Here is a 57,671-nt window from a genome sequence, read left to right as displayed (position 1 = left end):
AAAAGAAAAGTATAAATAAGATGAAAATAGTGAGAACAACATATCTTTCCTTAGGGTCAAACAAAGGAAATAAACAAGAAAATTTACAACAAGCAATTTATTTAATTTCTCAAAAAATTGGGACAATCGCTGCTATTTCATCTATTTACCAAACAGCTTCATGGGGTTTTGACAGTGAAGATTTCTATAATATCTGTATAAAAGTAAACACAACTTTAAATCCAGAAGAATTATTAGAAAAAACACAAATGGTTGAAAAATACCTAGGAAGAGTACATCAAATTTCGGATACTTATGAAGATCGTACAATTGATATTGATGTATTATTTTTTGATGATGAAGTAATTTTTTCTAAAGATTTAATTGTTCCACATCCAAAAATGTTAGATCGAAAATTCGTTTTGATTCCTTTGGCGGAAATTGTTCCAAATTTTGTTCATCCAATCAAAAAACAAAAAATTAATGAATGTGTATTAGCTTGTACGGATAATTCAGAGATTAAAAAATTAGAAGATATTACATTAGAAAAACCTGTTTCTCTTTCTGATAAATACAATTACATTGCTATTGAGGGTAATATTGGGGCTGGAAAAACAACACTTTCCAAAATGATTTCGGAGGATTTTAATGCTAAAATTGTTTTAGAACGATTTGCTGACAATCCTTTTTTACCAAAGTTTTATGAAGACAAAGACAGATATGCTTTTCAAACAGAGATGACTTTCTTAACGGATAGATACCAACAGTTATCTGATGATTTGGCACAATTTGACATGTTTAAAAACTTCATAGTATCAGACTATTATATATTTAAATCACTTATTTTCTCACAGATTACACTACAAAGAGAAGAATATCGTTTATATAGAAAAGTTTTTGATATTATGTATAAAGAAATCACGAAACCCGACCTATACGTATATTTATATCAAAACACAGAACGTTTATTGGCAAATATTAAGAAACGTGGAAGAGACTATGAGCAAAATATCGCTTCAGGCTACTTAGAAAAAATTCATAAAGGCTATGCAAATTTCATTCACACAGAAAATGATTTGAATACAATTATCATTGATGTTTCTGAATTAGATTTTGTATCAAACCCCGATGATTACAGCTTGATTATAAAAAAATTAACCTCATTGTAGATTCCAAAATAAGATTATATTTGTGTAATTCAAATCAAACAAAAACTTTATGAATAAATTATTACTCTCTTTATTTTTATCTACATTGTTTACCATCTCTTCTTACTCTCAAAAAAATGATTATAACTCTTGGTCTGTTGGTTTTGGAGGAAGTGGAACCGCAATTTTTGGTGATATACAAGCTCTAAATACAGAAGGGCTTTCTGATTTTGGATATGGAGGTTATCTATATGTTGACAAAATGTTTTCTCCTACTTTTGGAATTGAATTAAAAGGAAATTATTTGACTTTCCGAGGTGAATCTCACTCATTTAATGGAATTCATGATGTAAAATACACAGAAAACGAAGCGCAAGGACTTCGTTTTAAAACAACATCAATGGGTGGAGAATTTAATGTAATTCTTAATTTAAGTAATATTTCCCCAAGATTTTCAAAAAAACCTAGACGCTGGAATGCTGCATTATATTTCGGTTTAGGTTTTCATAAATATGAAACAGATGTATACAACTCTTTAACAGGTGAATTAGAATATTCTTTCGGAAAAACTGAAGAAGAAGATGTGGAAGCTAAGAATGTAACTTCTGCATATGTAACTTCTGGTTTAAGTTTAAAATACCGTTTAAACAAAAGCCTAGATATCGAATTACGCCCTACAGTTAATGTACATTTAAATGATAATTTAGATGGTGTCGTTAGTACAAAACAGGCTTTAGAAACATTTATGGTTGCAAACTTAGGTTTGGTATATAAATTTGGAAAAAAACAAAGAAGCGCTGTTTGGTATGATGCAAAATCTGCGGGATATGGAGGAAATTCATCAAAAGGAAAGAATAAGAAAAATAAAATTACCGTAGATGCTTATAAAGATTCTGACGGTGATGGTGTAATGGATCGTTTTGATAAAGAACCTGGAACACCTCCTGGTGTACGCGTTTATGGTTCGGGAGTTGCTATTGATACAGATAACGATGGTGTTCCTGATTATCAAGATGCTTGTCCGTTTAAACAAGGATTAGAAGAAAATGGTGGTTGTCCTGAATTCAAAGATTCAGATAATGATGGAATTTTTGATGAAGATGATGCTTGTCCTCATGAAAAAGGTTTAGAGAAAAATGAAGGTTGTCCAGAAGAAGGAATTAGTCAAAATGCTTTAGACTTAATTGAGAATTATTCTGGTGCTATTTCTTTTAAATCAAACAGCCATGAATTAACACAAGAATCTTATGATGTTTTAAATAAAATTGCAGATATGATGAAAGAATATCCTGCAACGACATTTAAAATTGAAGGTCATACAGATAATCAGGGAGCTGAAAATTACAACTTGTTCTTATCAAAAAGAAGAGCAAAAGCTGTAAGAAAATATTTAGTTTCACAAGGTGTTGCTTCAGAAAGACTTTTTGCTGAAGGATATGGAGAATCAAGACCTAAATTCCCAAATGATACAGCTGAAAATAGAAAGAAAAACAGAAGAGTTGAAATCAATAAAATCAATGAAAACTTGAACTTTAACTCAGAAGGAAATGATGCTGTTGCTACTGATTCTAATGAAACTTATGAAGAATCAAATGATAATTATGCAAGCGGAGATATCCCAGATTATCATACAGTAATTAATGGAGATACCTTATTCTCTCTTGCCAAAAAATATGGTACTTCAGTTGAAAGACTAAAAGAACTTAATGATTTACCGGATACAAAAATTGTTATCGGTTCTAAATTAAGATTAAAATAATTTACTTCAATATAATATCATACTTTGAAAAACTGCCCCAATCAAAGTATGATATTATATTTTTCTTGACACTATAAAATAAGAACTTACATCCCCTCTATCTTATTTAATAACTTATTCTGCCATAACAGAATTTTGCAATTTCAATCTATTATTAATTCTAAACAATCAATGTTATGATGAAAAAAAGTAAATCTATTTTTTACTTCATAATTTTTTTAGCACTCGGCATTTCTACTAATGCGCAAGAAAAAGATTTTAATACCTGGTCAGTTGGAGCAGGTGCAAGTAATTTTATTATGTATGGTGATTTGAATTCTTTTGGAGGCGGCCAATCTTCATTTGATTACGGTTTCTATGCTTATGTTGACAAAATGATAAATCCTGCTTTTGGATTTGAATTAAAAGCTCATTATTTAAATATGTCTGGAGCCGTAGGAAGCTTCTCTCCTTTTTATCTTTTATACGCTGAAGATCATACAGGAGGAGCAACCTTTGAAGGGAAAGCTTTGGGTGGTGAATTTAATCTTATTTTAAATTTAAATACTTTAAATCCAAGCGCAAGTAAAAACAGAAAATGGAACGCAGCTATTTATGCTGGTTTAGGTTTTCAAACATACGATTCTAAACTCTATGATCAATCAACTGGCGATTTATTAATTGACTACAATAACATTAAAAATAAATCTACAAAAGAAAATTCTTTTTATTACACTGCTGGTTTAGGAATTAAATACAGATTAAGTAGAAGAGTTGATTTAGAATTTAGACCAACAATCAATTTAAACAATGAAGATCAATTGGATGCTGCTTACAGTAACAGAAAAAATTTAGAAATATTCTTAGTAACACATCTTGGTGTGAATATCAAATTAGGAAAAAAGAAAAAATATGCTATTTGGTATGATCAACTTCCAGGTAAATCAGAAGAGGAACAAGAAAAAGATAAAAAGAAAAACAAAGACGAAATCGAACAAGACATCGAAGAAGCTTTAAAAGATACCGATGGAGATGGAATTATCGATCGTTTTGATAAAGATAATAATACTCCAAAAGGTGTTAAAGTATACAGTAATGGGTTGCCAATTGATAGTGATAATGATGGTGTTCCTGACTATTTAGACGAATGTCCTTTAAAAGTTGGTAAAAAAGATGATAATGGTTGTCCTGATATCGCAGATGATGATGGAGATGGAATCAGCAATGAAAAAGATATCTGTCCAGATGTAGCTGGATTACCAGAAAATGGTGGTTGTCCTCAAAAAGAATACACAGAAAGTGTTTCTCAGATTTTATATGCACTTTCAAAAGATATTTTCTTTGAACCAAATGGACATACAATTAAAGGAACTTCTTTTAATGTTTTAGATAAAATTGCAGATGTAATGATGCAATTCCCTGCAACGAAATTTAATATTGATGGACATACAGACAATAAACTTTCTGCCAAGTACAATTTATTCTTATCAATTCGTAGAGCAAAATCTGTAAAAAAATATCTTGTGAAAAAAGGTGTTGATGAAAATCGCTTAATTACACATGGATATGGAGAAACTCGACCAAGATATTCTAATGAAACAGAAGGTGGAAGACAATTAAATCGACGTGTAGAAATTACAAAAGTAGAATCAGATGTTGTTACAAATAACTTAAATGATGTAATTGAAGACGAAACCATTAATGAAAATGGAGAAGTAAAAACGACACCTATTCCAAGTGACGGTGAAATAGTTGTACAAGACGGAGATACTTTATATTCTCTAGCTAAAAAATATGGCACAACTGTTGAGAAGCTGAAGGAAATGAACAACTTGAACGATAATACAATTATCGAAGGAACCATCCTTAGAGTTGAAGAATAATTTTCTATATATTTTGAATCGAAATCTAAAATCTGAAGTCTTTCATTAGGCTTCAGATTTTTTATGCTTTAGAATTCCTTTTTATTTATCCGTATTTCTTATTTTTGATAACTACTAATTTTTCAATCTTTATGCGATATTTCTTAGTATTTATTTTTGTTTTCATCTTTCAAGTTAGTTCTGCACAAAGTGTACAACTTGCAAATAGATATTATGTAACTGGTTCTTATGAAAAAGCTGCACAACTTTTTTCTGAACTACACACTCAAAAACCTTATAGCAGTTTCTATTTTAAGAGATTGGTAAGCTGTTATCAACAAATGGGAGATTTTGACAAAGCAGAAAATACTATATTAAATTACTTAAAAAAATATCCAAATAAAGCAGATGTTTATGTCGATCTTGGATATAATTTTCAATTGCAATACAATCAAAAAGAAGCAGATAAATATTATAAAAAAGCTTTAAAAGCTGTTGAGAAAAATCCGAAATTAGGAAATAGTGTCGGTCGCTCTTTTAAAGAAAATTTCTTGCTGGATTATGCTTTACAAGTTTTTGAAAAAATGGATGATAAAACTTCTGGAAATATTGGAACTAAAACTACGATTGCTAGCATTTACGGGGAATTAGGAAAAATGGATGAAATGTTCACCACCTATTTAGATATGATTGATATTCGTGAAAACTACATTGAAATCGTTTTACGATATATCGGAAATTATGTTACTGAAGATCCAGAAAATGAAAATAATAAAATCTTAAAAAACTTAGTTTTCCAACGTTTACAAGAAGGCCCAAAAGATGCGTGGAATCAAATTTTGAGTTGGCTTTTTATTCAGCAAAAAGAATATAATAAAGCATTAATTCAAGAAAAAGCATTATATCGAAGAAATCAAGAATCGTTTCAGCGAATTTTAGATTTAGGTGAAAATGCTTTTTTAAATAAAGATTATAATAGCGCAATTAAAGCATATTCTTATGTGATGGAAAATTCTACAATTGGAGAAGAAATTTTAGAATCTAAATACTATATTTTAGAAAGTCAATTGAATAACGGAACTCCAAATGATGAAATTGAGCAAAATTTTGAAGCTGTTTTTACAGAATTTGGTAAAAATATTTACACGCTTTATTTCCAAATTTTACATGCGGATTTTATCGCTTTTAGAAATAATAATCCTTCACAAGCAATTTCCGATTTAAAAGAGCTTTTAAAATTAAACTTAAATAAATTTGAAAAAGCAGAAATTAAATTAAAATTAGCGGATATTTTAGTTTTTACAAATAAATTTAATCAAGGATTAATTTATTACTCACAAGTGCAAACCGATTTAAAAAATCATCGTTTAGCACAAATGGCGAAATATAAAGTTGCAAAAACATCTTATTTTAAAGGAGATTTTGATTGGGCAAAAACACAATTAGATGTTTTAAAGAAATCTACCTCACAATTGATTGCAAACGATGCTTTGGAACTTCATTTATTAATCTCAGATAATTCAGTGGATGAAGAAGAGAAAAAAGGTTTAGAATTATATGCAAAAGCAGATTTTTTAAGTTTTCAAAATAAAAATCAAGCAGCAATTGATACTTTAAATGTTGTATTAGAAAAATTTAAAGGAAGAGCGATTGAAGATGAAGCTTTGATAAAACAAGCAAAACTTTATGAAGAAACAAATCAATTAGAAAAAGCTGCTGAAAATTACTTGAAAATCACAGAAATTAAAGAAAATGATATTTTAATTGATGATGCTTATTTTGCTTTAGGAAAACTTTATGAAGAAAAAATAAAAAATCCTGAAAAAGCTTCAGAATATTATCAAAAGATTATTTTTGACTTCCCTTCTAGCATTTATTTGGTAGAAGCGAGAAAACGATATCGAAATTTACGAGGAGACGCAATTAACTAAAATAATTTAGAAATGTATATTTACAATGTAACTATAAACATCAACGAAAGTTGTCATGACGAATGGTTAAAATGGATGAAGGAAAAACACATTCCTGATATGTTGGGAACTGGAAAATTCTCAAAAGCTAAAATGTGTCAGGTTTTAGTTGAAGAAGAAATGGGTGGAATTACATATTCTGTTCAATACACAACGGATAGTAAAGAAACATTAGAAAAATATTATCAAGAAGATGCTGAAAAGCTTCGAGAAGAAGGAATGAAACTATTTGCAGGAAAGTTTGTTGCTTTTCGAACGGAATTAAAAGTAGTTTCTGAACATTAAAAACTAAAAATCTTCTCAAATTGAGAAGATTTTTTCTTTATAAACAATTCTTTTTTAAATATCTATCCTTTTCAAAATTGCTAAATTTGTTAAAATAAAAGAAATCCTCAGAATCCTTCCCAAAAATTAATAACTTCTCAATAAAGAAATCTAAATTTGCAGCTGGCAAAAATTAACTGCTTTTTTTAATTAAAAACAATTATCATGAGTGTAAAAGCAAAAAAACATTTAGGACAACACTTTTTAAAAGATGAAACTATTGCAAGAGATATTGCAAATTCACTTACGGAAGAAGGTTATGAAGATGTATTAGAAATTGGTCCTGGAATGGGAGTTTTGACAAAATATCTTTTAGATAAAAAATATACAACTCATGTAATTGAAATTGACACAGAATCTGTGGAATATCTGAAAGTTCATTATATGAATTTGGCAAGTAGAATTTATGAAAAAGATTTCTTAAGAGTTGATGTAAAATCACTTTTTGGTGAAAAACCTTTTGCAGTGATTGGAAACTTTCCATATAATATTTCTACACAAATTGTTTTTAAAGTGTTAGAAAATAGAGATCAAATTCCTGAATTTAGTGGAATGTTTCAAAAAGAAGTTGCAGAACGAATTGCTGAAAAAGAAGGAAGCAAAAAATATGGAATTTTATCTGTTTTAGCACAAGCATTTTATGATGCAAAATATCTTTTTACTGTAGATGAAAATGTATTTAATCCTCCACCAAAAGTAAAATCTGGAGTAATTCATCTAAAAAGAAAAGAAAATTATACACTTCCTGTGGATGAAAAATTATTTTTTAGAGTTGTAAAAGCTGGATTTAACCAAAGAAGAAAGACGTTAAGAAATAGTTTAAAAAGCTTTAATTTAAGTGATAGTTTAAGAGAAGATTCTATATTTGCAAAGCGTCCAGAACAAGTTTCAGTTCAAGATTTTATTGAATTAACAAGAAAAATTGAAGAAGATCTTTCAAAATAATTTTTCCAAATAGCTTATTTATTAACAATTTTAAAATTTCGTCGATAGAAAAAAAAGAATATCATGCAGTTTGAATTAACGAAAGAAATAATCAGAGAAATCAAAGAAAATATTGCAAATCAACAACAAAAAGTAATATTAGATTCTCTCAAGGATATTCACCCTGCGGATATTGCGGACATCATGGACGAATTAAATTTTGAAGAAGCTATTTTTATCTTCAAAATTCTTGATAAAGAAAAAAAAGCAGATGTTCTTACGGAATTAGATGATGATTCTAGAGAAAAAGTTTTAAATGCTCTTTCTTCAAAGGAAATTGCAGAAGAAATTGACGATTTAGAAACAGATGATGCTGCGGATATTATTGCGGAACTTACAGATCAAAAAAAAGAAGAAGTAATTTCGCAAATTGAAGACACAGAACACGCCAAAGATATTGTTGACCTTTTACGTTATCCAGAAGACACAGCTGGAGGTTTGATGGGAAAAGAGCTTGTAAAAGTGAATGAAGATTGGTCAATGCTTCGTTGTGTAAAAGAAATGCGTGAACAAGCGCAAGAAATCGATGTTGTACATACTGTTTATGTTGTAGATAAAGACAATGTTTTAAAAGGAATTTTATCTTTAAAAAGTATGTTAACTACTTCTACAAAAACACCTGTAAAAGAAATTTATCGAAGTAATATCATTTCTGTAAAAACAAATGAAAAAGACGAAGAAGTTGCGAAAATTATGCAGAAATACGACTTAATTGTTGTTCCTGTTGTGGATGAACTTGGTCATTTAGTTGGAAAAATTACCATTGATGATATTGTGGATGTAATTAAAGAAGAAGCAGACCGTGATTATCAAATGGCAGCCGGAATTTCTGAAGATGTGGAAGCAGATGATACTATTTTTAAACTTACAAAAGCACGTCTTCCTTGGCTTTTGATTGGAATGCTTGGTGGATTAGGAGCAGCAACAATTATCACACATTTTCAAGATGGATTACAGCAATATTTAGCTTTGGTAACTTTTATTCCATTAATTCAAGCAACTGCTGGAAATGTCGGTGTACAATCGGCTGCGATTATGGTACAAGGAATTGCAAATAATAGTTTAAATAATGAAATTGTAAAACGACTTTTAAAGGAACTTACTTTAGGTTTAGTAAATGGTGTTGCGCTTGCAACTATCTTTTTAATTATTGGTCTTTTACTTTTTCAAATTGATTTAACCATAGCTTTGACAATTGGTTTTGCTCTATCAACAGTGATTATTTTAGCTGCAATTATCGGAACTTTTATTCCTTTGTTTTTACATAAAAGAGGAATTGATCCTGCTGTAGCAACAGGTCCGTTTATCACGACAAGTAACGATGTTTTTGGAATTTTAATCTACTTTGTTATTGCAAAATTGATTCTTGGATTTTAAACTCAAAATCATTTACTTATTTTTCTTTTTTAAAATTTGATTACATTCGTATTCGAAAAATTCAAATTGCTAAAAATATTGCTATCCTTTTCTTTACAATTTTATTTCAGTTTGAATTGAAAAAATCAACAAAGAAAAATTTATTTAAATGAAAATCAAAAAGACAAAAATTGCATTATTTATTTCTGCCACATTAGCTCTGACAATTATTTCTTGTAATAACGGAAAAAAAGAAGAAAGAAGAGTATATAAAAAACAGGAAACTAAATATCGAAAAACTTCTAAAAGAAATAATTATTCAACCACTTCTTATTCCGAAGAAAAATATGAGATTGAAAAAAAATCTATAGAAAAACAAACGCCGATTGTTCCTGTAAAAAAGCCAAAACAAAAAATTAATGGAACAAAAATTTCTAAGAAAAAAGTAACGAAATCAACTACAATTCCATCAAAGAAAATTAAGCAACCAAAAATTACATCAAAAAGTACTGCTTCAAAAAATGTTGTAACAAAAACATCTTCTAATACATCAACAAAACCAAAAACAAGTTCTAATTCAAATTATTCAAGTAGTAGTTTTAAAAGTAGTTCTTCATCTTCTAGTTCTAGTTCAAGTTTCTCAAGTAGTAGTTTTAAAAGCAGTTCTTCATCTTCAAGATCAAGAAGTTATAGTAGTAGAAGAAAATAAATTAAGAAATAAGTTGTTTGGAAATTCTGCTACTTGCAATAAGTGAAGCAATATAGCCTAAAGCTAGAATCGTTATAAAAACGACAGCAATATTTGTAAAAGTAAGTGCAACAGGATAAGCAAGGTTTTGCGTAATCATGATAAATTCAAATTTCTGTTGTAGAATTACAAAAAGAATTCCTAAAAACAAACCAAAAACCAATCCTAAAACAGATAACAGGAAACCTTGTAAAATAAATATTTTTTTGATGTCTTTTAGTGAAGCTCCAATATTATACAGGGTTTTTTGATTATCTTTTTTATCAATAATCATCATAATAATTACTCCAACAACATTGAAAAGAGCGATGATTAGAATTAAACAGAAAATTAAATATGTTATAAATCTTTCAGAATTAATCAATCGATAATAATCCGCATTTAATTCATCTCTCGTTCTAATTTCAAACTTCTCTCCTATTTGATTTTCTAGATTTTCTGCTACAGAACTAATTAAATTAGGATTTTTCACCAATAATTCAATTGCCGAAATTTGATTTGTTTTATATCCCAATAATTTTTGACCTGAATGTAATGGAATAAAAACATAATTAAAATCTAATTCTTCATTATTAACAGCAAAAACTCCAGTAACTTTTGCAGTAATTTCACTGATTGCTTGTTGATAACTAGACACAGAACCTTTTCCAGCTTTTGGAACAAAAATTTGCATTACTTTTCCATATTCAAAAGCAGAAATGGAAAGCTCACTTGAAATTCCAATTCCTATTACAGCGCTATTTTCATAACGTTTATCAAACCAAGTTCCTGAAAATATATTTTTTCGAATAGAAGTTAATTCCGAAAAATTTGTGTCAACAGCTTTAAAGTTAGCTAAGACTTCTTTATCATTATTTTTTAAAAAAGCTTTTTCTTCAATGATTTTTGAATAAGTAATAATATTAGAATCTGTGTCTAAAATTGATTTTATAGAATCATTAAAGAAAAACGATTTTCCTTTTTTTGGAGAAATTTCAATGGAAGGAGTTGTAGAATTCAAACTTTCTTCTCCCATATTTTTTAATCCAGAAAAAACGGAAAGCACAACAAAAAGTGCCAAAGTTCCAACCATAACCGCAAAAACAGCAATAAATGTGATGATATTAATCGCATTATTGCTGTTTTTAGAGAATAAATATCTTTTGGCTATGTATAAAGAAAAATTCAATCTATCTTTTTTGTCTTCTTGGTAAAATATCAGGATTTTTTATAGGATTTTCCTTTTTTCCTTTTAATGCATCGTCGATATCTTCAATATAATCTAAAGAATCGTCACCGATAAATTCTAAATGAGGCATTCTTCTTAATTGATTTTTCGTACGCAAAGCTAATTCATGACGAATTATATGCGTATTTGTTTTAATTCCCTCAATCAACTCATCTCTATTTTCCGATGGGAAAACACTCAAATATACTTTTGCTTGTGATAAATCTGTTGTTACCTTTACTCTTGTAACAGAAATAATCACACCTTTCATTCCTTCCTTTGCAGCTGATTGTAAAATATCTACTAAATCTTTTTGAAGAACTCCTGCAATTTTCTTCTGTCTCATTGTTTCCATTTTGCAAAAATACGTTTTATTTGATATTTTTGAAACTTTAAGACTAACTATTAAGTATTATTACAAAATATTTTACATCAGAAAGTCGTTTTGTTAAAGATTTTCTAAAAGATTCGATATTGTAAATTCATATTTTGATTCTAACGTTTATCTTGCAAACTTTGTAATAATAGCAACCAAATTAAAACATCATCAATGAAAAAAATTGAACACATTGGTATTGCAGTAAAAGATTTAGAAAAATCAAACCAAGTGTATGCAGCGCTTTTTGGAAAAGAAGCTTATAAAATCGAAGAAGTAGAAAGTGAAGGCGTACGAACTTCTTTCTTTGAAAATGGCCCAAATAAAATTGAACTTTTAGAAGCAACAAAAGAAGATAGTCCAATTGCAAAATTTATAGCAAAACGTGGAGAAGGAATTCACCATATTGCTTTTGCTGTGGATAATATTTATTCTGAAATGGAGCGTTTAAAAGAAGAAGGTTTTAAAGTTTTAAATGAAAAACCAAAAAAAGGTGCAGATAACAAATTAGTTGTATTTTTGCATCCGAAAGACACTAATGGTGTACTTGTGGAATTGTGCCAAGAAATCGAAGAATAATAATCCTAAAAAACTTATAATAAATGTCTAGACAACACGATAGATACCAAAAAAGACGCTTGCGTTCTTCTTATTTTTCAGTAATAGTAAGTATTGGCTTGGTATTATTTCTTGTTGGACTTTTAGGAATTGTTGTTTTTAAAACAAAAGATGTCACAGATCATGTTAAGGAAAATGTTGCTTTAACTATTTTCTTAAAAGATAATGCTACAAAAACACAAACTGAGCAATTTAAATCTACGCTAGAAAATGCGGAATATGCTAAAAAAGTTGTTTTTATAGATAAAAAAACTGCTGCTGAAACTTTTCAAAAAGATATCGGAGAGGATTTTGTAAACTTTATTGGAGAAAATCCACTTAAAAATGCTTTTGATGTTTATTTAAATGCAAACTTTGTTACGCCTCATCAAATCGAGGAAATAGAAAAAGATATTAAACGTCAAAAATTTGTTTATGAAGTTTCTTATGACAAACCTTTAATTACGATTTTAACTAAAAACATTAATCGTTTAAGTATTTGGATTCTAGGTTTCAGTATCTTTTTTACCTTTGTGGCAATCATTTTAATAAACAGTTCGATTCGTCTTTCTGTTTATTCAAAAAGATTTACAATTAAAACAATGCAAATGGTTGGAGCGACAAAAAGCTTTATTAGAAAACCATTTATTTTTACAAGTATAAAACTTGGTGTTGTTGGAGCTTTAATTGCAATTACTGGTTTAGGTGGAATTATTTATTATGGTGATATTCACTTTCCACAGTTTAGTTTACTAAACAATTTAGAATTTCTAATAATTCTTTTCTCTGGAATTTTATTGCTTGGAATAATCATCACATGGATTAGTACATTTTTTGCAACACAACGCTTCTTAAACCTTAGAATTAACGAACTTTATTATTAAAATATGAACGAAAAACCGAACAAACAATTTTTATTCGACTCACATAATTATAAAATTATGTTGGTAGGTCTTGTCGTTATTATAATCGGATTTATTCTGATGTCTGGTGGTTCTTCAGATGATCCGAATGTTTTTAGTCCAGATATTTATGATTTTAGAAGAATTCGATTGGCTCCAACAGTTGTTCTGCTTGGGTTTGCTATTCAAGTTTATGCAATTGTAGCGAAAAAGAAAGAAAAGAAATCAGAAGAATAAAAAGTAGCTTTTATAGCGATGAAAATATCAAATTCCCTTCAAAATTTGTTGGGAGTTTTTTGTTTTATAACACAAGATTAAAATAAAATATTGTTTTAGCAATTGCTAAACCTCAAAGAATAAAATGGATTTTTTAGAAGCAATTATCTTAGGAATTGTACAGGGTTTGACCGAATTTTTACCTGTTTCGTCAAGCGGTCATTTAGAATTAACTAAAGCACTTTTCGGAAACGATGCTTTACCAAAAGAAAGTTTAACCTTTACAGTTGTATTACACTTCGCAACAGCTTTAAGTACCATCGTTATTTTTCGAAAAGAAATAATGGAAATTATCAAAGGCTTATTACAATTTAAATGGAATGAAGAATCACAGTTTTCTGTAAAAATTATCATTTCAATGCTTCCAGCAGTTGTTGTTGGTTTACTTTTCGAAGAACATTTAGAAGCTTTTTTCAGTGGGAAAATAATTTTAGTTGGAGCAATGTTAATTGTAACAGCTATTTTATTATTATTAGCAGATAAAGCAAAAAATACCACTAAAAATGTAAGTTTTGGAAATGCATTTATCGTAGGAGTTTCTCAAGCAATCGCAATGTTACCTGGAATTTCTCGTTCTGGTTCCACAATTGCAACTTCTGTAATTCTTGGAATTGATAGAACTAAAGCTGCAAAATTTTCTTTCTTAATGGTTGTTCCATTAATTTTTGGAAAAGTAGCAAAAGATATTTTAGGTGGTGGAATTTCTATTGAAAGTGATCAGATTGGTGTGATTAGTGCTGGATTTATCGCTGCATTCGTTTCAGGACTTTTAGCTTGTCAATGGATGATTGCTTTGGTTAAGAAAAGTAAACTTAGTTATTTTGCAATCTATTGCGCTATTGTTGGTGTGATTGCAATTATTTATTCAATTATATAAAAGGATAGAATGAGCTTAGAATTGGAAGACTTTAAAAATGGTCAAGTCTTATTAATTGATAAACCTTTAGAATGGACATCTTTTCAAGTTGTAAATAAATTAAGATGGCATATTCGTAAGAAATTCGATATTAAAAAAATTAAAGTTGGACACGCTGGAACTTTAGATCCTTTGGCAACTGGACTTTTGGTAATTTGCACTGGTAAATTCACAAAAAAAATTGAAACTTATCAAGGACAAATTAAAGAATATACAGGAACAATTCGTTTAGGAGCAACAACTCCAAGTTACGATTTAGAAACTGAAATAAATGAAACGTTTCCTATAGATCATATTACAGAAGAATTAATCCATGAAACAACAAAACAATTTCTTGGAGAAATAGATCAGATTCCTCCTATTTTTTCTGCTTTACGTAAAGATGGAAAACGTTTGTATGAAATTGCTAGAGCTGGAGAAACTGTAGAAGTGAAATCTAGAAAAATTTCTATTCCTGAATTCGAAATTACGAAAATCAACTTTCCTGATGTAGAATTTAGAGTTATATGTTCAAAAGGAACTTATATTCGTTCTCTTGCATACGATTTTGGAAAAGCATTAAACTCAGGAGGGCATTTAACAGTGCTTAGAAGAACTAAAATTGGTGATTTCTCAGTAGACAATGCACAAACAATAGAAGGATTTATAGATAGTCTATAAATTGTACAACATTATATAAATTATGAGCAGCTTTTTGAGCTGCTTTTTTTATGCTAATTGCTAATAAATATTTTTAAAAATTGCTATTTTTTTTAGCTACCATAACCAAATACGACGTTTCAAGGCTTTTTTTGTTACATTTCATCTTTTAAAATCTAATTTTTTTAGCCAAAATTAATGCTATTTTTTATAGTTAATTTAATTTGATGCTAATTTAAATAGCTTTAAAATACCATTAATGAAATTTTTATTAGCTGTTTTTTGGATTTTCATAATAATAATAGAACCTCTTGAAAATTCTATTTTTTTAACATATTTTTATCAAAAACATTAAAACAGTAGTTAATAATTAAAATAAATTACTTTTTAATCAATTTTTTATAATCTATAAATCGTAAACGTAAACTTAAATTAATCACAAAATGTTAGAGTTATTAAAAATAGCAATTACAGGAGCAAACATCATCCCGACAGCTTTGCTAATATTTTTAATCATTTATGGTTTAATCGCCATAATTGGATTGGTAGAATTCGATTCTATTGATTTTGATATAGATACAGATGTTGATATGGATGTAGATTTAGATGCTGACATAGATGCTGATGCTGATATTTCTACTGGAGGTGGAATTTCAGGGTTCCTTAGTTTTTTTAATATTGGAAAACTTCCAATCATGATCTACCTATTTTTTGTTGCTATTCCAATGTGGGGGCTTTCAATTTATATCAATCATATCATTGGAAATAACTCTTTCTTAATAGGATTTCTACTTTTAATTCCTATAACATTTGTATCCTTGCTTTTTGCAAAATATGCATGTATTCCTTTCGTAAAAGTTTGGGATGGATTAGACGGAACAATCGATACTAATTTTGTTGGCAAAATGTGTACAGTTCTTTACGACACAGAAAATGAAAAATTAAGTCAAGCTGATTTAGAATTTGGTGGAGATAAAGTTCGTCTAAATATCAAATCTATTGAAGGAAGAAAAATTTACAGAGGAGACGAAGTTGTAATTGTAGAACATTACGAAGAAGAAGATTACTACTTAGTTGCAAAAATCTAAAAACAACACTTTATACATATTTGAATTAACCAGTTTTTCCCTTCTGAAAATGGAGGGAAACAACAAACTGGAAAGGAAAATTTTATTCAAATTTTAATCAAGAAAACAAACAAATAGTAAATATAAATTAATCTAAAAACAAAAATTAAATTATGGAAGAAACAGTACAAGAATTAGGAACAGGAGCTTATGCAGGGTATTTTACTCTTGGGCTTATAGCCTTTGCAATCATTGTATTTTTAGTCATTATTATTAAAATGTACAACAAAGCTGCTCAGGGAGAAGTTTTAGTTAGAACTGGAGGTTTTGGTGGTGTAGATAAAAAACCAAAAGTATCTTCATCTGGTTTAATATCAATTCCGGTATTACATAGACTTGAAAAAATGGATATTCGTGTAAAAACGATTACAATTTCAAGAACTGGTTCTGAAGGTCTGATTTGTAAAGACAATATGAGAGCAGATATTAAAGTAACATTTTTCGTTCGTGTGAATGTTGATAAAGTTGCAGAAGTTGCTAAATCTATTGGTTGTGATAGAGCATCAGATCCAGAAACGTTAAGAGGATTATACGAACCAAAATTTGCAGAAGCATTAAAAACAGTTGGTAAGCAATTTGAATTTGTAGAATTATATACTTCACGTAGAGAATTTAACCAAGCAATTGTAAATATTATTGGTACAGATTTAAATGGATACAAATTAGAAGATTGTGCGATTGACTTTTTAGAACAAACTCCAATTAATGAATTAGATGAAAGTAACATTTTAGATGCAGAAGGTATCAAGAAAATTATTGAATTAACTGCGGAACAAAAAGTACAATCTAATTTAGTTGAAAGAGATAAAGAAAAAACAATCAAACAACAAGATGTTGAAGCGCAAGAGACAATCTTAAACTTAGAAAAACAAAAAGTTGAAGCAGAAGAGCGTCAAAAACGTGAAATCGAAAATATTAAAGCTAGAGAGCAATCTGAAGTTGATAGAATTAATGAAGAAGAGCGCTTAAAAGCTGAAAAAGCAAGAATTGCTACAGAAGAGCAAATTCAAATTGCAGAAGAAAATAGAATGCGTGAAGTAATTGTTGCAGAGAAAAATAAAGAAAAAATCGAAGCAATTGAAGCGGAACGTGTAGAGCAAGCAAGACTTTTAGAAGAAACTGAAAAAACAAGAATTGTTGAGTTAGCTCAAATTGAAAAACAAAGAGCAATCGAAATCGAACAGAAAAATATTCAAGATGTAATTCGTGAAAGAGTTTCTGTAGAAAAAGCGGTTGTAGAAGAACAAGAAAAAATTAAAGATACACAAGCACTAGCAAAAGCGGAAAGAGATAAAGTAGTTGCACTGAAAAACGCAGAACAAGAAGCAGAATCAGCATTAGTGAAGAAAATCAAAGAAGCAGATGCTGCAAAAGAAGCTTCGAAATTACATGCTGAGAAAATGTTAATTGATGCGAAGAGTAAAGAAACTGCTGCAATTCATGATGCAGAAGCTACTAAAATATTAGCGGAAGCTGCTGCTGCCGAAGCTGCTGCAATCGGAATGTCGGAAGCACAAGTTATGGAAGCAAAAGCGGAAGCTCGCGAAAAAGAGGCTGCTGCAGAAGCTGCTGCTGTTGAAGCTACAGCACATGCAGAAGCAAAAGGAATTGAAGTTAAAGGTATTGCTCAAGCGGAAGCGGACAAAAAGATTGGGGAAGTTGCTGCACAAATAGAAAGAGAAAAAGGATTAGCTCAAGCTGAAGTTATTCAAGTTCAAGCGGAAGCTAATGAAAAACAAGGATTGGTTGATGTTCGCATCTTAAACGAGAAACTGGAAGTGGAAGCGGAAGGAATTCGTAAGAAAGCAGATGCAATGAAGATATTAGATCCTACAAGCGTTGCTCATGAAGAGTTCCGTTTACGCTTAGAGCAAGCTAAAGAAATTGAATTGGCTAGAATTGATGCAAACAAAGATATTGCTGCTTCACAAGCTGGTGTATTAGCAGAGGCGCTACAATCGTCTAATATTGACATTATCGGTGGAGAATCTATGTTCTTTGATAAATTGACTAGTGCAATAACAACTGGAAAAGCAATTGACAAAGCTGTTGGAAATAGTGAAGTATTACAAGAAGTAAAAGGAACTTTCTTCAATGGTGAAAATGGAAATGGTTTTAAAGAAAATTTTAAAATGTTTATCGATCAGTTTGGAGTAAACTCTGAAGATTTGAAAAACTTAACAATTTCTGCATTACTTTACAAATTAATGCAACAAACACAAGATGAAGATTCTCTTTCTGTGTTAAACCAATTACAATCGGTTTCTAAAATGTTAGGTGTTTCAGATAAAACTCCAGCAAGCATCGGATTGAACTAAAATATTTGTTTGGGTTTTAAAAACAATATCAGGAACATTTCACCATGAAATGTTCTTGATTAAAAGAAAATAGAATAGTTAAAAGGGTAAAAATTCTATTAGAAAAAGGAAAGTCTAGGGTGTGTATATTTTCAAATCAATGTCCATATTTCATTAATTATTCCATTTTAAAAAATAAGATTAATTGATTTTAAAGAAAATAATCACACCCTTTTTTTATCTCTTTAAAAAGAGAAACGTAAACTTAAACCAAAAAAAATGAACGATCAAAAAGAAAATATAGAAAATACAGAAATGCAATTAGACGGAGGAACGTATGAGATTCTGAAGCAAAGATTGCGTAAAGACAATGTAGATTTAAGAGAAAGATTAAATCAATTAAATGTTGCTAGAAAAGATGTTTTTGGAGCGATTGATTTTCAACTTCAAGCCACAGAAAGAGTAACGACAAATTATAATTGTGTGCCTTGGGATATGTTTTCTTTGGGAAATCATTTTCTTTTTGGTTACAATATTCACATGGGCTTGAAAACGGAAATAAAACTAGAAGATGTTTTTAGTTTTTATTGTTTCCGAGATCATGAATTTCATCAAGCTACTCTAGAAATTTTAGACGACGAAAATTTCCATAGAGATTTTCAGAATTTATATAAATATTACAGAGATACACAGTTTGTAAAGTTTGCAAAAATTGGTCAGTATCTTCATATGGTTTTCCGTTTTGGAACTCGTGAGGAAGATATCAAAACGTTTAAATGGCTGATAAAAGAAGAAACATTACAATATGTAGATAATCGAAGTGAACATGAATTTCGTTTTCCACATCAACATGAATTTCGTTGGAAACAAACGACTCGTGAGAACTTTTGCGAGGGAGAACATCCACATATTTCGATAGAAGATATTGTTTTTGTAGAAACAGTTGGTGGGGATTTAACCATCAAAGTAGAAGACAATACAAAGGATGGAAAAGGAATTTACAATGAACCTGTAAAACATCAGGAACAACGATTGGATGATGCAGAAGTAGAATATGCAATCATTGATCATTTAGTGATTTTTAGAATTAAACCTTACCAAGAAGCGTTTCGTTATTTTGTTTATAACAGCAAATTACAAGAAGTAAAACGTGTAGATTCGATGGAAGAAGCTTGTATTTTACTTCCAGAAAGTCAAGGTTTACTTTTCTCGGATGGTTATTATTTACAATCTGGAGAATACAAACGTTTTGAGCAAGATTTGGAACACATGCTTTTTGAAAGATGTATTACTTCGCCAAATGGAGAGGATTTCTTGTATGTGTTTTACAATCAAAGCAAAGGAGTTTATTTACTTTTGCCTTATAATTTGATTGAGCAAAGAGTAGAAAATCCGATTGTTTGTCATGGTTTTTCTTTATTTGATAATGGAGAAATGTGTTTGTTTAAAGCAGAAGAAGAAGCGAAAAAACACCATGCAATTCAGATTTGGCAAACACCTTTTATTGGAGCAGATTTTCAAATTGATGGAAATAAAGATTCGTTTTTATACAAAATCGGAAATAAAGATATCGTTCGTGCGATGGCGGAATGTCATTCGCTGATGACTTTGACAGATAAAGAAGAAGTTTACAACGATTTATATTTAGACATTATAAAATATAGTACAGATGTTTTAGATACGTATCATTGGTTAAACAAAAAAGAAACTTTTGAACTTACAGTTCCGCTTCATGCTATAAAAGAAACGGCTTCAGCAGCTGTGGAAGAATATGAAAAAGTTCGTCAGATTCAGCAAAATACTAAAAATGAATATGAAAAAGTTACAGCAGAAGCAGATGAGTTAATTCGTGTAATCAAAAGAGAAATTCCACATCATATTAATGATTTTGTACAGTCATTGACAAATCTTCGAAAAGTTCGTGGAGAAGTGATTTCTTTGAAAGAATTGCGTTATGTAGATATTGAAGCTGTTGAAAACTATGATGAAATTTTAGGGCAATTCACGGAAGAAACTTCTAAATCTTGTGTGCAATTCTTATTGAAAAAAGAAGCTTTAGCTCCATATCAGCAAAAAGTTTCGGAATTAACAGCAGAAATTGAGCAAATCAAGAAAGTTGTTGAAGCAAATGCTTTAGAAGAAAAAATCACAGAAAATGCTGCGGAATTAGAAATGTTAATCGAAATTGTTTCTAATCTGCAAATTGAAGATGCGACAGAAACAACGAGAATTATTGATAATATTTCGGAGATTTATGCTTCTTTCAACCAAATAAAAGCGAGTTTAAAAAGAAAACGTAAAAGTTTATTAGGAGAAGAAGGAAAAGCAGAATTTAATGCGCAAATCAAATTAGTTGATCAAGGAGTTGTAAACTACATCGATTTATGTGATACACCAGAAAAATGTGAGGAATATCTTACAAAATTGATGGTACAACTAGAAGAATTGGAAGGGAAATTTTCTGAATTTGATTCTTTTGTTGAAAAAATATCTTTAAAAAGAGAAGAATTATACAACGCTTTTGAATCGAAAAAAGTTGCTTTAGTAGAAGCTAGAAATAAAAGAGCAACGACTTTACAACAAACTGCAGAAAGAATTTTAAAATCTGTAAAAAGTAGATTATCTCGATTTAAAGAAGTTTCGGAAATCAACGGATATATTGCTTCCGATTTGATGGTGGAGAAAATCCGAAAAACGATTGAAGAACTTGAAAATATTGGAGATTCTGTAAAAGCTGATGATATTCAAAGTAAGCTGAAATCTTTAAAAGAAGAAGCAATTCGTCAGCTAAAAGATAAGTCAGAACTTTTTGTTGATGGGAAAAACATTATTCAGTTTGGAAATTATAAATTCTCTGTAAACACACAGAATTTAGATTTAACTATGGTGTTCAAAAATGATAAAATGTATTATCATTTGACAGGAACTGATTATTTTGAAGAAGTTGTAGATAAAACTTTTAATGAATATCGGCCAGTTTGGAATCAGATTTTACCTTCAGAAAATAGAAATGTATATCGTTCGGAATATTTGGCTTATCAGATTTTAGAAGCTGTAAAGAGAAAAGAATTAATTGATAATACTACAAAAGCAATTATCACTTGGGATGATATTTCAACTTTAGATTCGAAAGATTTATTGAAAGTTATCCAAAAATTCAGTGCTTCCAAATATTCTGAAGGTTATGTGAAAGGAGTTCATGATCAAGATACTTTGTTGATTTTACACAATTTAATTCAAATGTATTCACATGTTGGAATGCTAAAACATGATGCAACAACTCGTGCTTTTGCTAGATTTTATTGGGAAATTTGGGAAAAGGAAGAAGCAAAGAAAATTTTAGAACAACAACTAAAAGCAGCAGGAATTTTATTAAAAGTTTTTCCAAATACAAAAGAATTTGAAGCAATAAAAAACCAAATGCAAAATCGTTTAGAAATTTGCTTTGAATCTGAAAACATCACTTGGAATACTTCTGTAGAACAAGCTTGTGATTATCTTTTTGATGAATTAGCATTTAATGAAAACTTTGTGATTGATGCAAACGCTGCGGATTTAGTACATTCTTTTGATATTGAATTACGAGGAAAAAAGATGAAAAATGCTTTTGAAAAATCGATGGAAGAAATCGAAGATATGAGCATTCGTTTTCAGACAATTCAGACTTGGTTAAAAGCGTTTATGCAAAATTCGAAAAGTTCATATATCAAAAATGTAGAAGAAGCAGCTTTATTAATCATTTTACAATCGGATGTGAAGAAAAATGTGCATAAAGTAATTACAGAAGAAACTTTAGAAAATTTGACTGGAACACATGAAATTATTGAAGATGGAAAATACCAATTAAACATTCATGATTTCCAGAATAAATTGGAAAAATATAGTGAAACTGTAGTTCCAACGTATGAGAAATTTACTTCTTTAAAACACGAATTATTAGAAGAAACTTCAGAAACGATGCGACTTGGAGAGTTTAAGCCGAGAGTTCTTTCTTCTTTTGTGAGAAATCAATTGATTGATAAAGTTTATCTGCAAATTATTGGAGCGAACTTAGCGAAACAAATCGGAACTGCTGGAGAAAATAAAAGAACCGATTTGATGGGACTTTTATTATTAATTTCTCCTCCAGGATATGGAAAAACAACGTTGATGGAATATGTTGCAAACAGACTTGGTTTGATTTTTATGAAAATAAACGGGCCTGCTTTAGGACATGATATTACTTCTGTAGATCCGTCTGAAGCAACAAATGCTGGAGCAAAACAAGAATTAGAAAAGTTGAATTTGGCTTTTGAAATGGGGGACAATGTAATGATTTATTTAGACGACATTCAGCATTGTAATCCAGAGTTTTTACAAAAGTTTATTTCGCTTTGTGATGGACAGCGTAAAATTGAAGGAGTTTATAAAGGAAAACCTAAAACCTATGATTTCCGAGGAAAGAAAGTTTGTGTGATAATGGCAGGAAATCCATATACAGAAAGTGGAGAGAAATTCCAGATTCCAGACATGCTTGCAAACCGTGCAGATATTTATAATCTTGGAGATATTCTTGGAGATTCGGCTTATGAATTTGAATTGTCTTATATAGAAAATAGTATTACTTCGAATCCAACGCTTTCAAAATTGGCGAATAAAAGTCAAAAAGATATTCTGACCATTTTAAAAATTGCAGAAACAAATCAGAGAGAAAATGTAGAGTTTGAAGCAAATCATTCGGCAATAGAAATCAAAGAATATATTTCTGTATTCAAAAAGTTAATTGAAGTTCGAGATGTGGTTTTAAAAGTAAATCAAGCTTATATTCAATCAGCAGGAATTTCGGAAGAATATAGAACAGAGCCAATGTTTAAATTGCAAGGTTCGTATCGTGATATGAATAAAATGGCAGAGAAAATTGTTCCTGTAATGAACGATAAAGAACTTAAAACATTAATTATTTCGCATTATGAGAGAGAATCTCAGACTTTAACTTCAGGAGCAGAAGCGAACATTTTGAAATTTAGAGAAATGATTGGACTTTTATCTGAAGAAGAAAAAGATAGATGGAATTCCATCAAAGAAACTTTCTTGAAAAAACAAAAATTAAACTTAGTTGGAGGAAATCAAATGGGACAAATTTTAGAACAAATGGAAGCAATTTCAGAAAGTTTACAGAAAATGGCTCAAGTGGATAGAATTTCTTTGAATTAAAAATAAAAAAGTCCTTTAAGTTTTACTTAAAGGACTTTTCATTTATAAATTAATTTATTCTTATTTATGTTTTGGAAATACTTTTTTACTAAAAACAATTAAAATTCCAACACCAATACTAATTGCAGTATCAGCGACATTAAAAATTGCATTAAAAAAAGTAAATGGCTTACCTCCTACACCTGGAATCCAACTTGGCAAATCTCCTTTCCAGATTGGAAAATAAAGCATATCTACAACTTTTCCATGAAATATAGTACCATAAGGTTTTTCAGAAAATAATGTTGCTACATGACCGTAACTATCATCGAAAATAATTCCATAAAAAACAGAATCAATAATATTACCTAAAGCTCCAGCAAAAATTAGAGAAACAGCAACAATTAATAACGGGGTTGCTTTTGTTTTGATAGAATTATAAAGCCAATATCCGATTCCTGTTATTGCAACTAATCGAAACAATGTCAAGAATAATTTTCCACCTTTTCCACCAAATTCAGTTCCCCAAGCCATTCCATTATTTTCTACAAAATGAATTCGGAACCAATCAAACACTTTAATTTCTTGCCCTAACACAAAATGTGTCTTTATCCAAATTTTACTAATCTGATCAATTAATAAAACTAGAATAATTATAAATACTGCTTTTTTCAATTGTCTCAATTTAAGTTTTTACAAAAATAGGATTTTATCTTATTTATCCTATTTTCAAATATTTTTTAAGTTGTATTCACAAAGATAATGATATGAATACACATAAAAAAAGAGCTTTCTGTATGAAGAAAGCTCTTTCTTTATATTTTAAAAAAATTAATATTGCATTTTTTTAGCTTCGATACTTAAAGTAGCGTGTGGAACTAATTTTAATCTTTCTTTATTGATTAATTTTCCTGTCACTCTACAAATTCCGTATGTTTTATTTTCAATACGGATTAAAGCATTTTTTAAGTCTCTGATGAACTTCTGCTGACGAATTGCTAATTGCACATTCGCTTCTTTAGACATTGTTTCAGATCCTTCTTCGAAAGCTTTAAACTGAGGAGAAGTATCATCCGTTTTATTACTTGTACCATTTTTAAAAACAGACTCTAACAGACGTAAATCCTCTTCAGCATTTTTAATCTTCTCTAGGATTATTTCTTTAAATTCTTCTAGTGATTCATCAGAATATCTTTCTGTTGTTCCATCGTTTATCATAACCTTAAATTTTTTGAATAGCGATTTCTGTCTGAATTTCATCAAATTCAACAGCAATACCATTTCCAACTCCACCACTATAGTTTATTGAAACTGTTTGCGTTTCTGTTTTGATATATTCTTCGTTTTCAGAAATTGCTGGTGTTAACATTTCGTTTTCCTTAATCGTTAATGCCACTTTATCAGTTACTTCTAAACCTGAATCCTTACGTAAATTCTGAATTCTATTTACTAACTCTCTTGCGATTCCTTCATTTTTCAGAGTCTCTGTAATCGTAATATCTAAAGCAACAGTAATATTATTATGACTTGCAACTAGCCAACCTTCAATATCTTGAGAGCTAATTTCAACATCATCCTTACTTAAAGATACTAATTCTTCGTTAATACTGATAGAAATACTTCCTTTTTTCTCGATTTCAGCGATATCCTCTTGTGAAAGCTTATTAATTTCAGCAGAAATTAACTTCATATTTTTCCCAAATTTAGGTCCTAATACTTTAAAATTTGGTTTAATATTTTTCACTAAGATTCCTGATGCATCTTCTAAAAGTTCAATTTCTTTCACATTAACTTCGGAAAGAACTAAATCTTGAATTGCCAAAATATCTTCTTTATCATTTGCTTCCAAAATTGGAATCATAATCTTTTGAAGTGGCTGACGTACTTTTAAGTTTTCTTTTTTACGTAACGACAATACCATAGAAGATATTTTCTGAGCTTTCTGCATTTTTCTTTCTAAAGCTTTATCCACCATAGATGCATCAAACTCTGGGAACTTAGCCAAATGTACAGATTCAACGTTATCTTTTCCTGTTACACTTGTTAAGTCTTTGTAAAGTCTATCTGTAAAAAATGGAGAAACTGGGGAAGCTAATTTAGCAACAGTTACCATACATTTATATAATGTTTGGTATGCTGAAATTTTATCTGTTCCATATTCACCTTTCCAGAATCTTCTTCTACTTAAACGTACAAACCAGTTACTTAAGTTTTCTGTTACGAAATCTTGAATTGCTCTTGTTGCTTTTGTCGGCTCATATTCTTTGTAGAACTTATCCACGTCTTGAATTAATGTATGCAACTCAGAAAGAATCCAACGATCAATTTCTGGTCTTTCTGCTGTTGGCACATCATCCTCAGCATAAGTAAATCCATCTAAATTTGCGTATAAACTAAAGAATGAATACGTGTTGTATAAAGTTCCAAAGAACTTACGACGAACCTCATCAATTCCATCTACATCAAATTTTAAGTTATCCCATGGATTTGCATTTGAAATCATATACCATCTTGTAGCATCTGGTCCATATTTATCTAAAGTTTCAAAAGCATCTACAGCATTTCCTTTACTCTTAGACATCTTTTGACCACTTTTATCTAAAACTAAACCATTAGAGACTACATTTTTATAAGCTACAGAATCAAAAACCATTGTTCCGATTGCATGTAACGTATAAAACCAACCTCTTGTTTGATCCACTCCTTCTGCGATAAAATCAGCAGGGAAAGATTCTCTATTATCAATTAATTCTTTGTTTTCAAAAGGATAATGCCATTGTGCATAAGGCATAGATCCAGAATCAAACCAAACGTCAATTAAGTCTGCTTCTCTCTTCATTGGTTTTCCTGAAGAAGAAACTAAAATAATTTCGTCTACGATATTTTTATGTAAATCAACATTTGCATAGTTTTCGTCACTCATGTTTCCGATTTCAAAATCTGCGAAAACATTTGTATCCATAAAACCAGCTGCAACTGATTTTTCGATTTCTACTTTTAATTCTGCAACAGATTCAATAATTATTGCTTCTGCTCCATCTTCTGTTCTCCAAATTGGAAGAGGAATTCCCCAATAACGAGAACGTGATAAATTCCAGTCGTTTGCATTCTTTAACCAGTTTCCAAAACGTCCTTCTCCTGTTGATTTTGGTTTCCAGTTAATTGTTTCATTTAAATCAAACATACGATCTTTCGTTTCTGTTACTTTAATGAACCAAGAATCTAATGGATAATATAAAACTGGTTTATCAGTTCTCCAACAATGTGGGTAACTGTGTTTATATTTCTCAACATGAAATGCTTTATTTTCTTCTTTTAATTGAATAGCAATTTCAACATCTACAGATTTTTCAGGAACTTCATTTGTGTTATAATACTCATTCTTTACATACTTCCCAGCGTAAGGTCCCATGTGCTCTGTAAATCTTCCTTGTAAATCTACTAATGGAACTGGATTTTCATGTGCATCTAAAACTAATAATGCAGGAACTCCAGCATCTTTCGCTACTTGTGCATCATCTTGTCCAAAAGTTGGAGCTGTATGTACAATTCCTGTTCCATCTTCCGTTGTTACGAAATCTCCAGGAATTACAACAAATGCTTTGTCTGCATTTTCGTAAGGTTGTGCATAAGGTAATAATTGCTCATATTTCACACCTAAAACATCTGCTCCTTTGAATTCTTTTGCAATGAAATAAGGAATTTTATTATCTCCTTTATTAAAATTAGCTAATTCAGCAACATCTTCCACTACGAAGAATTTCTTACCAAATTGCTTTCCAACTAAGTTTTTAGCTAAAATTACATTGATTTCTTTCCCTGTATATTGGTTAAATGATTTTACTAAAACATAATCAATTTTCTTCCCAACTGTTAAAGCAGTATTTGAAGGAAGTGTCCAAGGAGTTGTCGTCCAAGCTAAGAAATGTACATCACCATCAATATCTGCAAAGATTTCAGGTAATGTTTCTTTTACAGCTTTAAACTGAGCTACGATTGTAGTATCTGTTACATCTTTATAACATCCTGGTTGGTTTAATTCATGAGAACTTAAACCTGTTCCAGCTTTTGGAGAATATGGTTGAATTGTATAACCTTTATAGATTAAATCTTTTTTATACAATTGTGCTAAAAGCCACCAAACTGTCTCCATATATTTTGGTTTGTAAGTAACATATGGATCTTCCATATCTACCCAATAACCAATTCTTTCCGTAAGATTATTCCATACATCTGTATAACGCATTACTGCTTTTCTACAAGCATCGTTATATTCTTCTACAGAAATCTTCGTTCCGATATCTTCTTTTGTAATCTGTAATTCTTTCTCTACACCAAGTTCAACTGGAAGACCATGTGTATCCCAACCTGCTTTACGCTTTACTTGATATCCTTTCAATGTTTTATAGCGGCAAAATATATCCTTAATCGTACGTGCCATTACGTGGTGAATTCCAGGCAAACCGTTTGCTGAAGGTGGTCCTTCAAAAAACACAAATGGTTCGTTATCTTCACGAGACGTAATACTTTTTTCGAAAATATTATTAGTTTTCCAAAAATCTGCTACTTCCTCAGCAGCTTGTACTAGGTTTAGTCCTTTATATTCTTTATACTTTGCACTCATTTTTATGCTACTATTCAATTGATTTGCGAAATTACGGATTTTTTTTTATTAAATTTTTTTTCTGCTTAAAAACAAATGACTGTTAGCAATTTTTTAAAATTTGATTGTATTTCGATGTTTTTTTAAAACGTTTTTTATTTTTAAACAATTCAATTCTAAAAATATTGTTTATTAAATAAAATTATCTTCTTTCAAAAAAAGTAAAACCTTAATTTTTAAACATTTAAAAACAAAAAAGCTACATAAAAAATGCAGCTTTCGGAATTTATCTTGTCAACTTTGTTATAATTTGATTCAATTTTGGATATTCTGAAATTAATTTTTCACGCTCTGCTAATTGGAAATCATCAAAATCAAAACCTGGAGCAACAGTACAACCAACAAATGAAAAATCTTCTTTATTTTTCACTGTAGCTGCAAACCAAACGCCAGCAGGAACAACATATTGTGGAATTCCATCACCTTCTAATCCTACTTCTTGTTGCGAATAATTTCCTTCTTTATCAATTGTATGAACAATCACAGGTGAACCAGCATAATAATGCCAAGTTTCATCTTGATTTATTTTATGAAAAGCAGAAAAATTTTCAGATTTAAGCAAATAGTAGATTCCTGTTGCATAATTTCTATCTCCACTAAATTCTTCTCCTAGAACTTCTTTTGGAATTGTTCCTTCACTTCTATAAACTTCTTTATAAAAACCACCTTCTGGATGTGGAAGCATCTCAAATTTATCTATAAAATATTGTGCAGTCATTTTCTTTAATTTAATATCAACTTACGAAGTTAGGGAAAATGCTTTTAGGTTTTTGATTAAAAAAAGAGTTAAATTGAAATCAAGATTATTTTTAAAAAGTATAACTCAAACCTATTATAAAACGTCTTGGTAGCAAATCTAATTCATAGGAAGACTTTGAATAATCGTTTACAGTAATTTGTCTAAACTTATCTTCATTTAAAATATTTTTCAAATAAACACCTAATTCTAGCTTGCTTTTTTTAGGTCTATAGTTCAAATTAAAATCAGAGAATATATAATCATGTGATGTATCATTTAAATTTGGCAACAAATATGTTGTAATAAAATTAGATGAAATTGTTTCTGATATTTTAATTTTTAAATTGGTACTATTTTCAAATCTTTCATTAATAATCCTATCGCCATTTTCTGTTTTAGTTTTTGAATAATTATGTGAAAATTCAGTTTCAAAATTAATAGGAAAATCATAAGCTGAACTTATTTTTACAGTATTTTGAAATGTATCAGAAATATTTAATCTCAAATCAGAATTATTTACAATATTCTTATAATTAGATTTGGTATAATTGGAATTCAGACTAATAACTAAACTAATATCATAAAATAATTTTTCACCAAAAAGATTTATTCCAAATTCTTCTGTATTTTCACCTAAAAAGAAATTTTGAATCCAAGTCTCTGTTGGTGTAATTTCATATCTAGAAAAGAAATTTCCTTTAGATTCTCTATAGGATAATCTTGAATTAAATTTAATATTTTTTAAAAGATTATAATACATATATCCTAAACTTGCACTTCTATTTCTTTGCAATTTTAAACTTGGAGTATTACGAATTTCGTTTCGATTATTAGTTATTACAGAATTTCTATAAATATAATCTTCTGAAATAGGTCTTTTATTTTCATTTATATTCCCAATTAATTTTGAATTTTTTGTAAAATGATATTGAATAGTTAAACTTGGATTTAAAATCCAATTATTTTCTACAGAATCATTTAGTTTTTGTTGTAAAATATTCAATTTATACGAAGGAATAAAAGACCATGATTTATAGCTATATTTTATAAACCCATTTTGATAAATGATTTTCTGAAAATATAAATCATTATTATAATCAAATTCGTTATTAGAAGAAATAAAAGGTAATTCTAGGTTTTTATAACCCACATTTAAAGAATATTTTGTTTTATTTATTTTTCCAAATAATTTCATATCAATAGAAACTACTTCTTTTTCGAAATTACTTTTTTGATTAAGATAAGATTCAAATAAATTAATCTCTTCTAACTTCATTTCTTGTGGAGCATTGTCTTTACTATAATTTGCTATAAATTGTAAAACAGAACTATTTGATAATTTTTGAGTATAAATTAAATTTTGCTTAAAAAAGATTTCTTCTGTATTAATATTACTATGATAATTTGTACTAGAATTAGTAACAATAGTACGTAAAGCATCTCTATTTTTCTGAAATATTTTACCTTTATATTCTAACAATGAAGAACTAGATGTATGATATTTCATTTCTAAATCACTTCGATATAAAGTTGGTTTGTTAATCTCAGAAACAGCATCTGAAGTAACAAAATAAGTTTCTTCAATTTGATTTTCCATTTTAGAGAAACTATTTGCTCTAATTTTATCTTTTATGTAATAAAGATTTAATTTTATATTCCATTTAGAATTCAATTTCCACAAGCTACTTATATTTCCAAAATACATATCATTATTATTGGAACGATCATCAACCAAAATTCTATCTGAAAGTAATTTTGGTGCATATAATTCATTTTCTTTGCTAGCTTCTATATTAAAGTTAGAACTAGAAAAATCAAATGGAGAATGATTAATTCCCATATTATTATATGATAAAACTCCAAAAGATTTATGTTTTTTAGCAATTCCTAATACCGTCGCATAAACATTTTTTAAAATTTTACCATCAGCATCAATACCTCCACCAAAATCTGCACTTCCTGACAAATCTATTTTTCCTTCTTTCAATTTTAAATTGATAGCTACTTTTTCACTATGTTCTATTCCTTTTAAAAGATGGTTTTCAGAATAATTTTCAATTGCTTCTATTTTTTCAACTATTCCTATATTTATATTTTTAGAACCTAACGTATAATTACTTCCGAAAAGGTCATCTCCATCTAGCATAATCGTTTCAATAGATTTTCCTTTATATTTGATACGTCCAGTTTTTTCATTAACATCAATTCCAGGAATATTTTTCAGTAAATCCTGTACCTTCTTATCACCTTCTTTTACATATTTGCTAGCATCAAAAACAGCTGTATCTCCCTTTTCTTCAAAAAAACGTTTGTTTGCTTTTATAGTTATTTCCTCTAATTCATTAACTTCTTCTTTTTGTAGGTAAAAATCAAAAGAATAAGTTTTATCTTTTTCTAAATTATCAAGTATTTCATAAGCCAAAATATATTTATTTGCTTTTACTTCTATAATAATTTTAGAATATTCTTTTTTTAATTGAAACGAAAACTTTCCTTTTCTTGCAAAAACATATTCGGAAATTTTTTTTGTATCTAAATCTGTTTTAATCGATACAGTAGCAAACGGAATATCAATTCCTTCTGTATCTTTTACAATTCCCTCTATTTTTTGCCCTAACATAGAAGAAGAATAAAAACACAGAAAGAGAATTGCAATTTTTTTAAGCATTCTAAAAACTCATTGTTTTAATTCCTAAATCTTCTAACTGATCTTTTAATTGTATTTTTCCAGTCTCTCCTGGTGCAGAAAGAGATTTTAATTTTTTAAACATTTTCTTCAAATATTCTTCTTTCATACTTACAAATTCTTCCCAAGAAATAGTTTCTATATTTTCCATATTTCGACTATCTATTTTAAAATCTACTCTATTCTTTTTTATTTCTTTTGCTTGTAATACAAAATAATCATCTACACTTTTCACTGCTAAAATAACACCAGGTAATCCATCAAATTTCCATGGACCTCCATAATTTCCAAGTTCACTTGTAAAATAAGCTTCATATTTTCTTCCTCTAAATTCTGCTGTTGCTTTCTGACAAGTAAAACCCATAATTTCTTTTGTTTCTTTTGAATCAATATTCCAATTGAACAGAGAAGTTAAATTCTCTTTTATTATCAAAAACCTACCTCTTTCTTGTTTTCTGAAAACTATAACATCCTCTATAAAACTCTTATAAAAGAAATCTTTTTTAATTGGTTTATAATGATTATCTGATAGTTTAGCTCTTTCATAATCTCCATAAGGTTTAATTTCGTCAACAAAATCAGAATATTTAAACTGAGTATGAGTTGTATCTAAATTATAGAATACCGATTTCTCTGCTGTCATTTTTAATACATAATCCATTTTTGTAGACATAATCCCTTCATCACAATTTTCTTCTACTGAATAAGTTATTTCAATATTTTGTGCATTCATAAATACTCCTAAAAAAAGGAATAAGAAGGTTAGTTTTTTCATAACATGTAATTTATTTTTAATTATTTTTTTCAGAATACAATAAAAAACTGTATTGAAAATCAATACAGTTTTATTTATCTTATGTTATACAGAAATAGGTGCAGATGTCAATCTTTCTAATTTTTCATAACATCTTTGTTTAGCTTTTTCACAAGACATAAACCAATTTCCTGCAGATGTTTCTATACGAATATCACCATCCCATGTAGAACAAGTTTCAACACATTCAGGCTCGGTCTCAATATTAGATTCTGAACTATTTTTTAAATTAATCTCTGTTGCAAATAATGCAGTAGTTATAGTTGCAATAGCAACTAAACTCAAAAGATTTTTTTTATTTTTTCATCAATTTAATATACTTTTATTAAAACATCAAAGTATAAAACGTTCTCTCTTTTTCTTTAAAGTGGATTTTGAGTTTTTCAACTTTGAAATAATAATTACAGCTGTTTTTAAAAAACAATTAATTTAAGCTAGCTTTTAAATAAATTGTTAATTTTTTATCTCTTTCATACATTAAGGTCTGTAAATATAAATAAGATATTTTATAAAATTAAAAATTCTGCAAAAATATCTTATTTATCTTTTTATTATAAACTCTTTTAAACTTTCACATACAAAAATTAAATCGAAAGTTTAAAAAAAATAAATTTTGTAATCTTTTAAATTATTTAAACTTCTTTTTCATATTTCGATCATACATCACAATACTTCCAGCGACAGCAACATTTAGACTTAAACGTGTATCGAATTTAATCAAATGATGCGATTTTTCAATTGCTTTTCTTGATAATCCATGATCTTCAGCTCCTAAAAGATAGACACAACGACGTGGATGTTCAAAAGTTTCTAAAGGAACTGCTTTTTCATCTAATTCTACTCCAACCAACATTGCACTTTTTGGAAGATGTGCATAAAAATCGTCAAAATCTTTATAATGAAAATAAGGCATTGCTCCTACAGCTTTATGTGTATCACAAGCTTGTTTTGCATATCTATTTCCGATTGTAAAAATAAAACTTGCACCCATATTTTGAGCAGAACGCCAAAGAACACCTAAGTTTTCAGGAGTTTTTCCATTATAAATTCCAATACCAAAATATCCTTGCTCTAAATTATCTACCATTTTTTTATTTTTGAGAGGACAAAATTAAGGATTAAATTACATCCATAAAAAAAGAGGTTTTAAAAACCTCTTTTCTAATTATATTTTTAATTCTGGTTGCATTAACCATTTGAATTCATATTTCGTATCTGGAACAACAATTCTATCTGTAATTCTCTGCATTCTTGAAGGAAGACGCATTAGATAATCTCTTGCTCTTTCTGCTTCATCAGTTAATCCTTTGATGTTTTGAATATCCCAATCTTTGATAAGTTTTTCTAAAATATCAATATAATCTTGTGCTGTATAAACACCTGCTCTTTGTGCAACAGTTGAGAATTGGTCAAATAATGTTCCTTTATCTCCTCCAGATTCACGTAAATTCATTGCAGGCATCACAATTTTATGTTTCATCATATGATGGAAAGCAAGCATCATTTCACTTGGATCATATTGGAAAATGTGACGAATAAAATCTGTATAAGCTAAATGGTGACGCATCTCGTCTCCAGCTATGATTTTCGACATTTTAGCTAAAGCTTTATGTCCTTTTTTCTTTGCGATTTTAGCAACATTTATATGTGAAATATAAGTTGCTAACTCTTGAAAACTTGTATAAACAAAGTTTTTATACGGATCTGTAGAAGTTCCGATATCGAAACCATCATTGATTAAATATTGTGTCGTGATTTCAACTTCACGCATATTTACTCTTCCAGAAAGGTATAAATACTTATTTAAAACATCTCCATGACGATTTTCTTCACCTGTCCATGCTCTAACCCATTTTGCCCATGAATTATCATGTGGATCTTGCTGAACACCTTCTAAATCTAATAACCAAGATTCATAAGTTGGTAAAGCTTCTTCTGTAATTGTATCTCCAACAAGACATACCCAGAAATCATCATCCATATCTTTTGATAATTCTCTAATTTCTTTTACCTCTTCAATAAAGTTTTCACTTTGAGAGTCTGGCAAAAAATCAGAAGGTTGCCATATTTTTTCTGTTGGAATAAGATATTTGTCTACAAACTCTCCGATACTTTTCTCAAGAGTTTGCATCACTTCTAGTCTAATATTTTTTACTGACATATTGCCTATATTAAGGGGTTTTATGCTGTTACAGCACTTTTCACTGTTTGTTCTACTTCTTTAAAAAGCTCATCAAATGGCATTGAATCTGCTTTTATTGGTTTATGTGCAATAATTTCTAAATGCACACCGATATTTAGGGGAAAACTACCTTTTTCAACAAGTTTCCAAGAGTTGTTAATTGTTACTGGAACTACATAAGCTCCAGGTGCAAATTTTACTAACATTTTAACTCCATTTTCAGAAAATCGTTTTGGTTTTCCTGTCTTACTTCTTGTTCCTTCTGGAAAAATCACGCCAGAGTAATTATTTTTATGCAAAAATTTTCCAAAATTTCTAATTGCTAATAAAGATTGTTTTGCATCTTTTCTATCAATTAATACAGAACCTCCATGGCGTAAGTTAAAAGAAACACTTGGAATTCCTTTTCCTAATTCTATTTTAGAAACAAATTTTGGATGATATTTTCTCATAAAATAAGAAATTGGAGAAATATCATACATACTTTGGTGATTTGAAACTAAAATCATTGGAGCATCTTCTGGAAAATCTCCTTCTGCTTTAAACGTAATTTTAGTTCCTAATATTTTTAAACATTGTAATAAAGTAAAATTAAAAGCATCTACAGTCCTTTTATGTCCATTATAACCTCCTAATTTCAATCCTGCCCACTGAATGACATGAAAGATTACAAGAGTTAAACCAAAGGCAATATAATAGAAAACACTTAATATATACGATAATATAGTTTTCATGATTGGGTTTAGATTTTAGTTTGGCAAAGAAACAAAAAAAATCCTAAGTACTAAGACTTAGGATTTTCTATAATTTAAATATTTATGTTTTTCTTAAGAAGCAAACCATAATTTCCATGGAATTTTAGCTAAAATCAATAATAATGCGATTCCGTAAAAAATCATGATTGTCTTAAATTTAGATTTATCCTCTGCTTTCTTTTTATGTTTAGAAAAACCAATCGTAATTAATGCAATTGCAATTAACATTGTGATTGGGTGTTCTACAACAGCATTTCTAGCTTCTGAATTTTTCATTACAGCTCCCATTCCTCCAGCTCTTAAAGCTTCTAATTTTGGAGACATGAAATACCAAATAATTCCAACTAATAATTGAATATGAGAAGCAATTAATGTAAATAAATAAATCTTTTTGTTTTTGTCTGAGTATTTTTTGTTTGAAGAAAAACCTACAATACTATTCAGTAAAGAAATGATTACTAGTAATAATACAGCGTAGGCAACATATGAATGTACTTGTAACATGATATTTTATTTATAGATTCGAACAAAAATAAGCATTTAGCATTTATTAATCGAACTATAAAAGAAAAAACCTGCTCTAATTAAAGAACAGGTTTTCTGAAAAATATTTAAAAATAATTGATTTAATTATTCCACGATTAAATAATCTCCACTTGCATCTAAAATAACTCTCATTGTTAATTTACCAGCTTGTCCGTCATAGATTTTGTATTCAACAACATACTCTTGACCTACAGCAGTGCTTGGGAAGTTATTTTTTAAGATTGTGTCAATTTTAGCTAATCTAGCTTCAATAGTTTCTTCGTCTTTTCCAGTACGGATATCGAAGTTATTATAGTTTCCATTACCAACTAAAGCATAATCATCATTAGTTAATGTGTAATAGATTGTTGGATCTGGAATCCATTTTCCTTCGTCATTCTTTACGAATAAGTAGTTATCCTCGATAACTGAAGTAGATTGAATCCATTTATCTCCATTGAAAGTATATTCAACAACAGTATCAACATATTGTCTGTCATCGTTCTCATCTTTGTAAGTATAAACATAAATTGGTACAACAACATCTCCTTCTTCAGCATAAGGATATAAAGATTCTAAGTAGATTCCGATGTTTCTTGTTGCAGTTTCATGGTTATCAAAGTTAGAATAAGTTTGACCTAACTCATTATATTGCTCATTTGTGAAAGTTAAAGCTTTTGTCCACTCGTTTAATAAAACAAAAGTGTCAGTTAAAGTATTTACACTTCCAGTATAAATATCATAAGTTAACTCAATAACAGTTCCTCTTGAAGCAGAAGGATATTTAGATTGTAAAAATCCATAAATCTGATCAACATTACTAAAGTTAGGGTAATTAAATCCTAAATCTTCGTAATCTTCAGCTGTAACTGTATAAGCATCTAAAGTTTCAGTAACATCAAAAGAATTTGATTTGTCAAAAGTAACAACGATTGTAGAACCATTGTTATATTCACTGAAATTGTTATCTAAAATAGCAGGAATTAATTCTAAAGCTTGCTCTCTAGTATCAAAGAACTTTTGATCTGCTACATTATCAACACCTGTCATATCATAATCATCTTCACTTAAAGTGTAAGGATTTAATTGCTCAGGAGCTGCATCTAACTCATCATAAATATCTTCTGTTGGATTACACCCTACGAAAAGTGCAGCAACAGCTAAGAACGCGATTGAAATATATTTTTTCATTTTTAACTAATTCTTTTTTGATTAAAATTTGATTTTTGTTCCTACAGTGAAAGTTCTTCCTGCTCCGTAGTATACACCAGCTGTTTGAGCATTGTGTCCTGATCCGTCTAATGCATCTGATACATACTCTGTTCCGAATACGTTGTTTACATTAGCATTTAAAGTAGCATCTAAAGACTTGATGTTGAATTTCCAACGTAATCCTAAATCAACTAATCCAAAACTTGGTAATTGCCAAGAGTTAACTCCTGATTCAGAAGCTTTATCTCTATCTTCTGGATCAAAGTCAGCATATAATTTATCAAAGTAAGTATAATCAGCAGAAACTTTTACTCCTTTAATGATTTCGTAATTTACTCCTAAAGAAGCAGTAGTTTGTGCAGCATCACCAACTTTTAAGTCTTTAATATAAACGTTAATTGGATCTCCTACAGGATTTTGGTTTCCATCAAATAATTGTACATCTCTAATGTCATTTTTCCAGTACCAGTTTCCAACAGATACCATCCCTTTGAATCCTAATTTTTCAGTTGGGTTATAAGTAAAGTCAAACTCAACTCCTTGGTGAACAGCATTTACTCCTGTTAAGTTAGCAAAAGAATTCTCTCCGTTTGGCTCTGGAATAGATTTTACTAAAGTTCTATCTTTCCACTCTGTGTTGTATAAGTTAACGTTAGCTCTGAATTTCTCTAATTTTAATCCGTATCCAATCTCAAAACTTAAGATTTTTTGGTTTTCAGCTTCTTCGTTAATAATGTTTCTGAAGTTTCTAAATACAGCATCAAAGTTTGGTGCTTTTTCGAAATAACCTCCGTTTACAAAAACGTTGTGGTGCTCATCAATATTATAGTTAGCTCCTCCTTTAATACTAAATCCGATAAAGTTTTGGAAATCTGTTTCTTGTTCTGGATCAGAATCTAAGTAGTTAAAGTAGTCAATTCTCTTATATTGAGTTTGAGAAACTGCACCAGAAACAAAAGCTGATAAATCTTCATCATCATACTCTAATTGACCAAATAATCCTTCCCATAATACAACTCCTTCATTAAAATAAGCAATTTTATCTCCTACTTTAGCTCTGTTATAAGGATTGTTTACATTTGAATCATCAACATAATATTGACCTCCTAATAAATCCTCTACTTCTCTAAAGTGAATTCCTTTATAATATCTGAAATCAACACCTCCAGATACTACCCAGTTGTCATTTAAGTTTGCGTTTAAATTAGATAAAACTCCATACCAGTTGTGGTCATTTCTTGAAGCTCTTCTAATAACGTTAGATCCTAAATCTCCTCTTGAAATATTGTTGTCTACGATTTTATCGAAGTTAATTGGTTGGTATAATCCAAATCTATAGTCTGTTTTAGAGAAATCATAAATATCTGAAGTAATAGCTCTACCTTCGTTATCGTTAGCTAATAATCCAGTTCCACCTCCTGTACCTAAAGATCCGTATGCTACAGTAGATAATAAGATATCATCTGTAATATTCCAGTAGTGGTTTAAAGAAGCTTGTGGCTTGTGGTAGAAGTTTCTTCTTACGTTAAATTCTTTTCCGTTTTTGTAACCGAAATCAGGGTTAAAACGAATTCCTCTATCACTTTCTTTATAATCTTCGATTTTTACTCTCGTAGTTCTTTGATCATGTTCTTGTGGTGCACCAAAAAGTGTGAATGAAATTTTGTGTGCATCATTAATTTTCTTTGAAATGTTTGCGAAGTAAGAATATCCTTCGAAAGCAGTTCCATCAACAAATCCGTTTCCAGTTGTTTTAGAAGCAGAAATTGTAGCAGCTAATCCATTATCCATTAATCCAGTTGATAATGTGAATCCATATTTTTGGTAACCATCATTACCAGTAGAAGCCATTACTTTTCCTCCTCTTTCTACATCTGTAGTTTTTGTTACAATGTTAATTGTTCCTCCAATAGAAGGTACAGCAACTTTAGAAGCTCCTAAACCTCTTTGAACCTGCATAGAACTTGTTACATCAGATAATCCTGCCCAGTTTGACCAGTATACTCTACCGTTTTCCATATCATTTACTGGAATACCGTTGATTAATACTGCAATGTTTTCTGAGTTAAATCCACGTAAGTTAATTCTTGAATCTCCATATCCACCACCTTGTTTAGTAGCGTAAACACCTGGAGTTGTTTTTAAAATTTCAGGATACTCTTGGTTCCCTAATTTTTCTTGAATTTCCGCAGCTTTAATTGTAGAAACAGCCACTGGAGTTTTTCTTCCAATCGCTACAGAAGCTACAATGTTGATTTCATCTAAACCAACTGAACTTGGTTGTAAAACAATTGTTCCTAAATCTTTTGTTTCTCCATTTGAAACGTTGTAAGAAATAGTTTGTGTAGTATATCCCATAAAAGAGATTTCTACAGTTCCGCTACCAGAATCTACATCTAATGTAAAGATTCCATCAAAATCAGTTGATGCTCCTTTAGTAGTTCCTTTCACGATTACATCTGCTCCTGGTAATGGTCCAGTCTCGTCAGCAACTACACCAGTCAATTTTGCTTGAGCAAAAATTGTTGATGTAGTAATCATCAACATAGCAATCAATAAATTTTTAAAATTTTTCATTTTTAAATAATTACGTTTTAACATGCGATGCAAAAGTGAATATTTAAAAAATATCTAATTTTAAGTTAATGTTAAGAATTGCCTATTTTACCTAGATAAACACTTAATAACTAATACTTAAACTAAATGTTAATAAATTCTTAATATCCGACAAATAATATGTGTAAATATTACAATTATTCATTTTTTTAACATTTATTTTAAATTATAACAACAGTAGTTGTATGATAAATATCAATTTTATTGTGTTAACAATGGTTTAAATGCAATTTTCATGGATTTTTTTAACAAATATTTTTTGTAAATTAAAGGAAATCCAAAAAAAAGCCACCAGTTTTCATTCACTGATGGCTTTATTTTTTGTTATATATATAGGTATTATACCAAATTCATAATCATTTTGTTCGAATGTTCTTTTCCAAGTTCTACACCAAACTGATCAAAACTAAAAATATTCCAAATTATTCCTTGTACAAAAACTTTGTGTTCATAAAGTGAAACAAGCTTTCCAACTGCTTCAGGATTTAATTTATCAATACTAATAATTGTCGAAGGTTTATTTCCTTCAAATATTTTATAAGGTAAAACTTTATTTATCTCATCTTGCTTTTCATTATATTTTAAATCTAAATGTACTTTATTTTTAGATTTACCATAACATAAAGCATCCGCTTGACCATACATATTTGCAAGAAATTGTTTATGCATATGTACATCTCCGTTCAATGATTTTTTAAAACCAATGAAATCAATTGGAACTAATTTCGTTCCTTGATGAACTAATTGCATAAATGCATGCTGAGAATTCGTTCCAATATTTCCCCATACAATTGTTCCTGTTTGATAATCTACTTTTTGACCATTTCTATCAATACTTTTCCCATTACTTTCCATAGAAAGTTGTTGTAAGTATGGGACAAAACTATTTAGAAATTGAGAATAAGGAATTACAGCTTCAGAATCTACTTTAAAAAAGTTATTATACCAAATTCCTATTAATCCTAAAAGAACAGGTAAATTTTCTTCAAATGGAGCATCTTTAAAATGTTCATCCATTGCATTTGCTCCTTCAAGTATACTTTTAAAATGGTTAAATCCAAGGCTTAAACTAATACTCAAACCAACAGCACTCCAAAGTGAAAATCTTCCTCCAACCCAATTCCACATTGGAAATATATTTTCTGTGGGAATTCCAAATTCTAAACAAGCTTTATCATTTGTGCTTACAGCAACAAAATTTTGCTTTAAACAATCATGTCCTGTATTCTCTAAAAACCAATTCTTAAAAAATTCTGCATTTAATTTTGTTTCTAATGTAGAAAAAGACTTAGAAACAATAATAAATAATGTGGTTTCTGGATTTATTTCCTTTAAAAATGAAGCTAAATAATCACTATCAATATTAGAAATGAAGTGTGTATTTATATGTGTTTTGTAATTTGATAAAGCTTCTACAATCATTTTTGGTCCTAAATCAGAACCTCCAATTCCAATATTTACAATATCAGTAATTTTCTTACCAGAACATCCTTTCCAATCACCTCTAATTACACTATTTGAGAATTGTTCAATTTTACTTAAAGTATGTTGTACTTTATAAAACCTTTTTCGATTATCCTCACATACAGCTTCTTCTTTTGTTCTTAAAATTGTATGTAAAACTGCACGATTTTCAGTTTCATTAATAACATCTCCTTTAAATAACTTTTCAATTGCATCACTTAAATCTACTTCATTTGCTAATGAAACCAGATTTTCAATTGTTTGTTTATTTATTCTATTTCTTGAAAAATCAACTTCAAAGTCTTCAAATGAAACTGTAAAGTTTTCTTTTCTTTGTTTGTCTTCTATAAATAATTCCTGTAAATGCTTCTTTTTTAAATTTGAATAATGCTTATTTAATGTTTTCCAAGCTTCCGTTTTGGTAGGATTTATTTTTTTTAATGGCATTTTCTATTCTAATTTAATGTAGCAAATTCGATTTCTTCTTGTGGGTAAGTAATAGAATCTAATTTTGCTCTAAAAGGTTTTATGTATTCAAAATAAGGTTGTTTTAAACTATCAACCAATGGTTCAGCTGCTGGAAGTTTTTCTCTTAAAGGATCCACTTGTTTTCCGTTTTTCCAAAAACGATAACAAACATGTGGCCCTGAAGTGTTCCCTGTCATTCCAACATATCCTATAACATCTCCTTGCTTTACAACATCACCAACTTTTACAGCTCTACTTTTCATGTGTAAATATTGTGTTGTGTAAGTAGCATTGTGTTTGACTTTCACATAATTACCATTCCCTCCTCTTCTTGCAGAGGCAACTACAACTCCATTTGCAGTACTCATAATTGGCGTTCCTACTGGAGCCGCAAAATCAGTACCGTAATGAGGTCTTACTTTATTTCCATAGTATGCAATTCTTCTTTTTAAATTATATCTAGACGAAATTCTGCTAAATTTTAAAGGTGCTTTTAAAAAAGCTCTTCTCAAATTTGAAGCATTTTCATCAAAATATTCTTGATATTTTTGTGTAGAATCTGGAACAAAACTAAACGCATAAAACGGTTTTCCTCCATGTTCAAAATATGCTGCTTTGATTTCTCCCATTCCAGCATAAATTGTATCATTTATAAATTTTTCTTCATAAACAATTTTAAATTTATCATTCTTTTTTAATGCAAAGAAATTAATTGTCCAAGCATAAATTTCTGATAATTCATTTGAAACCATATAATTCAATCCTTGTTCTTCAATAGCTTTTGATAAAGAACTTTCAATTCTTCCTGAAGCAACTTTCTCTACAATTTTAATCTTTTTCTTAAAGTCTGATGCTTTAATTGTGTCTTTAAAATGAACAATCTTGTGGTTAATTTTATCTTGATGATAAATAAATACAGATGCTGTTTGTAATGAATCTTTTGATTTTAAAATTGTATATGTTTTTCCAGCTCTTAATTTTCTAACATCAAATACATCTTTGATATTTTCAGCAATTCTATTAATAATAGGATATTCTACTCCATTTTCATCTAGAATTTCACCAAAACTATCTCCATTTCTTACTGTATCTTTAACGATGTGATAATTATCTAGATTATAACCAAATTCAATTATTGGTTGCTTTATTTCCTCTTTCTTAACAGGTAAAACCTCAACTTTCTCTCTTTTCTGATTACATGAAAAAATCGTAAATACCGTAATTAATATTAATGCTATTTTTTTCAACTGAATTAATTTTTTAGGTTTTAAAAAAACACAAGACTACAAAAATACAATTAATTATCAAATATTATGTTAAAAGGATGCGCTAAACCTTTAAACTCTTCCAATTCTGAACGTAAAGACCCAACTGCTAAAGATGCTTTAATTCGTAACGGAATTTTATTTTTATCATCCGAAACCCAAATTGTCACACTTTCTTCTTCTTTAAAAACTCTTCCTGCTTGTACTAAAGGTCTGAATTTAATACATTTTACTTTTCCGAATTTTGTTTTGATAACTTCTCTTCCTAGAAAACGCAATTTGAAGTCAAATGTTTCATAATCGAAAAAAAGTTTCATATGAATTTCGTCTCCATCTTTCATTCCTTTAAAATCTTGATTTCTTAAATAATAAAATGCAGAAATCATATCTTGAACGTTGGTAGCTGAAATAGTTTCTTCTTTATTATGTTTATGATCAATTACCTCAGCTTCTCCTTCTTCTTGATTAAAATAAATATCTCTACTTATTATATGTCCACCTTCATCAACTCTTCGAACAAAATGGTAAGGTAAAAGTGGATCTTTATAGAAATAAGATTGGTACTCATCATTCACTTTGAAAAAAAACTTCACTACTCCAGTTGTCCAACCTTTTCCTACCACATGAAATGCCTCCTTACCTTGATGTGAAGTTTCTTTAATTTCCAGAGTTGCAAAACCTGCATTTACTAAATTGCTATAATGCATTCGAAATTTAAACCATTCTCCAGATTTAAATGCTCCACGATATTGTCCAAATGAACTTGTTGTTATTAAAATTAACAGTAAAAGAAATAGTTTTTTCATATCATTTTGTTAAATATTTTACATTTTATCAACATTACATAAATAATGCCAAATAAAAATAAAAAAAAGCTTAGCAAATCATACTAAGCTTTTATTAATTTATGAAATTTATTAATAAAAAATATTATTTTAAAACCTCATATGATTCTAAATTTGTAATTCCCCAATTTTTATGTTCTTCTTCTGTCCATAAAGTTGGGAAGAAAATTCTTCTTTGGTATTTTGGATGCATATATTTTCTCCAATCACTTCCTCCTGTCGCTTCTACATCTTCCTCTCCACTTAAAAGATATTTTCCTGCTGCGTTATAATGTGCCATTACCCATTTTACATTTACTGTATGATCATAATGACGCATTGCATTTCTTAAGTCAATATTATTTTGTGCTTCTTCAGGTAATTCTTTAAAACGAGTCCAAAGATTTTTCTTTTGATATTCTTCAATATATCTTAAAAATTCCTCTTTATATCTTTTTTCAAATAAATTTAATAAAGTAGATTTTTCTCCAGTTTTAAAATCTTTTCCTGCTGCCTGCCAATAAAGATTTTCAAAAATTTCTTCAAAAGATTTATTTTCAATGTCAAAATTCTTTTTAAATCTTGCATCGATTAAGTTGATAATTTCTGTTGAAGAAAATTCAATTAAACGATATTGTGCACTTTGGAATCCACTTGCTGGAGTTAAAGTATTTCTGAATTTCATGTATTGTGCTACTTCCATTCCATCTCCCATGATTTCGAATGAATTTGCCAAAACATCAAAATATCTTGAAATTCTACTTAAATGCTCTGTAAAAAATTCTGTAGTTAAATCGTCTTTCTCAGCAATCTGATCCATTTCCCAAAGAATCATCTTAAATAAAAGTTCGTTTACTTGATGATACATGATAAATACCATTTCATCAGGAAGATTGGTCCTTTGAATTTGAAGATTTAATAAAGCATCCGTTTGAATATAATCCCAATAAGTAATTGGTGTATTATGCAGCAATCCTTCTAAATGGACATTTGTGTCTTGTCCCATTGCTGCAAATTTTTCGTCAAGTTTAGCTAAAAGTGTTTCTCTATCCATAATTAAATGAAAAAACTCTTTACCCAAAAATTCATTCAGGTAAAGAGTTTATATATTTTATTACTTTTTCAATTATAAAGTTCCTCTTTGTTCTTGCTCACGCTCGATTGACTCGAATAAAGCTTTAAAGTTTCCTTTTCCGAAAGAAGTAGCGCCTTTTCTTTGAATAATTTCGAAGAATAAAGTTGGTCTATCCATCACTGGCTTCGTGAAGATTTGTAATAAATATCCTTCATCATCACGGTCAATTAAGATTCCTAATTCTTTTAATGGCTCTAAATCTTCATCAATTTCTCCTACTCTTTCTAATACATCATCATAATAAGTAGAAGGAACATATAAAAATTCAACTCCTCTATCTCTTAAAGCTGTAACTGTTTCAATAATGTTGTTTGTTGCAACAGCAATGTGTTGAACTCCTGCTCCATTATAGAAATCTAAATATTCTTCAATTTGAGATTTTTTTCTTCCTTCAGCTGGCTCGTTAATTGGGAATTTGATACGTCCATTTCCGTTTGTCATTACTTTTGACATAAGAGCTGTGTACTCTGTAGAAATATCTTTATCATCAAATGATACTAACTGAGCAAATCCCATTACATTTCTGTAGAAATCTCCCCATTTGTTCATTTCATTCCAATCTACGTTTCCTACCATGTGGTCGATATAACGTAATCCACAATCTGTTGGATTATAGTGAGAATCCCATTTTCTGAATCCTGGTAAGAAAGTTCCTTTATAGTTTTTTCTTTCTACGAAAATATGAACTGTATCACCATAAGTATGAATTCCTGAACGAACTACTTCTCCATGCTCATCTGTTTCTACAGTTGGTTCCATGTAAGATTTTGCTCCTCTACTTGTAGTTTCTTCCCAAGATTTTCTTGCATCATCAACCCAAAGAGCAACCACTTTTACAGCATCACCATGCTTGTCTAAATGCTCGTTTAATTCTCCTCCAGATTTTGTTGGTGTACTTAATACTAAACGGATTTTATCTTGAACCAGAACATAAGAAGTTTTTTCTTTATTTCCTGTTTCCAATCCTGAATATGCTAATGATTGAAATCCAAATGCAGTTTTATAAAAATGCGCAGCTTGTTTTGCATTTCCCACAATCATTTCTACATAATCCGTTCCATTTAATGGAAGAAAATCCTCAGCTTCTGGGAAAATTTTCTCTAATCCATAAGAAACATTCTCTATATTTTTTAAGTCTTTCATTTTAGTTTTGTTGTTTTAGTTTTTAGAAAAAATAGTCATTTTACATGCATCGAATTATTCAGACCATGATTTATAATAATCATCAACTTCTAATTTCAATGCTTCTTCAGTAATCATAATTGGATTAAAAGGATCAATCATCACAGCTAATTCTTCTGTTTCCTTTTTACCAATACTTCTTTCAATCGCTCCAGGGTGTGGTCCATGTGGAATTCCTCCTGGATGTAAAGTGATTTGTCCTTTTTCAATATTATTTCTACTCATAAAGTCACCATCAACATAATATAATAATTCTTCCGAATCAATATTACTATGGTGGTAAGGAGCAGGAATTGCTTTTGGATGATAATCATATAATCTTGGCACAAAAGAACACACTACAAATCCAGCAGCTTCCCATTGTTGGTGAACTGGTGGCGGTTGGTGAATTCTTCCTGTTAATGGCTCAAAATCGTGAATTGAGAATCCAAATGGATAATTAAATCCATCCCATCCTACAACATCAAATGGGTGGTTTCCATAAGTATACTCCCACATTACACCTTGTTTTTTGATTTTCACTTTAAATTCCCCCTTTTCATCATGTGTTTCTAGATTTTCAGGAAGTTTAAAGTCTCTTTCACAAAATGGTGAATGTTCTAATAATTGTCCAAAGTTATTACGGTAACGCTTAGGAGTTACGATTGGACTAAATGATTCTATATAAAGTAATCTATTATCTTCAGTATCAAAATCGATTTGATAAATTGTTCCTCTTGGAATCACAAGATAATCACCGTATTCAAAACGGATACTTCCATAAGAAGTTTTTAAAGTTCCAGAACCAATGTGAACAAATAACATTTCGTCAGCATCAGCATTTTTATAGAAATAATCTTTAGAAAACTCTTTTGGAGCAGCTAAACCAATGTGTAAATCATTATTTACAAATAAAGTTTTTCTACTTTCTAAATAATCTTGTTCTTGTGGTAAAGAAAATCCTTTGAAGCTTAAAGCTTTCATGTTTTTTTCAATTCCAACTTTTGGAGAAACATCTCCTAACTTTTTAATTTCAGTTACTACTGTAGGAGGATAAATATGGTACAATAATGAAGAATTCCCTGCGAATCCAGCTGTACCAAAAAGTTCTTCTTGGTATAAACCTCCATCTGGCTTTTCAAAAGTGATGTGCCTCTTTGAAGGAATGCTACCTAATTTGTGGTATCTTGGCATTTTATAAAACTTTTTATTGGTATAATTTTAAAGTCAATTTCGAAATTATCCTAAATTTTAACCCTAAATATTGGTTAAAAATATCTTTCTTCTAAGAACAATTAAAGTTAGAGTAATTTTCTAGAAGTTGATAATTTATAATCTTAATAATTTACATAAAAGTAGATTGCTTATTCAGGATTTCTCTTGATTAAGAATTTTAGTAAAATTAATAAGTTTGCCCAAGCTTCTTTCATAGGAAACAAATATACACAATAATTTTTCTTATGAAATAACAAGTGATATTATGTCCTTTTTTTTACACAATTCCTGCTATTTTTTTTCTTTTTTTATAACATATATCATATTTAATCATAAAATTCGAAGAGTTTTAACAAGAATTCATTAAAAATAAAAAAGCCACTTATTAAATAAGTGGCTCTGTTGTATTCAAACTAATGATATATATCGTTATCAATTATTTATAGGCAACTTTTGAAGCTTCTTTCCATTTACTAACGCTAGCAACTTGATTATTATCATAATTTACTTCTTTCAATACATCATCTTGCCAGAAAAGCCATTTTCCAACTTTCTTTCCATTATAATAATTACCTAACGTTACTTTTTCTCCATTCGAATTATATTTAACCCAAGTTCCGTGAAGTCTCTTGTCTTTAAAAAATCCTTGCTCTCTCACTTCTCCATTATCATGATAATAAGTAACTTTTACTAAATCCTCATTCTTCTCATAAGTAGGTTCTTTTGTTTGAGCAGATAATCCTAATCCTATTAAAACCGATATTGTAAATAATACTTTTTTCATGACCTATAATTTTTATGGTTAACGATATATACACAAAGATAACTCTTTTTTTACATTAACCAAATATTATGTAAACAATTTCTTAACATTAAATTTACATTAAACACAAATCATCATAACAAAATACTACATTTATTACCTTAAAAATAATTAAATATAATAATTAGCAAATTTTAAATTACAGTTAAAAACTATATTTAATATAATTAATTACAATATTATATTATTAAATAAAATAAGTAAACCTTAAAAAAGTCAGCAACAATAAGGAAGTTTAAATTCTTCTGGTAAAAATTACATATAAACTTAAGTGAAGAGAATTATTTTAGCAATAGTAAAAAGAAGTATGTTAAAATATTACTAAAACAATAAACCTAAACAATATTAATTCGAAAACATTGTTTAGGTTTACATGATTTGTTTATTATTAGTTGATTATGTCAAACCCTGTGTAAGGAATTAATACCTCAGGTACTTTAATTCCTTCCGGAGTTTGGTAATTTTCTAATATTCCAGCTAAAACTCTAGGTAAAGCTAAAGAACTTCCATTTAAAGTATGTGCTAATTGTTTCTTACCATCTTTCCCCTTAAATCTTAATTTTAAACGATTTGCTTGAAAAGATTCGAAGTTTGAAACAGAGCTAATTTCTAACCATCTGTTTTGTGCTGTAGAAAACACTTCAAAATCATAAGTTAATGCAGAAGTAAATCCAGTATCACCTCCACAAAGTTTTAAGATTCTATATGGTAATTTTAATTCTTGTAAAATTTCTTTTACATGTTCTACCATTCCATCTAAAGCTTTGTATGAATTATCTGGATGCTCAACTCTTACAATTTCTACTTTATCAAATTGGTGTAATCTATTTAATCCTCTAACATGAGCTCCATAAGATCCAGCTTCTACACGGAAACATGGTGTGTAACCTGTATATGTAATTGGAAAATCTTTTTCCTTTAATAAAACATCTCTGAAAATATTTGTTACAGGAACTTCAGCAGTTGGAATTAAATATAAATCCTGTGCAGGAATATGGTACATTTGTCCTTCTTTATCTGGTAATTGTCCTGTTCCATATCCAGAAGCTTCATTCACAACATGAGGAACTTGCACTTCTTTATATCCAGCAGCAGTATTTTTATCTAAGAAATAATTAATTAAAGCTCTTTGTAATCTAGCTCCTTTTCCTTTATATACAGGAAATCCAGCTCCTGCGATTTTATTTCCTAATTCGAAATCAATAATATCATATTTACTTGCCAATTCCCAATGAGGTAAAGCTCCTTCAAAAAGTTCTGGAACCTTTCCGTGTTCAAAAACAGTTTCGTTATCCTCTTCATTTTTTCCAGCAGGAACTATTTCATTTGGAATATTTGGAATTTGATATAATAAATCTAATAAAGCTTCCGATTCTTTTTGAAAAGCTTCTTTAAGCGTAGCAGTTTTTTCTTTTAATTCTGCTGTTTTAGCTTTCATTTCTTCCGCTTTCTCACGCTCACCAGATTTGAATAAAATACCGATTTCTTTAGAAATTTTATTGGATTCAGCCAATGTATTATCTAAGTCTAATTGAATACTTCTTTTATTCTCGTCTGTACTCAATACTTTATTGATAATTTCTTCAGCGTTCTGAAAGTTACGCTTTGCTAAACCGTTTAATACAGTTTCTTTGTTTTCTCTGATAAACGTTACTTGTAACATAGTTTTTATTTTAGTAAAAAAGCAAATTTAAGAATAACTATGATAAATCAAGTATTTCATAAGTTATTTTAAATCGTTTTAAGAAAATAAAAATCGTTTAGAGTTTGTTTTATCTTTTTCCAATTGTAGTTTCAATTGATCAATCGTATCAAATTTCTTTTCTTCTCGGATATAATGAAGCAATTCAATCTTTAAATTCTCACCATAAATATTATCTGAAAAATCGAAAAGATGTACTTCAATTGTTCGATGATTTCCAAAAACTGTAGGACGTTTCCCGATATTCATCATTCCATAATACAATTGATCTTTATAAAAAGTCTGAACTACATAAACACCATTTTTTGGAACTAATTTATAGTTTTCAGAAATTTCAATATTTGCAGTCGGATACCCAATTGTACTTCCAATTTGTTCTCCTTTTACAACTTTTCCATGCAACATAAAAGAATATCCTAAATAATCATTTGCTCTTTTAATATCACCTTCTTCTAGAGCTTTTCGGATTTTTGTAGAACTTACCGAAATATGATCAATATCTTGCGCAGGAATTTCTTCAATTTCAAATCCATATAATTCACTATATTCTCGCAATTGTTCAAAACTTCCTTCTCTATTTTTTCCAAAATGATGGTCGTAACCGATAATCAATTTTGAAACATGAAGTTTGTTTACTAAAATATTACGAACGAAATCTAACGCAGTTAATCTAGAAAATTCTTTATCAAAAGGATGAATAATTAAATGATCCAACCCTAAACCTTCCAAAAGTGTAGCTTTTTCTTCAATAGTATTTATTAATTTAATATCCATATCTTTTTGAAGAACCATTCTAGGATGAGGAAAGAAAGTTAACAACAAAGATTCTTTATTACTTTTTTGTGCATTTTGAACCAATTGTTCAATTATTTTCTTGTGTCCAACATGAACTCCATCAAATGTTCCAATGGTTACAACTGTATCTTTATTAGAAGAAAAATCGTCTAAATTTTTATGAATAAACAACGTGAGATTTTTTAAAAATTCTATTTTACAAATATATTAAGATTCTCAGAGTTCTAGAATTATTTTTCAATTTAGAACATCAAATCGCAGAAAGTTAGTCGTAATCACAGGTAATTACATAATAATTTTAACGAATTTAACATTTAAATAATAAGTATTTATCAATATATTTTAGCAATTATTTAAATTTTTGTTATTTTTTTACCTTTTCCACAACTTATAATTAAAACAATACTGTTTTTTTGTTCATTCATTAAAAAATAACTTTCCTTAAATAAAATACATAAAATATTTGTTATAAAATAATATTTTTGATAACTATTTATTTAATTTTTTTAAAACAAATTATATATGAAAGTAATATACTCTAATTTTATCTTACTTTTCTTTTGTTTTTTCTCTTATTTCATTAATGCACAAAGCGTATGGGAAAGATCAGAACGAACAAAAGAGACTGATATTCAACTTTACACTAAAGTAAAACCTCATGAATATCAAGTTTACCAATTAGATACAGAAAAAATCTCTTCTCTTTTAGCATATACACCTGATAGATTTGCAGAAGGAAATGGAGTTATTTTAGAATTCCCTAATTCAAGAGGAGAAATCAATAAGTATGAAGTAAAAGAAGCTTCAAACTTTCAACCAGGATTACAACAAAAATACCCACAAATCAGAGCTTTCATTGGTTTAAACATCAATGATTCTCAAGATTATATCAGATTTAGTTTATCTCCTGAAAAAGGTTTAAGTAGTATGTCTTTTACTACAGATCAACCAACAACATATATCGAATCTATCGATCTTGAAGAAGGATTATATGCTGTTTATGATAGAAAATCAGGTTACACAGTAGATCATGCTTTTGAGTGTTTAACAGATGATAAAGCAACTTCGAGTGTTTCTAACTCTGATGATGCTAGTCGTTATGCTTTTGATAGCAAATTAAGAACTTATAGAGTTGCTCTTGCTGTAACTGGAGAATATACTTCTCAACATGGAGGAACTGTTGAAGGAGCTTTAGCTGCAATGAATGCAACAATGACACGTGTAAATGGTATCTTTGAAAAAGATTTCGCTGTACACATTAACATTATTGATGACAACGACGAAATTATTTATTTAGATGGAACAACTGATCCATTTACTTGGGATCCATCTAATAGTGATCCTTTCTTTTACAATAATCAATTACAAAACGTAGTTAACAATACTTATGAGAATAGTGAATATGATTTCGGTCATTTATTTTCTCATGGAAATCCTCAAGGAAACGCTGGGTGTATTGGATGTATTTGTACAGTTGGACAAAGTGCTAGAGCTTGGACAAGACATAATGTTTTAGAAGGTGATGCTTTTGATGTAAACTATGTTTCTCACGAAATGGGACACCAATTTGGAGCAAACCATATTCATATTACAAACGGAAATGAAGGAACTGTAACACAAGTTGAGCCAGGAAGTGGATCTACAATTATGAGTTATGCTGGAATTTCTGGTGATTTAGATGTTCAAGATTCTGGTGATGAATATTTCAACCAAATCAATATGCAACAAGTTTCAGCTCACGTTAGACCTGGAACAGATGCTCAAGGTGATGATGCTTCTACTTGTGCAACAGTAACTGATTTTGATAATTTACCTCCAACTGCTGATGCTGGAGCAGATTATACAATTCCTCATGGAACTGCTTTCGTTTTAGAAGGAACTTCAACAGATCCTGATGGAGATGATTTAACTTTCTGTTGGGAACAAGCAGATGATTATAAAAACTTTGATGTTTTAAAGCCAATTGCAACAGAAGTTGACAATCCATTATTTAGATCTTATCCTCCTTCATCTTCAAACAAAAGATATTTCCCTAACTTAAAATCTTTATTTGAAAGTGAAACAAACTCTATCGGATGGGAATGGGAACAAGTTCCTGTTGTTGCTAGAACAATGAATTTTGCATTCACTGTTAGAGATAATAAAGTTGGTTTCGGACAATCTAGAACTGATAAAATGGTTGTAACTGTTTCTACTGCTGGGGGGCCATTTGAAGTTAATACACCAGCTTTTGATAACTTAACTTGGTCAGGTGGTGATCAAAGAACAATTAAATGGGAAGTAGCAAATACTAATCAAGCACCATTTAATGCTGCAAACGTTGATATTTTCTTAGTTACTGATTTAGGTGAAACTATTATTACATTAGCTGAAGATGTACCAAATGATGGTCAAGAATCGGTTACTATTCCTGAAGGAGCTGGAAATTTTGAAAATGTAAGAATCATGGTTAAGGCTTCTGATAATATTTTCTTTGCTTTAAGTAAAAAGACTTTAACTTTAGGAAATGAAGATAATATTGTATTAAACAGTATTAAACTTTATCCTAATCCTACTAGTGGAAAATTATTCTTAGATTCTCCAGAAAAAGGAAAAATCACTATTTCTAATATCTTAGGAGCAAGATTATTTACACAAGAATTTAAAGCGACAACAAATACTATTGATGTTAGTAATTTAAAAACAGGAATCTATTTAGTTTCTATTGAAGCTAATGGAGGAGTTAGAACTGAAAAAATTATTATCGAATAGTTTATTTTAAATATAAATTTATGAAATAGCCTTAAGTATAAATTGCTTGAGGCTATTTTTTTGAAGCAGAATAAATTAGTTAATAAAAAGTTAATTTTTTGGCATTATTTTTGATAATATTTTCTAAAATTTTTCAAAAATGAAAATAGCTAAATTTGTATCGTTAATTGTCTTTATATTATTTTCAATTAACAGTTTTTCACAAGTAAAATCAACTTACTTAGAAACTATTGCAGATTCTAAGATTCTTGTTGTTGATGGAAATTCTACTTACGAAATTACCTCAAAAGAATTTCTTAATAGCTGTCTTTCCAAAATCAATATTAATATTATGAATTCCACGGAAGCCAAAGAAAAGTATGGTAAATATGGAGATTCTAGTATGATTGAAGTTATTTTAAATCCAGAACCTATAAATAATACAGAAGAATTAATTTTCTTTAAAATCAATAATAAATTAAAATTAGTTGATAAAAAAGAAATTGAAAAATTAAACTTTAATTCGATTTCTTCACTTGAAATTTATAGAGGAAAAAATGCTATTGAAAAGTTTGGTTTAGAAGCTAATCACGGAGTAAAAGTATATACATTCCAATCTTAAAATATAATTCAGATCAAAATTTAATATTATTTAAAGTTCTCATTTCTTCAAATGATAAGCTTTAAATAATTTTTTATATATCAAAAACAAAAAATCCTCTAAGAAATCTTAGAGGATTTTGTTGTCCCACAAGGACTCGAACCTTGACTGACGGTACCAAAAACCGGAGTGCTACCATTACACCATGGGACAGTGCTTTTTTATTAGCTTTGTAATAGTGTTTGTTTCATTATTACGGTTGCAAATATACAAGCTTTTTTCATACCTGCAAGATTTTTTTAAAAAAAATAATAATCTTTTTTTATCTAAAATTATAACACTTTTAATTACAATATTTTATACTGTAAAAAAAATAAATATTTTTTAGTTTTATTTTCAAATAAAGTCAATTTAGAAGTAAAATACTTCATTTTGGTTACATAATTGCATCTATTTTTTTCTCAAATTTGAATGTTTTTTAAGAAATATTGGCAAAATTTATTTTTTTTAGTCGTAAATTAAATCTTAAAACTAATTTAAAACATCAAAAACTACTTAATCAAATGAAAAAAATTTTACTTTTTGCACTTTTTTTATGCTGCAACATTTTTTCTTTTGCCCAAAACAACAAAGAAATTTATGGAAAGGTTCAAAACATTATTGATTCCTCTCCTATTTCTGATGTAAAAATCAGCATTTTTGAACGAGAAGTTACCTATGCTGAAGATGGCCTTCCAATTCTCCATAAAAAAGATTATAAAAAACCTATTTTAAAGCTTATTTCTAGAAATGATGGAACATTCAAAGGAAAAGTTAGTTTCAATTCTGAAAAGGCTTATTATTATGTTTTAATTGAGAAAAATAATTACATCAAACTTCATAAAGATATTTTAATTATAGATATAGAATCTGATTTTAAAGAACTTCTTTTTAAATTACAATCAAAATCATTGAATACAAAAGAAGAATTCATTGTTGAACAAATATTAGAAAGAGAATTTGATCAAAAAAATATTGAAAAAGCGCAGGATCCTATAGAAGCTCCTTTTTATGAAGAATCTGAAAATCAGGAAAAAATTCTAAATGATAACTGTACTTACAATAACGTTCCTACAAATGTTTATGTAAAATATTTACATAATGGTTACAACGGCTCTAATTCAAATTCTGGTTTTACAGGATATATTGATTTTGACGAATATATTGCAGGAGTTGTAAAAGCTGAAATTGCTGGAATTACCACAAATTTAAATGTAAAAAAAGCCCAAGCAGTTGCGGCTAGAACTTATTCTATGAATAAACATTTAAGTAATAATCCTGTTAATATTGGCCAAGCATATAAAGATACATATGATTCAGGAACATTGCTTTCCAGTACTGAAACAACAAAGGAAATAATTTTATATAACAATCAAGTTATAAATGCAATTTATGCTGCAAGATGTAATGGAGATTTTACACAAAATGCACATGAAGGAGTTTGGAGTCCTTATTCTAGTTGTAATACTTCTGGAAATTATGTTCCATACTTGATTTCTAAACCTTGTTCTGGTCATAATAATTGCTCAAATTATAATGAATCCCCATGTTGTAGTACGCAAATTTCAAGTACTGGTAATTCAGGGTATATTTATGGTCATGGAGTAGGTTTATGTCAACGAGGAGTTGAACAATGGGGGGAAATTCATAACAAGAATTACTGTGAAATTATTAAAAAATACTATCATAATGTTTGTATTGCAAATACAGATTGTTCATCAAATTCTAGCTTGTTAAATTGTAATTCTGCAATTCCTTTACAATGTGGTGTTTCTTATCATGGTTCAAGTGCTTCAGGTGTTCCTTCTTATGTTTCTTCTTATGGATGTAATAATTGGACTGAAACAGGACCTGAAAGAGTTCATAAATTTACAGCTCCTTCAAGTGGAACTTTAAGTGTTAGTATTTCCAATTTTTCTGGTGATTTAGACGTATATATTTTAGATAGTTGTGACCCTCAAGATTGCGTTGGTCAAGTATATTCTTCGCATGCTGTTTTAATCAATGCCGTAGCAGGAAAAACTTATTATATGGTTGTAGATTCTGACGATGGAAGTACAAGTTCTTATGATATAATTGTTAATTGTAATTCTTTATCTGTTTCTAAACATGATCAAAAAACTTTTTCAATTTATCCTAATCCAACAAAAGATATTTTAAATATTGAAGCTTCTTTTGAAGTGGAAAAAATAATTGTTTTTAATACACTTGGAAAAAAACAACCGATTGATATTATCAATTCAAATCAAATAAGCACAGCTTCACTTCCTAAAGGAATTTATATTTTACAAATTATTGATCGTTATGGTAATTCTTCAAATCATAACTTTATCAAAAAATAAAAAAGGATGCCTTTTAGGGCATCCTTCTACTTTTTTATAGCATTCACTTTTTCTTAAAAAATTTTAAGACATATAAAATGAATTACATAGTAATGTTTTAGAACATCGCATTAATATTTGGACATCCTGTTGCTCTTGGCTCTCTACAACCAAAGTTATATCCTAAAGTAATTTGGTGATATCCTCCATTATCAAATACAACATCATTATATTGATATGTATAAGTATAAGAGAATAAGAATTTTCTATAGTTTACACCAAAAATACCTGTAATATATTGTAAATCTTCTGGGTTATTTCCTTCAAAAGCTCTTCTATAAGAACCTGCTAACCAAATTTGAGATTCGTCGAATTTTTTATAAACTTTCATATTGAAATCCATAAATTTCTCTTTCGTTGATTCTACGTATTGTCCCATAATAGAAGGTTCAAATTGGAATGGATAATCCTCTCCAAAGTAATAACCTAAAGTAAATAAATATCTTCTTAAATTTAATGATTCATAATCATCGTTATATAGATTTCTAGCAGCTAATAACAAGTTTTTAGCTGTTAAATAACTAAATAATCCATCTTTATGATAAGCAATTCCAACATCTGAATTGAAATAATTTCTACTACTAACAACATATGAAATAGCAGGATCTATTTCAGGATTTCCTGCTGGATCAAAATATGAAAAGTGGAAATTAGACTCATCTACACTATTTTGAACAGCCATTAATGACAATCCAAATGATAATTGGTGTGCTTCATCTGCTCTTCCTAAATCAATATGATATGCATAGGTACCTAAAATTCCTTGTTGTGAATGATACCCGTTTTTATCGTTGAAAAGAACTGCTCCAATTCCTCCTTTTTCACCAATTCTAGTTTGAAAACTTAGAGTTTGTAAAGCTGGAGCATCAGACTCACCTAACCATTGTGCTCTTGCAGTAAATCTTATTTTACCACAATTTCCTATCCCAGCAGCTGCTGGATGAACTAAATAAACATTATCTGATAAATAATCAGAATACACAGGTAATGTTTCTTGTGCACTCATCGTCAAAGTACTTAGTAAAAACGATAAGGCTATTGCTATCTTACTAATTTTCATTATAATTCTATATGTCAAAATTAAACAGTTTTTTATCTCCTAATCAAACTAAAATGTCCTTTCTTCGTATAACGCCTAGTTGTTGGCAGACCTTCTTGTGTTTGTCCAACTTGCTTAACGATATCTAAAGTAAACCAATAATCAGTTGATGGTAGCGGATTTCCATGAACTGAAAGTCCATTCCATCCTTGTAATGGA

Annotated in this window: 44 protein-coding genes and 1 tRNA gene; 19 read left to right on the top strand and 26 right to left on the bottom strand. The window is 29.2% G+C overall.

Annotated features, from left to right (window positions below):
- Positions 1-20 precede the first annotated feature (20 nt).
- From folK to I1A51_RS14180, 8 genes are all read left to right on the top strand, one after another.
- Positions 21-1,148: a 2-amino-4-hydroxy-6-hydroxymethyldihydropteridine diphosphokinase gene (gene folK, locus I1A51_RS14215; RefSeq protein WP_196895042.1), complete on the top strand. Its 1,128-nt coding sequence runs from the start codon at positions 21-23 to the stop codon at positions 1,146-1,148.
- A 49-nt stretch (positions 1,149-1,197) separates the two neighbouring features.
- Positions 1,198-2,886, top strand: coding sequence for an OmpA family protein (locus I1A51_RS14210; protein WP_196895040.1), 1,689 nt, complete (start codon positions 1,198-1,200; stop codon positions 2,884-2,886).
- 179 nt (positions 2,887-3,065) lie between these two features.
- Entirely contained in the window at positions 3,066-4,748 is a 1,683-nt protein-coding gene (locus I1A51_RS14205; protein ID WP_196895038.1) for an OmpA family protein, read from the top strand.
- 131 nt (positions 4,749-4,879) lie between these two features.
- Entirely contained in the window at positions 4,880-6,658 is a 1,779-nt protein-coding gene (locus tag I1A51_RS14200) for a tetratricopeptide repeat protein (protein WP_196895037.1), read from the top strand.
- Positions 6,659-6,670: 12 nt separating this feature from the next.
- On the top strand, positions 6,671-6,982 hold the full coding sequence (locus tag I1A51_RS14195) for a DUF4286 family protein (protein WP_196895036.1): 312 nt from the start codon (positions 6,671-6,673) through the stop codon (positions 6,980-6,982).
- Between the two features lie 204 nt (positions 6,983-7,186).
- A complete protein-coding gene (gene rsmA, locus I1A51_RS14190; RefSeq protein WP_196895035.1) occupies positions 7,187-7,966 on the top strand; it encodes a 16S rRNA (adenine(1518)-N(6)/adenine(1519)-N(6))-dimethyltransferase RsmA in 780 nt (259 codons plus the stop codon).
- 60 nt (positions 7,967-8,026) lie between these two features.
- Entirely contained in the window at positions 8,027-9,382 is a 1,356-nt protein-coding gene (gene mgtE, locus I1A51_RS14185) for a magnesium transporter (RefSeq protein ID WP_196895299.1), read from the top strand.
- A gap of 148 nt (positions 9,383-9,530) precedes the next feature.
- Entirely contained in the window at positions 9,531-10,070 is a 540-nt protein-coding gene (locus I1A51_RS14180; protein WP_196895034.1) for a hypothetical protein, read from the top strand.
- A gap of 1 nt (position 10,071) precedes the next feature.
- Here I1A51_RS14180 and I1A51_RS14175 read toward each other — a convergent pair whose 3' ends face one another.
- Positions 10,072-11,277 (bottom strand): ABC transporter permease, encoded by a 1,206-nt coding sequence (locus I1A51_RS14175; protein ID WP_196895033.1) that lies wholly within the window; start codon positions 11,275-11,277, stop codon positions 10,072-10,074.
- Position 11,278: 1 nt separating this feature from the next.
- Positions 11,279-11,671: a 30S ribosome-binding factor RbfA gene (gene rbfA / locus I1A51_RS14170; RefSeq protein WP_196895031.1), complete on the bottom strand. Its 393-nt coding sequence runs from the start codon at positions 11,669-11,671 to the stop codon at positions 11,279-11,281.
- Between the two features lie 195 nt (positions 11,672-11,866).
- On the opposite strand from rbfA, the gene mce reads away from it, so the two are divergent.
- The 8 genes from mce (at position 11,867) to I1A51_RS14130 (ending at position 23,639) form a co-directional block, all read left to right on the top strand.
- On the top strand, positions 11,867-12,271 hold the full coding sequence (mce, locus tag I1A51_RS14165) for a methylmalonyl-CoA epimerase (protein ID WP_196895029.1): 405 nt from the start codon (positions 11,867-11,869) through the stop codon (positions 12,269-12,271).
- A gap of 23 nt (positions 12,272-12,294) precedes the next feature.
- The gene (locus I1A51_RS14160; RefSeq protein ID WP_196895027.1) at positions 12,295-13,173 is read left to right on the top strand and encodes a cell division protein FtsX; all 879 of its coding nucleotides are present in this window, start codon (positions 12,295-12,297) and stop codon (positions 13,171-13,173) included.
- Between the two features lie 3 nt (positions 13,174-13,176).
- Positions 13,177-13,428, top strand: a complete 252-nt coding sequence (locus I1A51_RS14155; RefSeq protein WP_196895025.1) for a DUF3098 domain-containing protein — start codon at positions 13,177-13,179, stop codon at positions 13,426-13,428.
- A gap of 124 nt (positions 13,429-13,552) precedes the next feature.
- Positions 13,553-14,344, top strand: coding sequence for an undecaprenyl-diphosphate phosphatase (locus I1A51_RS14150; RefSeq protein ID WP_196895023.1), 792 nt, complete (start codon positions 13,553-13,555; stop codon positions 14,342-14,344).
- A gap of 9 nt (positions 14,345-14,353) precedes the next feature.
- The gene (gene truB / locus I1A51_RS14145) at positions 14,354-15,043 is read left to right on the top strand and encodes a tRNA pseudouridine(55) synthase TruB (protein WP_196895021.1); all 690 of its coding nucleotides are present in this window, start codon (positions 14,354-14,356) and stop codon (positions 15,041-15,043) included.
- 422 nt (positions 15,044-15,465) lie between these two features.
- Positions 15,466-16,110: an OB-fold-containig protein gene (locus tag I1A51_RS14140; protein WP_196895019.1), complete on the top strand. Its 645-nt coding sequence runs from the start codon at positions 15,466-15,468 to the stop codon at positions 16,108-16,110.
- Positions 16,111-16,262: 152 nt separating this feature from the next.
- Positions 16,263-18,467: a flotillin family protein gene (locus I1A51_RS14135; protein WP_196895017.1), complete on the top strand. Its 2,205-nt coding sequence runs from the start codon at positions 16,263-16,265 to the stop codon at positions 18,465-18,467.
- Positions 18,468-18,725: 258 nt separating this feature from the next.
- Positions 18,726-23,639, top strand: coding sequence for a DNA repair ATPase (locus tag I1A51_RS14130; RefSeq protein WP_196895015.1), 4,914 nt, complete (start codon positions 18,726-18,728; stop codon positions 23,637-23,639).
- A 60-nt stretch (positions 23,640-23,699) separates the two neighbouring features.
- Here the strand turns inward: I1A51_RS14130 and I1A51_RS14125 are convergent, their stop codons facing one another.
- From I1A51_RS14125 to I1A51_RS14020, 22 genes are all read right to left on the bottom strand, one after another.
- The gene (locus I1A51_RS14125; protein ID WP_196895014.1) at positions 23,700-24,293 is read right to left on the bottom strand and encodes a lipoprotein signal peptidase; all 594 of its coding nucleotides are present in this window, start codon (positions 24,291-24,293) and stop codon (positions 23,700-23,702) included.
- Positions 24,294-24,449: 156 nt separating this feature from the next.
- Complete coding sequence (locus I1A51_RS14120; RefSeq protein WP_196895012.1) at positions 24,450-24,836, bottom strand: TraR/DksA family transcriptional regulator; 387 nt, start codon at positions 24,834-24,836, stop codon at positions 24,450-24,452.
- Between the two features lie 4 nt (positions 24,837-24,840).
- The gene (ileS, locus tag I1A51_RS14115) at positions 24,841-28,242 is read right to left on the bottom strand and encodes an isoleucine--tRNA ligase (RefSeq protein ID WP_196895009.1); all 3,402 of its coding nucleotides are present in this window, start codon (positions 28,240-28,242) and stop codon (positions 24,841-24,843) included.
- Between the two features lie 265 nt (positions 28,243-28,507).
- Positions 28,508-28,999: a cupin domain-containing protein gene (locus I1A51_RS14110; RefSeq protein ID WP_196895007.1), complete on the bottom strand. Its 492-nt coding sequence runs from the start codon at positions 28,997-28,999 to the stop codon at positions 28,508-28,510.
- Between the two features lie 91 nt (positions 29,000-29,090).
- A complete protein-coding gene (locus tag I1A51_RS14105; protein WP_196895005.1) occupies positions 29,091-31,688 on the bottom strand; it encodes a TonB-dependent receptor in 2,598 nt (865 codons plus the stop codon).
- A 1-nt stretch (position 31,689) separates the two neighbouring features.
- The gene (locus I1A51_RS14100) at positions 31,690-32,481 is read right to left on the bottom strand and encodes a GLPGLI family protein (RefSeq protein ID WP_196895004.1); all 792 of its coding nucleotides are present in this window, start codon (positions 32,479-32,481) and stop codon (positions 31,690-31,692) included.
- A gap of 84 nt (positions 32,482-32,565) precedes the next feature.
- On the bottom strand, positions 32,566-32,805 hold the full coding sequence (locus tag I1A51_RS14095; RefSeq protein ID WP_196895002.1) for a hypothetical protein: 240 nt from the start codon (positions 32,803-32,805) through the stop codon (positions 32,566-32,568).
- Positions 32,806-33,148: 343 nt separating this feature from the next.
- Entirely contained in the window at positions 33,149-33,607 is a 459-nt protein-coding gene (locus I1A51_RS14090; protein WP_196895000.1) for an RNA methyltransferase, read from the bottom strand.
- A 78-nt stretch (positions 33,608-33,685) separates the two neighbouring features.
- Complete coding sequence (locus I1A51_RS14085; RefSeq protein WP_196894998.1) at positions 33,686-34,681, bottom strand: acyl-ACP desaturase; 996 nt, start codon at positions 34,679-34,681, stop codon at positions 33,686-33,688.
- Between the two features lie 20 nt (positions 34,682-34,701).
- Positions 34,702-35,436, bottom strand: coding sequence for a lysophospholipid acyltransferase family protein (locus I1A51_RS14080; RefSeq protein WP_196894996.1), 735 nt, complete (start codon positions 35,434-35,436; stop codon positions 34,702-34,704).
- A 93-nt stretch (positions 35,437-35,529) separates the two neighbouring features.
- Positions 35,530-35,961 carry a hypothetical protein gene (locus I1A51_RS14075; RefSeq protein ID WP_196894994.1) on the bottom strand — a complete coding sequence of 144 codons (432 nt, stop codon included), beginning with the start codon at positions 35,959-35,961 and terminating at the stop codon, positions 35,530-35,532.
- Positions 35,962-36,087: 126 nt separating this feature from the next.
- On the bottom strand, positions 36,088-37,173 hold the full coding sequence (locus I1A51_RS14070; RefSeq protein ID WP_196894992.1) for a hypothetical protein: 1,086 nt from the start codon (positions 37,171-37,173) through the stop codon (positions 36,088-36,090).
- A 21-nt stretch (positions 37,174-37,194) separates the two neighbouring features.
- Positions 37,195-39,771, bottom strand: a complete 2,577-nt coding sequence (locus I1A51_RS14065; RefSeq protein ID WP_196894990.1) for a TonB-dependent receptor — start codon at positions 39,769-39,771, stop codon at positions 37,195-37,197.
- Positions 39,772-40,149: 378 nt separating this feature from the next.
- Entirely contained in the window at positions 40,150-41,721 is a 1,572-nt protein-coding gene (pgi, locus tag I1A51_RS14060; protein ID WP_196894988.1) for a glucose-6-phosphate isomerase, read from the bottom strand.
- A gap of 8 nt (positions 41,722-41,729) precedes the next feature.
- On the bottom strand, positions 41,730-42,989 hold the full coding sequence (locus I1A51_RS14055; protein ID WP_196894986.1) for a M23 family metallopeptidase: 1,260 nt from the start codon (positions 42,987-42,989) through the stop codon (positions 41,730-41,732).
- 50 nt (positions 42,990-43,039) lie between these two features.
- The gene (locus I1A51_RS14050) at positions 43,040-43,813 is read right to left on the bottom strand and encodes a DUF3108 domain-containing protein (protein ID WP_196894984.1); all 774 of its coding nucleotides are present in this window, start codon (positions 43,811-43,813) and stop codon (positions 43,040-43,042) included.
- Between the two features lie 124 nt (positions 43,814-43,937).
- The gene (locus tag I1A51_RS14045) at positions 43,938-44,885 is read right to left on the bottom strand and encodes a tryptophan 2,3-dioxygenase family protein (protein ID WP_196894982.1); all 948 of its coding nucleotides are present in this window, start codon (positions 44,883-44,885) and stop codon (positions 43,938-43,940) included.
- 72 nt (positions 44,886-44,957) lie between these two features.
- A complete protein-coding gene (gene hppD / locus I1A51_RS14040) occupies positions 44,958-46,109 on the bottom strand; it encodes a 4-hydroxyphenylpyruvate dioxygenase (RefSeq protein ID WP_196894980.1) in 1,152 nt (383 codons plus the stop codon).
- Between the two features lie 54 nt (positions 46,110-46,163).
- Positions 46,164-47,321 (bottom strand): homogentisate 1,2-dioxygenase, encoded by a 1,158-nt coding sequence (locus I1A51_RS14035; protein ID WP_196894978.1) that lies wholly within the window; start codon positions 47,319-47,321, stop codon positions 46,164-46,166.
- Positions 47,322-47,778: 457 nt separating this feature from the next.
- Positions 47,779-48,126 carry a toxin-antitoxin system YwqK family antitoxin gene (locus I1A51_RS14030; protein ID WP_196894976.1) on the bottom strand — a complete coding sequence of 116 codons (348 nt, stop codon included), beginning with the start codon at positions 48,124-48,126 and terminating at the stop codon, positions 47,779-47,781.
- 427 nt (positions 48,127-48,553) lie between these two features.
- Complete coding sequence (gene serS, locus I1A51_RS14025; RefSeq protein WP_196894974.1) at positions 48,554-49,828, bottom strand: serine--tRNA ligase; 1,275 nt, start codon at positions 49,826-49,828, stop codon at positions 48,554-48,556.
- Between the two features lie 78 nt (positions 49,829-49,906).
- The gene (locus I1A51_RS14020; RefSeq protein WP_196894972.1) at positions 49,907-50,833 is read right to left on the bottom strand and encodes a bifunctional riboflavin kinase/FAD synthetase; all 927 of its coding nucleotides are present in this window, start codon (positions 50,831-50,833) and stop codon (positions 49,907-49,909) included.
- 351 nt (positions 50,834-51,184) lie between these two features.
- Between I1A51_RS14020 and I1A51_RS14015 the strand changes: the two genes are divergently transcribed.
- Complete coding sequence (locus I1A51_RS14015; RefSeq protein WP_196894970.1) at positions 51,185-53,413, top strand: zinc-dependent metalloprotease; 2,229 nt, start codon at positions 51,185-51,187, stop codon at positions 53,411-53,413.
- Between the two features lie 139 nt (positions 53,414-53,552).
- Positions 53,553-54,014, top strand: coding sequence for a hypothetical protein (locus I1A51_RS14010; protein WP_196894968.1), 462 nt, complete (start codon positions 53,553-53,555; stop codon positions 54,012-54,014).
- Positions 54,015-54,135: 121 nt separating this feature from the next.
- On the opposite strand, the gene I1A51_RS14005 is transcribed toward I1A51_RS14010, so the two are convergent.
- Positions 54,136-54,206, bottom strand: a tRNA-Gln gene (locus I1A51_RS14005).
- Between the two features lie 350 nt (positions 54,207-54,556).
- On the opposite strand from I1A51_RS14005, the gene I1A51_RS14000 reads away from it, so the two are divergent.
- Entirely contained in the window at positions 54,557-56,374 is a 1,818-nt protein-coding gene (locus I1A51_RS14000; protein WP_196894967.1) for a T9SS type A sorting domain-containing protein, read from the top strand.
- 97 nt (positions 56,375-56,471) lie between these two features.
- Here the strand turns inward: I1A51_RS14000 and I1A51_RS13995 are convergent, their stop codons facing one another.
- A complete protein-coding gene (locus tag I1A51_RS13995; protein ID WP_196894966.1) occupies positions 56,472-57,473 on the bottom strand; it encodes a PorP/SprF family type IX secretion system membrane protein in 1,002 nt (333 codons plus the stop codon).
- Positions 57,474-57,671: the final 198 nt, after the last annotated feature.

The organism is Aureivirga marina, assembly GCF_015767265.1.
GTDB lineage: Bacteria > Bacteroidota > Bacteroidia > Flavobacteriales > Flavobacteriaceae > Aureivirga > Aureivirga marina.
Note: the sequence above shows the minus strand (reverse complement) of the source record. Positions and strands in the feature narration are given on the sequence as shown.

Coding starts and splice junctions, on each gene's coding strand:
- I1A51_RS14100 (WP_196895004.1), bottom strand. CDS start 32,481: ATGAAAAAACTAACCTTCTTATTCCTTTTTTTAGGAGTATTTATGAAT.
- I1A51_RS14180 (WP_196895034.1), top strand. CDS start 9,531: ATGAAAATCAAAAAGACAAAAATTGCATTATTTATTTCTGCCACATTA.
- rsmA (WP_196895035.1), top strand. CDS start 7,187: ATGAGTGTAAAAGCAAAAAAACATTTAGGACAACACTTTTTAAAAGAT.
- I1A51_RS13995 (WP_196894966.1), bottom strand. CDS start 57,473: ATGAAAATTAGTAAGATAGCAATAGCCTTATCGTTTTTACTAAGTACT.
- I1A51_RS14085 (WP_196894998.1), bottom strand. CDS start 34,681: ATGTCAGTAAAAAATATTAGACTAGAAGTGATGCAAACTCTTGAGAAA.
- I1A51_RS14210 (WP_196895040.1), top strand. CDS start 1,198: ATGAATAAATTATTACTCTCTTTATTTTTATCTACATTGTTTACCATC.
- I1A51_RS14075 (WP_196894994.1), bottom strand. CDS start 35,961: ATGTTACAAGTACATTCATATGTTGCCTACGCTGTATTATTACTAGTA.
- hppD (WP_196894980.1), bottom strand. CDS start 46,109: ATGAAAGACTTAAAAAATATAGAGAATGTTTCTTATGGATTAGAGAAA.
- I1A51_RS14010 (WP_196894968.1), top strand. CDS start 53,553: ATGAAAATAGCTAAATTTGTATCGTTAATTGTCTTTATATTATTTTCA.
- I1A51_RS14030 (WP_196894976.1), bottom strand. CDS start 48,126: ATGAAAAAAGTATTATTTACAATATCGGTTTTAATAGGATTAGGATTA.
- I1A51_RS14195 (WP_196895036.1), top strand. CDS start 6,671: ATGTATATTTACAATGTAACTATAAACATCAACGAAAGTTGTCATGAC.
- truB (WP_196895021.1), top strand. CDS start 14,354: ATGAGCTTAGAATTGGAAGACTTTAAAAATGGTCAAGTCTTATTAATT.
- I1A51_RS14135 (WP_196895017.1), top strand. CDS start 16,263: ATGGAAGAAACAGTACAAGAATTAGGAACAGGAGCTTATGCAGGGTAT.
- I1A51_RS14070 (WP_196894992.1), bottom strand. CDS start 37,173: ATGAAAAAATATATTTCAATCGCGTTCTTAGCTGTTGCTGCACTTTTC.
- I1A51_RS14150 (WP_196895023.1), top strand. CDS start 13,553: ATGGATTTTTTAGAAGCAATTATCTTAGGAATTGTACAGGGTTTGACC.
- folK (WP_196895042.1), top strand. CDS start 21: ATGAAAATAGTGAGAACAACATATCTTTCCTTAGGGTCAAACAAAGGA.
- I1A51_RS14160 (WP_196895027.1), top strand. CDS start 12,295: ATGTCTAGACAACACGATAGATACCAAAAAAGACGCTTGCGTTCTTCT.
- I1A51_RS14105 (WP_196895005.1), bottom strand. CDS start 31,688: ATGCTTAAAAAAATTGCAATTCTCTTTCTGTGTTTTTATTCTTCTTCT.
- serS (WP_196894974.1), bottom strand. CDS start 49,828: ATGTTACAAGTAACGTTTATCAGAGAAAACAAAGAAACTGTATTAAAC.
- pgi (WP_196894988.1), bottom strand. CDS start 41,721: ATGCCATTAAAAAAAATAAATCCTACCAAAACGGAAGCTTGGAAAACA.
- I1A51_RS14015 (WP_196894970.1), top strand. CDS start 51,185: ATGAAAGTAATATACTCTAATTTTATCTTACTTTTCTTTTGTTTTTTC.
- I1A51_RS14050 (WP_196894984.1), bottom strand. CDS start 43,813: ATGAAAAAACTATTTCTTTTACTGTTAATTTTAATAACAACAAGTTCA.
- I1A51_RS14205 (WP_196895038.1), top strand. CDS start 3,066: ATGAAAAAAAGTAAATCTATTTTTTACTTCATAATTTTTTTAGCACTC.
- I1A51_RS14110 (WP_196895007.1), bottom strand. CDS start 28,999: ATGACTGCACAATATTTTATAGATAAATTTGAGATGCTTCCACATCCA.
- I1A51_RS14045 (WP_196894982.1), bottom strand. CDS start 44,885: ATGGATAGAGAAACACTTTTAGCTAAACTTGACGAAAAATTTGCAGCA.
- I1A51_RS14200 (WP_196895037.1), top strand. CDS start 4,880: ATGCGATATTTCTTAGTATTTATTTTTGTTTTCATCTTTCAAGTTAGT.
- I1A51_RS14130 (WP_196895015.1), top strand. CDS start 18,726: ATGAACGATCAAAAAGAAAATATAGAAAATACAGAAATGCAATTAGAC.
- I1A51_RS14065 (WP_196894990.1), bottom strand. CDS start 39,771: ATGAAAAATTTTAAAAATTTATTGATTGCTATGTTGATGATTACTACA.
- I1A51_RS14090 (WP_196895000.1), bottom strand. CDS start 33,607: ATGGTAGATAATTTAGAGCAAGGATATTTTGGTATTGGAATTTATAAT.
- I1A51_RS14140 (WP_196895019.1), top strand. CDS start 15,466: ATGTTAGAGTTATTAAAAATAGCAATTACAGGAGCAAACATCATCCCG.
- ileS (WP_196895009.1), bottom strand. CDS start 28,242: ATGAGTGCAAAGTATAAAGAATATAAAGGACTAAACCTAGTACAAGCT.
- I1A51_RS14120 (WP_196895012.1), bottom strand. CDS start 24,836: ATGATAAACGATGGAACAACAGAAAGATATTCTGATGAATCACTAGAA.
- I1A51_RS14035 (WP_196894978.1), bottom strand. CDS start 47,321: ATGCCAAGATACCACAAATTAGGTAGCATTCCTTCAAAGAGGCACATC.
- I1A51_RS14155 (WP_196895025.1), top strand. CDS start 13,177: ATGAACGAAAAACCGAACAAACAATTTTTATTCGACTCACATAATTAT.
- I1A51_RS14080 (WP_196894996.1), bottom strand. CDS start 35,436: ATGAAAACTATATTATCGTATATATTAAGTGTTTTCTATTATATTGCC.
- rbfA (WP_196895031.1), bottom strand. CDS start 11,671: ATGGAAACAATGAGACAGAAGAAAATTGCAGGAGTTCTTCAAAAAGAT.
- I1A51_RS14000 (WP_196894967.1), top strand. CDS start 54,557: ATGAAAAAAATTTTACTTTTTGCACTTTTTTTATGCTGCAACATTTTT.
- mce (WP_196895029.1), top strand. CDS start 11,867: ATGAAAAAAATTGAACACATTGGTATTGCAGTAAAAGATTTAGAAAAA.